Source organism: Flavobacterium arcticum (genome assembly GCF_003344925.1).
In the GTDB taxonomy this organism is placed as follows: Bacteria; Bacteroidota; Bacteroidia; order Flavobacteriales; family Flavobacteriaceae; genus Flavobacterium; species Flavobacterium arcticum.
Genome location: NZ_CP031188.1, coordinates 2,654,729 through 2,712,399, shown reverse-complemented (window position 1 = coordinate 2,712,399; position 57,671 = coordinate 2,654,729). Strand labels below are relative to the sequence as shown.

Genomic DNA, 57,671 nt, shown 5'->3' with positions numbered 1-57,671 from the left:
CTTTGTCGTTTTGCTTCAAAAATAAGTATAGCCGCAGCTACTGATACATTCATTGAGTCGATTTCGCCATGCATAGGTATAATAATGTTTTGCTTTGCCGCATCGCGCCACTCTTGTGTTAGCCCTGTTGCCTCTGTACCTACTACTAGTGCAGTAGGTAGAGTATAATCCTGAACATGGTAAGATGTTGAGTTTTGCAATGTAGCACAGTAAATATTTATAGCATTGCTTTTAAGGTAGTCAATAACTTCTTCTGTAGCGCCTGTAGCAATATTGTTAGTAAATAAACACCCTACGCTAGAGCGTATTATATTAGGGTTGTATAAATCGCCTTTTGGGTTGGCTATAATAACGGCATCTACACCCGCAGCATCGGCAGTACGTAGTAATGCGCCTATATTACCAGGTTTTTCGGGAGCTTCGGCTACTACAACAAGCGGGTTTTTGCCTAATTGTAATGTGCCAAGACTAAGCTCCTTTGATTTTGCAACAGCAATAACGCCTTCGGTAGTATCACGGTAGGCTAGTTTTTGATATATTTCTTTCGATATTTCAATATACTCTGCTGTTCGTCCTGCTAGTTGTCTTACTTCTACCTCACTTAGCAACTCTGGTACAAATAGTACTGTTTCTATTTCATAGCCACCTTTTGTGGCAAGCATAATTTCGCGTTGCCCTTCTATTAAAAAAGTACCCGATTGTTTGCGGGCTTTTGCTTTATCTTGTAGTTGTACAAGTTGTTTTATATAAGGATTTTGTATACTGGTAATTTGTTTCAAATTAGTTATTCTTACGATTGTTTGTAATTAAATATTTTTAAAGATACTTGTTTCTTTACTTCTATAAAGCTCCTAAAGTTTAAAGGGAATTCGAGTAATACATGACCAAGACTTAATATGTAAAGCCATTTTAACCCCGTTTTATAGTTGTAAAGGTACAGTAAAACAGAAATTATCCAGATTGCAATAATAAAAATTAGGTTTCTTTTTTTTGTATTGTGCCACTGTATAATTGAGGTCTTAGAAAACCAATTGAGGTAATGATATGTGTAAGCAAAAGCAATAAATCGCATAACTCTAACACCATTATCAGAAAAAAACAATGTTAAATCACCCTCTTTTATATAAGAAGTATTGGTGTAGCTAGTACGGATATCATCTACATGAATAAAGCTAAAGAACCGCATGAGTATTCTATTAATGTTTCGGAAGCTTGAATAATTACCATAAATATATTCTGAGATGCTGGAGAAACTGAAAGTAGGGGGGATTAGAAAGGTTACTACTGAGCAGGCAATAAATGTAATGAGTGATAATAAAGCTACACTACTATTAGAGCGTAATGCACCTACCAAGATAAACATTCCCGTAAATATAAATACATGTACTATAGTGGGGAGTAATATAGAAAAGATTATCCTGAAATGTTCGCGAAAGAAATAGAAAAGCACTCCGCCTAAAATAACACAGCTAATTACTGTGATAAGCTTTTTGCCTATACTTTTAAATAGTACCATCGATAAAGAAGCTCCAAAAGTGATAAATATTAAAATAGGTATAATAAACTTGTATTTTGAGTGAAAGAATACAAGTAAGCCTACTGCCAATATAAAGACAATGATACCTAGATAATCATATTTATGACTGGTAAAGTATTGCTTTTTATGCAACCAGTTTATCTCTGTGAGGTAGTGTAAAGGACCTAGTATGGCATATACAAAAAGAAAAAGCTCAAACGGCAGTAAAATAGCGGGGAGTAATGCTACAAACATTAGTCCTATATTTAATTTATCTATATATGCCGTATTGCGTTGCGCCATACTTATTCATGATTAATATAAATTTAGAGTATTCCTCTTGCTTTAATTTCGAGATATTTGTTAATACTGTCTATAGTCAGGTTCTCGGGCTTGGTTAATACCGAATATATGCCATATTTTTTTAGCTCATTTACGATAAGTCTTTTTTCAAAGGCAAATTTTTCTGCAATCACTTGGTCATATACTTCTTGTATATTATCAGCTTTTTTATTGATAAGTTCCTCAAGTTCTGTGTTTTCAAAAAACACGACTACCAGTAAGTGACTTTTGGCTATTCCTTTCAGGTATGGTAATTGTCTGTTAAGTCCGTCTAATGTTTCAAAATTGGTATATAGTAATATTAAGCTTCGTTGCGTGATATTCTTCTTAATATCAGCATACAGCCTGCTATAATCGCTCTCAAAAAAGTCAGTTTTAATATTGTATAGGTTTTCCAGTATTCGCTGCATTTGCGAAGTACGCCTTTCGGCAGCCACACGGTTCTCTATCTTTTTAGAAAAAGCAAACATTCCTGCTTTGTCCTGTTTTTTTAAGATAACATTACTAAGTACTAAAGTAGCGTTTATAGCATAATCTAGTAAGCTAAGTCCTTCAAACGGCATTTTCATAACCCTACCTTTATCTATAGCCATATATACGCTTTGCGATTTCTCATCCTGAAACTGGTTTACCATCAATTGGTTTTTCTTGGCGGTAGCCTTCCAGTTTATGGTACGTATGTCATCGCCCGATACATATTCTTTAATTTGTTCAAACTCCATAGTATGCCCCAATTTCCTTATTTTTTTCAGTCCATACTGAAATAATTGGTTAGAAAAAGCAATAAGGTCATACTTGCGTAGCTGTATGTAGGATGGGTAGGTAGGTACCATTTCCCCTTCGCCAGAAATAAACCTACGAGAAACTAAGTGCAGGGGAGAGGCAACATATATATTGAGCCTACCAAAGTAATACTCACCACGCTCTAAAGGACGCAAGGTGTACTGAAAATTGTCGTTACTATTTGCTTTTATTTTTCGCTTTATATTAAAGTCACGTATTTGAAATTGTATAGGTATTTCATCTATAACCTTTACATTAATTGCAAAAGAATAGCTGTTTTCTATTTTTATTGTAACGCTATTATTGTCGCCGTTAGAAAATTTTTCGACCGTTTCTCTTGATGCTTTTAATTTTTGGTTACTAACAAAAAGTAGCAATATATCTATAAACACAAAGGCTAAATATATATATACTAATAGCCACATTGCGTTATATAGCACAGGAAAAAAATAAGCCATAATAAATCCTGCTATAATGCCCGAAACCACATAGAAAAAGAAATTGTTGAGATATATGCTCTTAAAAAACTTCATTAACGAGGTATTTCTACAGTATCAATTATTTGCTTTATTATTTCTGGGCTTGCAACTCCTTCCATTTCACGTTCTGGCGCTACCACTACACGGTGTTGTAATACAGGTATGGCAGCGTCTTTAATATCCTCTGGGGTTACAAAGTCTCTACCTCTTAATGCTGCATAACCTTTTGCTGCATTTAGTATCGCGATAGAAGCACGAGGTGATGCGCCTAAATATAAAAATACATTTTCGCGCGTGTTAGTTACAATCTTAGCGATATACTCAAGTAGCTGAGGCTCTATAACAATTTGTTTTACTAATGCTTGATATTTAATTATATCTTGTTGCGAAAATATAGCTTTTATATCTTGAAGTTTGTTTTTGTCTTGTAGTACATTCTCTCTTTGTAGTATAGCTACTTCCTCTTCAAGGTTAGGATAATCGATAGTAATTTTGAATAAAAAACGATCAAGTTGTGCTTCGGGTAGTCGGTATGTACCTTCTTGTTCTATAGGGTTTTGTGTGGCAATGGTTAAAAAAGGAGCTTCCATTTGATAGGTTGCACCTTCTACGGTTATTTGGCGTTCCTCCATTACCTCAAACAATGCAGCTTGTGTTTTGGCAGGAGCACGGTTAATCTCATCAATTAATATAAAATTAGAGAATATAGGTCCTTTTTTAAAATCGAAAGTAGATTTAGACATATCAAATACCGATGTACCTAAGATATCCGAAGGCATAAGATCTGGTGTAAATTGTATTCTGCTAAAATCGAGCGATAATGTTTTAGAAAGTAACTTCGCAGTAATGGTTTTTGCCACACCCGGTACACCTTCTAGTAATACATGCCCATTGGCAAGTATTGCTACTAAAAGCTGATCGATCATTTTATGTTGTCCTACAATTACCGAGTTTATCTCTTGTTTTATTGCCACAATACTATTTTGCAATGCTTCGAGATCTAACCGTGACTGAAAGTTGAGGTTATCACTTTCCTGTTCGTTAGTTACGGGACTAGTTGAATCTATATTTATATGCTCCGTATTTTGCCCTTCTGGGTTAGTGTTTTCCGAATTATTGTTTTCAAATTCTGTCATAATCGTAGTTTTTCGATTGCTTTATTTATGGCTATTACTTCTGCTTCAGTGCTTTCAAACTGATGCCTATATTTTTTGATTAAATGTACTGCTTTTTCAATATCCTCAACGGGTTTGCCTGTTTTTAGGTGCGTTTTTTCGATAAATGCCTCGTCCAGAGTGTGGGTTTCTATAAGATAATCTGTCCGCATTTTTTCTAGAAAATAAATAATTTTCTTTTCGATTATAGTATGATGGTTACCTTCTTGATAATAGAGGTTACCTATCGTTTTTGCAAAATCTACTGTGGTATTTCTAACGGGGGGTATTTCTGGTACAATACGCTGTTTTCGTTTGGCATTAAATATCATAAAAATTAATATGGCTATTAACCCTATATAATATGCCGATTTAAACCCAGGCTGACTTAGCAAGTATCGTAATGATGATCCTGAAAGACGCTCATTATAGCCAGTATTCCAGTAAATGTTATCCTCTGGTATATAAGATAGTACACTTTGGGTATACTCATAATAATTATCTTTAAGCAAGTAAAAATTACTAAATGTTGCAGGTTGTGTATGCAGTAAGAAACTACCGTTGCCATAGGGAACGCGTATATAGTTAGCTTGTTTTTTATCAAAGTATTCTTGATAACCTAAAACGGTTGTAGTAAGTGTGTCGATACTAGAGAAGTGGGTGAAACCAACTCCTTCGTCAAAATAGTATTTTGTAGGTTTTGAAGTTGATTTAGCGATATATACGCTAAGTGAATCTTTAAAGTAATAGCTTGTTTCAGTCGTTACTTTTAGTGTATCTAGTAACACTTGCGGAAACGATTTCATACTCATGAAAACCGTATTTCCATACTCGGCATAGTACATTAGCTCTGCTATCGATTCTTCGTCAATTTCATTCTTTTCGCTAATGTTTATAAATGTACCTTTTGCAGTATAATCTTTAACGTCATAATCATAATTTGTGTCAAGAAATTCATAGGGCGTTATGTTGAATTTTTCTACTTCCTGCCCTTCAAATAATGCGTCTATTTCTTTATCAAACACATAAAGTCCTAAAGGTTTTTTGTCTTTTATTTTATAACTAGGAGTCCAGTCTATAGGTTTTGGTTTAGCAGCATCAATAGCTATTATTGCTCCTATTAAGACAACAAGTAATACGATATATAGGGTGAGTTGTTTGTTCATTACTATAGCGTATTTAAGGTTTCACGAAAAGCCATTCGTACTTTTGTAAAAGCACTTTCGTTTATTGGAAATTCGCCATACCAACTATAATCATAAACATAAGAGAGGTATTCAAACTGTTTTTTAAGGCTTTCTTTCTTTATTTCGTAGGCGTAGTCAGAGTTGGTTTTATCATAATGCCATTGTATAATTTCGCGCTCAGAGAGCTCTTTAAGCAACCATAAATAATAGTAGCGTATCGCAAGCCTATAATTGCCTTGTTGTACAGTTTCTTCTATTAGTATGGGGAAATCCATTTGGTGTATGTCTTCTCCGTCAATATCCTGTATAGCAATTTTTTTACGTGATTTTCCAAATATCCATACACTTTCCTTGTCTAATATAGCACGCACTATCATATATACAGCAAATATAACTACTGCACCAGCTACTAAATAAGTTAAAAATGACCCTATTCCAGAGCCTTCTGACTTGTTTCCTCCTCCGAAAAGATCTCGTAAAAAGTTCCAGACTGCTTCCCAAAAACGATCCCAAGCATTTTTTGCCTGTGTTTTGGTTTCATATTGAAAATCGTCGTCGGTATAATTATCTCTAAAGTTCTCTTTAAATTCGCGTTGTGCATATACAAATGTTGTGTCTGTCACAGGTGTAACAGCTATTACTTCCGTGCCTACGGTAGTTTGTACTACAGGGTTGGCATAGAGTATAGGCGTTGCTAAGAGTAGCAGATATATGGCTATTTTATTCAAAGTCTGTTCCTATTAAATCGATATCTGCTTGTAGCGAATTATTTTCGTTTGCCTCTCTACCGCTATAATAAATAACGCCTTGGCTTATCATGATTAAATTATTTAGAAAGTAAGCAACTAAGGTAGATATTATAAGGCTAAGTAACATTAATATGCCTAATGTCGAAAATGTATCTTGATTATTACCAGGTTCTATATTCATCATGGTTATGGCTCCGCCTATTGTATAGAATAATAAAAATATAGCCCCTTGTATAACATAGGCTATAATATAAAAAATAGCTGTAGTACCGATATGCACCCAAAATTTTGAAAACATAATATTGATTCCATTTTTCATAGCTGTAAAATAGCCATTATCATTATTAAGATAATCGTAAAGTGATAATGATATCCAACAACTAAGTGCTGCAAATATTACAATTGCTATAGGGAAACCTATTAATATTACCATTAGTAATACACATAAACTTCCTAATAATAAGCCTATAGGTAAAAAAGTTATGGTTGATAATAGTAAAAAAACAATAAGCTTACCTATACTTTTTTTCAACCCTTTTATAATGTCAGTTGTTTTTGGAGCGTTATTATTATTATTATTATTTTCCATTAGTTTTAAATAAACTATAGGAAAAGCATAAGTAATTGCCGATATAAAAAGTATTAGTAAAGCACAAAAACCACCTGCAATAATAAAGTAAACCACATTATCATCAAAATACTTGGAGAGCATTTGTTGCTGTTCGTAGTTTTGCATACCCCCAAACATATTCTCAAAAAAAACATTTCCTACTAGATATACAAGTAAAAGCAAGACTAATAAAAAACCTCCTACAATTTTAATATAGTTACCAAAAAAATTTTTACCCATTAGTCTAAAAAAGATAAAGGTATCGTTGATAAGGTCGTTAAAGTTTCTTTTTTTATAAAGTTGAAACATTCGCTTTATTAATTTTTTTGTTTACAACAAATGGGTATATCAAGAAATACCAAGATATAAGCGATAAAGTAAACAGGATAATAAAAATATTAAGTATACGAGGCATATCTGGAGAGTAGCGGGTAACAAAGCCTTCTAGCATACCAGCCGCAAAGGTGAATGGCATAGTGCTAAGTACTATTTTTAGTCCGTTTTTAAAACCTATTTTAAGCGAAGCCACTCGCGAATATGTTTTTGGGAACAGTATTGATGCACCTAGTACAAAACCTGCAGCAGCTTCTATAACTATGGCAAAAATTTCCATAGCACCGTGTATCCATATTCCTCTTACACTTTCCCAAAAGACACCTTGTTCATAAAAAAAGTATTGAAAAGACCCCAGCATAATACAGTTTTTTAATAATACAAAGCCAGTACCAAACCCTGCAAATATGCCTGATGCAAAAGAAAGAAGACCTACTTTAAGATTATTTAGTGTAATGACAAAGGCGCTACCCCAGTTACTCCCACTTTTATATACAGCCACAGGGTTACCGTTTTCTATATTCTCTAGTGTCATGTTTACATAATAATCGCCCATAATAAGGCGTACAAAAGAGCCATCGTTAGCAGCAGAGATTGCCCCAATACCTACAAACAAAAAGAAAAGTATAAAAGCATACAGTACATATCGCCTGTTTTGATAAACAATAAGCGGAGCTTCGGTTTTAAAAAAATAAACTATCCTATTAGTTTCTTCTCTTTTGGTTTTATATATCTTTTGATAAGTAATAGAAGCGAGATGATTTAAGTAGGTAACCGTCTTGCTTTTAGGGTAGTAACTTTGTGCGTAGGAGAGATCGTTAACCAAATGAATGTAGAGATTAGCTAACTCATCAGGATTTTTTTTAGATTTACCGAAAATAGCCTGCTCAAATTCAAGCCATTTTTCTTTATTTTGTTTAATAAAAGCAACTTCCCTCATAATTAGGAGCTAAAATATAAAATATGTCAGAACTATCTATAACTACTACACAAAATGTGAATATAAATTTTAATGCGGCATCATTGGGTGAGCGCATATTGGCATATTTACTCGATTTGGTTATCTGGATAGCCTATTATATTATTATTTTACTTGTTTTTGATATTACGGGGTTCAATGATTATTTATCGGGTTTAGACGGATGGTCTGAAAATACCGTTTACGGAATATTTTTTTTACCTGTTATGTTTTATGCGCTGGTAATGGAAAGTCTTATGGAAGGGCAAACGTTGGGTAAGCGTGTAATGAAAATAAAGGTAATAAAGATAGACGGCTATCAGGCGGGTTTTGGCGATTATCTTATTCGATGGATATTTAGAATAATTGAGGTTACAGGTATGTTTGCTTTTATTGGGGTAATAGCAATGCTAGTAAGTAAGAAAACCCAACGGCTGGGCGATATGGCTGCGGGTACGGCTGTTATTAGCCTAAAGAATAATATCAATATAAACCATACCATATTACGCGAACTAGATGACAGATATATACCTGTATACCCATTAGTCATAAAACTAAGTGATAATGATGTAAGGATTATTAAAGAAACTTATGAAACTAGCCTGCGTACTACTGACTGGACGATGATTCAGAAACTACAAGATAAAGTAGAGTCAGTTACAGGTATAAAATCAATATCGGCAAATGCAACTGCTTTTATAGAAACGATATTGAATGATTATAACTATTATACCCAAAAAATGTAATGTTTTACTTGCTTGATCTTTTAGGGACACTAGCTTTTGCTATATCGGGGGTACTTACCGCAATGAATAAAAAAATGGATCCCTTTGGGGTTTTTGTTATTGCTTTTGTAACGGCAGTAGGAGGGGGTACACTTCGTGATGTACTTATAGGGCGAACCCCTGTGGGCTGGATGCTCGATCTTAATTATGTATATACTATAATAGCAAGTTTTATTTTAGCAGTTATATTTCGTAAAAAACTCGAAAAGCTGCGTAAATCCTTATTTTTATTCGATACCATTGGGCTTGGTGTGTTTACCCTTATAGGTTTAGAAAAAGGACTTGATACTAACCTGCACCCAATTATATGTATTGCACTAGGTACTATGACGGCTTGTTTTGGTGGAGTAATACGGGATATATTGTGTAATGATATACCTGTTATATTCAGGAAAGAAGTATATGCTACTATTTGCATATTAGGAGGTACAGTTTTTTTTGCGCTTCTAGAGCTAAACTTACCAATAAACATAGTGTATTTACTTACTCCTGCTGTTATAATAATTGCCAGATTGCTGGCAGTATATTATAAATTATCGTTGCCTTCGCTAGAGAGGAAATAATTATTTACTCACATAAACCCATCCCACAATAGGTTCAGGATAATCAGGGTCATTAAGTTCCAATACAAAATAATAAGTACCTACAGGCACAGTATTACCTTCAGGACCTATTTTCTCTACGTTAGCAATACCATTCCAGTCTTCCTTGCTATGGTTGCCTGTCCATACTAAGCTGCCCCAACGGTTGTATATACTCATTTTAAAATTCAAGAATATATTTCGCAATCCCTCTACAAAAAAGGTGTCATTATACCCGTCGTTATTAGGCGTTACATAGTTAAATGTCGTAGGCGGACATTTTTTAGTGTACAGTAAAAATGAAGTGGTGTTGTAACAGATGCCGTTATCTACCCGTACAAAAATTTCTTGCGGATTGCTCGTGCTTACAAATGTAGTAGTGTTGTAAATGCGGTTACTGTCTTGGTTAGCATCTGTTGCTGTTGTGTAAAAATATACCATATCGGTTGGTATGTTTTTTAGCGATTCTTCATAGTCAGAAAAATCAAATGTACCTATACCAAACCCTTCATCACAAACTATAACACTGGCAACTTCATGTAAATCAGTCGATACTATAAGCGATAAAGGTATAAGTGTATTATTGTTGGTTTCATCTATTTCAGTTACTATTCCTGTACCGTTACCTATATCATCTACTACAAATGAAAGTTCGAAGTCTAGCGGTACGTCATCAGGTATAGTAAGGGTAATACTACCGCTTTCAATGCCGCCTATAGCAATATCGAGCAAAGTTTCGGTATAGTCTAAAAATTCTCCATTAGCATAAATAGAGATAGGTGTGCCAGAAGGTAACACGTCAAAACTATTAAAGTTATTGATGGTATATTGTACTGTTATAACTCTAGAGTTGCACGATTTCCCAATATCGCCTAGCGAAACTGTACCATCGGGGAATAAACAATCTATGGCTATAAGATTAAATTCACCAGTAGTAAAGCAACCATTTTCGTTTTCTAAGCGAACATATATGGTTTGCGGATTCATACCATTAGAAGTATAATTTTCAGGATTGTCAATTGCATCTACATTATCAATTGCATCCGTTAGAGAAGTATGGAAAGTTACTATATCTGTCGTATTATTTTTTAACGACTCGATATATTCCGAAAAATCAAAAACACCGATATTAGTACCATTGTCGGTTTCACAAACCGTTATATCTTCAGGTTGTTGTAATGGGGGCGATACATGCTGAGTTTCGTTAATAATAACGCTATTATTAGTTTCATCGGTTTCGGTCACTATACCACCTGTGCCATCGCCTACATCATCTACTACCACCAATATTTCATAGTCTATAGGTGTTCCTGCAGGAATGTTTATAATGATAATGCCACTTTCGTTGTCACCAATGGGTATATCTCCCATTGTTGTTGTTCCTGCTACAAAATCACCATTAATATAAAAGGCTATAGGTGTGCCTGCGGGCAAAAACTCGGTGCTATTTACATTATAAACAGTATAATCGAGCGATATTGAGCCTGAGTTACATTCTTGTGTAATAGTATTAATTTCAATAGTAGCATCGGGTAGTTGGCTGTTTAGTTTAGTAACAATAGCATTTACCATCACAAAATCTTGCCCTGATTGTAGTGTGATTTCGGCAGTAGCATCGCCTATTGCTATATTATCTTGTATATCATATATATCAAGATCCATGTTGTACATAGTGCTAGACCCTGTGACGGTATTAGTACCATTAAAAGCGTTATTAACAGGGTTGAGATCATTACTTAATGGGGTACCATTAATACTTAAAGTTTCGGTAACAGCAAGAGAAGCATCTCCTTCCCAAGCAAGAAATCCTATTTTAGCCCCTTCATTATCTATTACATTAAGACTTGGCAGGATAACATTGATAAAAGGGGGTACATACTCTAAGCCATCATATAAATTAACCTGATTAAGCGGCAAGTTTGGATTGTAATAAAAAACAATAATTGCCCACCCTCCAAAATTGGTTTTAATATTACAGTATAACGGGTCTTGTATTACTGCTGTTAGATCGAGTTCAGATACGGTATAAACACCATTTCCAGTAGTTTGTACTTGTGCTGTAACATCGGCAAAGGCACTAAAATAATTTCTTGTTAACCCATCGGTATTTAAGGCACTTAACGGGAAGTCGCGTTCGGCAGTAACAGGCGTACCGTTTAATTCTATATCAAAATCGCCTGTACCAGAACCTGCCCAATATAAATAAGCTGCAACAACGCTATCATTAGAGTCAAGATTTAAATTAGCAGATGATGTTGTATAAATATTGCAGGCAGCGGTAGGGTTATTCTCGGCAGGATTTAAAGTATTGCCTACAAAAGTAAAATCGTATCTTCCGTTAAATTGCTCATACAGTGCTATATCTTGAGTATATCCTGAAAAGACTATTAAGAGTAATAAAATTAGGTAGGATAATTTTTGGTTCACGGCAATTAGCTTTTTTCTTTAAAATTAGCAAATATTTAGTAATACCAAATTTTTTAAGCAAAAACAATATGTATTAAACATTTGTGTTTAAATAAAACAAGCAAGTTCCTTCATAAAATATTTATACTTTTACGCATCAGAAATCCTTTATTTTCTATGTACAAGATAGAGCAATACAATATATCGCATTATAGTTTATGGAATGAATTTATAACAAATTCTAAAAACGGAACCTTTTTATTTCATCGTGATTTTATGGAATACCATAGCGACCGATTTGAAGATTTTTCGCTTATGATATTTGAAAAAGAAAAACTCGTAGCGATATTCCCTGCTAATAGAGAGGGGGATGTTGTACACTCTCATAAAGGGCTTACTTATGGTGGTTTGGTATATGGCAACAAAATGAAACTTACTGGGGTTATTAATATATATAGGGAGTTATTACAGTTTTTAAATGATAATGACATTAAAACATTACATATAAAGCCTGTACCTATTATATACCATAAGGTACCAGCACAAGAACAGGAGTATGTGATATTTTTGCTCAATGCAAAACTAACACGAAGGGATGGACTTTCGGTGATTGATAGGAGTAATCTATTGCCAATTACTAGATCTAGAAAAGGAGCAATAAGACGAGGGACTAAAAATGAGCTTATAATAATAGAAGAGCCTAACTTTGGACTTTTTTGGAATGAAATTTTAATTCCTAATATTAAAAATAAGCATAATACAAAACCAGTACATACTGCGGCTGAGATAAATTATTTACATCAAAAATTTCCTGATAAAATAAGACATTTTAATGTTTATCAAGAGAATAAAATTGTTGCGGGTACAACTATTTTTTTAACTGATATTGTTGCACACCCACAATATATATCTGGGCAAGAAGATAAAAATGCCTTAGGTAGTTTAGATTACCTTTATAGTTTTCTTATAGATACCTTTTCTAATTACAGTTATTTTGATTTTGGTCCATCTACAGAACAGCAGGGTAGAAAACTAAATGAAGGATTAATGTTTTGGAAAGAGAGTTTTGGTGCACGTATTATAATTCAAGATTTTTATGAAGTAGATACTGCTAATTTTCATTTGTTGGACGATGTCTTAATTTAAAAAACTACTATTGAAGTTTATAAAATCGATACTTAATAATCCTATTTTTAAGGTTTCTTCACTCAATACTTTTAGTGTATTGATAAAGATTGCCGGAGGATTGCTAGCATCAAAAATGATAGCTGTTTTTATAGGTCCTTCTGGATTAGCATTGGTAGGTAATTTCAGAAACTTTATACGCCAAGTAGAAGTGTTTGGGACACTTGGTTTTGAAAATGGAATTATTAAATATATTGCTGAAAATGAAAATGACAATAAGAAAAAAGAGCGTGTAATAACAACTGTTTTTTATAGCGTTTTTGCTACAATTATTGTTTTGAGTTTGTTATTACTGTTTTTTGCAGGCTATTTAAGCGAGCTTTTTTTTGGTAAAGAACATGAGTATAACTGGATATTTAGAGTTATGATATTAGCATTACCATGGTATATTGGTAATATTATTTTTGTAAGTATACTCAACGGGCTAAGTCGTTATAAAGAAGTTATAAAAATAAATATTTGGGGAAATATTACAGGGGTACTCCTATCGGCAGTATTGATATGGCAATTAAGAGTTTCTGGAGCTTTATTAGGGCTAGTTATATCTCCTTCTCTTATGTTTTTTATTTCGTTTTTCTTGCTAAGGAAACAGTTAGGTAGCTTTTCTTTTCTCAGTATTAAAAATTTTGATAAAAGTATATTAAGAGGTTTATCTTCTTATAGCTTAATGAGTCTTGTTACAACCGCTATAGGTCCTGTTGTGGCAATATCTATACGCACACACCTTATAGATAATTATAGCGGGAATGAGGCAGGTTTTTGGGAAGCTATAAACCGTATTTCTTTTTTTTATCTAATGTTTGTATCAACGTTGTTAACCGTTTACTTTTTTCCTAAACTATCATCTGCAAAAACAGATAAGGAAACGGGTCGTGTTTTTTGGAGCTATTATAAAACAATAGTACCTGTTTTTGGATTAGGGCTGGTACTTATTTTTGTTCTCAAAAACTTTATAGTACGACTACTTTTTAATGAAGACTTCTCACCTATGACTAATTTGTTTTTATGGCAACTAGTAGGCGATTTTTTTAAAGTGTGTGCGTTTATATTAGGCTATGAATTTTTTGCAAAAAAAATGACAAAAGAATTTATTATTACCGATGTAATGTCTTATGTCATTTTATACTTCTCTAGTCATTATTTAATAAAACTATATGGTAGTGAGGGCGCTGTCATGGGGCATGCGATTACTTATTTTGTTTACCTGTTAGTACTTGTCTATTATTTTAGAAAGAAATTGTTTAGTAGAACCGCTTAATTTAGGTTTTTGTCGGATTTTTATGGTAAAATGAAAGTCGTTTATAGTTTTTCATTAGCTTAGTAATATTATCTAACTGAAAAATTATTAATCATGAAAAAAGCTTTCATTGCAGCAATGCTGCTTGCCGGTACAGGTGTTCTTTGTGCACAAAACATTTATAATACTAATGGTAGTTTAACTTCTAACAGAACTATTAGGATGGGAGGGTACAATCTTTACTTTCAGCCTTTAACAGGTGGTCTTTTTGTTACAGGTTCAAATGGAAATGTAGGGGTAAACACCACAAATCCATCAGAAAAACTAGATGTTATTGGTAACATTAAGGGAAATATAGGAGTTTTTCAAGGAAATTTCCCTACTCCAACTCAAACAGCAACGTTTGCTTCTTGGGATGAGATGCATAGTAAATCTAGAGTAATTGCTGGTGGAGCATTATTAAATTCAGAAAGAGGAAGTAGAACATTTGGGTTTTATGACTATCCCAAATCAAACGTGCTTCCAAATGGTGCAGTTTTTTTAACAGTACAAGACCGAAACTTCATGTCTAGATATAGATTCTGGGCAGATAATTCTGCAGGATCATATATGAATATATATGATAGTTCTCAGCAGGTTAATTTTACTTTAACTGATGACGGTAGTAATAATATTACTTTATCCTTGCCTAAAGAAAATTCATTTTTGGGTATAGGTACTACATCATTTACTGACGGTACAGATGTTTATAAATTATCCGTTAACGGGAATGTTCGCGCTCATAGAGTAAAAGTATATACCACTTGGGCTGATTATGTTTTTGAAGAGGGCTACAAACTGCCAACATTGCAAGAAGTAGAAAAATATATAAGTGAAAAAGGACATCTTATTGACATACCTTCTGCTGCCGAAGTAGAGAAAAATGGTATTGAGCTTGGAGAAATGAATAAACTGCTTTTGCAAAAAATTGAAGAACTAACTTTATATACAATTGAGCTTAATAAGCAGGTACAGGAATTAAAAAGCCAAATTAATAAGCAGTAATTATGAAGAGTATAATTATAACTTTTTCATTATTACTTAGTGTTGTTTGTTTTGCCCAGTCGAACAATAATTATGTGTATGACTATTATGTACAGATATTAGACAAACAAGCAGTACCTGAAGTAATTGATACAGGTAACGGAGTCAAATTAATTTTTAAAAATAAAGAATTGACCAATATTTTCGGTCAATTTAATATTACAAATTTTGAATATGCATTTCCGGGAACCCGAAGAGAACTACTAATTAATTTGTATAAAATTAAATGTGAGGAAAGATTAATAGCTATATTACAAAAACAATATTCACATATATTTTCAGGAATAGAAGAAGCTCCCGAAGAGACCCCGCTTTTTATTCCGAATGATTATGGTACTATTGGAGGAGCTCTTATAACTCAGCCAGAACTTCCTTTTATAGGAGCACCTGCTGCTTGGGATATTACCGATGGTACAGGAGTAACTATTGGAATTGCCGAATCGATGAATTTTCAACAGGAAGATATTATTGGCAAAGTGTCCAGCCCTACAGGAGGTAGTGGTATTAGTGGCACATATGCGGGTCATGGTACTTTAGTAGGGCTTGTTGCAGCAGCAGGGACAAATAATGGTATTGGTATAGCATCTATTGGTTATAATTCGGAAATACTCTCTGCAGGGGGCTATGCCGGACTTCTGTCTATTGCGCAAAATGGAGGAAGAGTAGTTAATATGAGTTGGGGTAGCTGTACTACAGGTACACCGTCTACATACGGTCAGGAAGTTATTAATGAAGTATGGGAGGACTATGGAGTAGTATTAGTAGCTGCTGCGGGTAACGGACAATTTTCCTGTTCTTTAGGGCCTGATATAGACCATTACCCAGCGTCTTATAATCATGTAATATCTATTACTAACATAGGACATCAATATGAAATAGGAGATATGAGTATTGAACAGCGTTTTTGGAAAGATATTCATCTAGATGAAACTCCACCATTTAATGCAACTCATAATGTAAATGTAGATTTATCTGCTCCTGGGAGGAATATTGCATCTGTTTCCTCAGCTAATATAGCTAATTATGGTTATGCTTCGGGCACATCTGTAGCAGCTCCACTTGTTACAGGTACAATCGGGTTAATGTTTTCTGTAAACCCTTGTCTTTTTCCAGAAGAGATAGAGAGTATATTAAAGTTAACATCTTACAAAAACGATTTAATAACTGAAAACCTACCTTATACAGGACGTATAGGAGCTGGTAGGCTCAGGTCAGATAAGGCGGTACTAATGGCTAAAGAAATGAATGCTACATTTGGTACTGTAAATGTTGAGGGTTGTATTACAAACCGATGGTATTATGTGCTTAAGACAGCTCCGTATGAAATTAAGATGACCAATAATTTAGTGTCAGATGATGCTACTTTTGACTTTAAAGCTAAGAGCAATATTGAAATTTTGAGTGGAGATTATACTTCTGTTACTGGGTTTATTGATTTACAAATAGACTCTACTATAGGTGAAGAGTGTAATGTTCCTACCACATCACCTCGTATGAGCAAAAAAATGCTTAATAACAATGAGGTAAATGAAAGAGTAGCTGTATCTAAACTCTATCCTAATCCTAACAACGGTACGTTTGAAATTACTTTTGCCAATGTTATTAATAACAGCCTTCAGGTTGAGGTATATGATATTTATGGAAAAGTAGTTTATAGAGGTGCTGAGAAAACAGTTAATTTCAATGTTTCGATACCTAACCTTTCAGCAGGGATGTATATTGTTAAGTTATCGACAGATGGCTATACTGAAACAATTAAATTTATAAAACAATAAGTTACCATTAGCTAAATAAAAAAGTCGGCATAATGCCGACTTTTTTATTTAGTAGTATATACTTTAATTTTTAGCTTAAGAGAGTCAATATTTTGTCTTTCAATTATATTATATCCTTCATATTGGTATGCTTTATAGTTTATAAAATGTGGTTTAACCAAAATTAGTTTTTCATTATCATTAGCTATAAAAGGATTATATGACTCAATATGTTCTAATGGATAAAAATAGCAGCCATTTATCAAAACAATATTATCAGCCGTTACTACTGGTTTATGCTTAGAATTTATATAAGCCATAATACTCCAGCTATCATCATGCTCACATACTTCTATCAAATCATTGTAAGATGTTGTATTTTCAATTTTCCATACAATATCTTTAGGGTAAGCATAGCTTTTATATTCTATAATATTTAAAGTAAAAGTCATCATAGCGATGCACGATATACAGCTAATAACTAAGTTTTTGTACTTTATATTTTGTGATAAATAACCAAAAGAATATGCTGTGATTAGTGTTAGTATAAATATGAATTGATGTAGTAACCTACCATACCATATCATTTTATGAAAGAAATAACCAGCGCTTGCATACAACAGGAATAATAGCGCAGTTACTATAAAAAGCTTATGAATGCTTGTTAGTGCTTTGCGTTTAAAAATATTATAAAGTAAGGTACTAATAAATACAATTAGCCCAATGATAAGTAAGATACCATTTATATACTCTACATGATATAGGTACTTAAACAGGAAGCTAAAACTTTCTTTAAAATCACCTTGTGTTATAGTTTTAGACAATGTAATAGAGTCTTGTATGTAGGATGTGTTACCAATACGTGCAATAACTTCAAAGAGTAATAAACAAATAACACTGCCTATTCCATAAAATACTGCATACTTGATACGAGATAATAAGTTTTCTTTCGTAAGTCTATTTATCATCAATATAATAAATACAAGCCCAAATAAGAGTACATAACCAGGATATATTACATAGCCAAAGAATGCTGTAAACCCTAAGAAGAGCATCTTTTTCACATCGAAATCATTATTTATAGTTGCTTTTAATACCTGTAGTAAAGCAAACCCCATTATCAATAAACTACAATCATAAGGCAAGGTGTGTCGCATATAAATATAGCTGTTAATAAGACAACAGTATAGTAATACGCTAAATAAAGCTAAAACCCTATCTTTTAACAGCAATATAGCTATTTTGTATAGCAATATTAGTAGGAGGCAGTAAATGATAAAGTTGAAAAGAAATAAGGGGTAAGAGTTCGCGCTTTCGTAGGTTTCCATACCTAAAAGCTCAGCAGAAGTATATTGAACTGCCGAAGGTATTATTTTAATGAATGTTTCACCAGGTCTACCTTGTGTAGCATTAAGGTTAGCAGCAGCCCCTTTAATATCGAAATGAGCAAGGCTCTCTAGTACTTCTCCAGAAGGGATGTAGCGCGATTCATCAGGAAATGCCATAAACCCTTCGCCTATGAGGCTAAGTTTAGTTAACGTTACTATTATAATGGTAATAAATAATAGTTTTGGGATATATTTTTCTAGCTGTTGCAAAATATTTATTTTAATTTGAAAAATCCATATTTCATAATACAGTATAGTGCTCTAAATCCATCTTTCCAGTTGATTTTTTTACCTTCTGCATAGGTGCGCCCGTAGTAAGATATACCTACTTCATATATTCTAATTCCTTTTATGCGGCTTATTTTGGCAGTAACTTCGGGCTCAAATCCAAACCTGTTTTCGCGTAAGTTTATGTTTTTAATAATCTCACTTCTAAACATTTTGTAACATGTTTCCATGTCAGTAAGGTTTAGATTTGTAAACATATTTGATGTAAAAGTGAGAAAGTGATTGCCTATGGTGTGCCAAAAGAAAAGAATACGGTGCGGTTTTCCTCCCATAAACCGTGAGCCATATACCACATCAGCATGCCCTTCAAGTATTGGTTTTAGTAATATATTATATTCTTCAGGATCATACTCAAGATCGGCATCCTGAATAACAACAATATCTCCTGTAGCATTTTTTATACCAGTACTTAACGCAGCTCCTTTACCTTTGTTTTCATCATGCTTTATATATGTTATTCCCATTTCAGGGTTTGCAACAATATATTCAGCAATGCGTTCTTCGGTGGCATCTGTAGAGCTATCATTTACTAAAATTATTTCTTTACTAAGATTATTTAGTAGTATAACCTCTTTTATTTTATTTAAAATAAGATGTATGGTAGCAGCTTCATTATAAGCTGGTATTATTATAGAAATTTTTTTCATGTACTCTTTTTCCAAGTGTCGAGATATTTTTGTGCAATTTTAATATAATTATGCTCATTTTCAATAAATATGCGCGCTCTTTTGCTAATTTCAGTAATTTCTGTCGGGTTTTCAATCAGGTAAGATAGCTCTTTTACTATGGTCTGCGTGTTTGGTAGTGCATTAATAGCAACGGGCTTAGTTAAAGTATAGTGTTCAATGAATTCAGTTTCTGCACCTGTAAATACTACCTTGCCTTTTGCCATAGCCTCTAGTGCATTATATCCTTGATCATAACCATATACTTGGTCGAGTAGTATATCAGCACGGTCATATAGTTGGATATACTCGGCATAAGGTACATTCTCGGTGACTACTATTTCTACTTTGTCATTGTATTTATCTTTAATTACTTCTAGTGCTTCTTCAAAAAAATTAATTCCCTTTTTAATATAACTCAATCGGTTAATTCCTAGAAATATAATAATCTTATCCTTTTTTTTAGAATTGCTTTGGTTGTGTTTAATTTTATCGGTGTTTATTGGGTTTGGTATAAAATGAGTTGTATAGCCCATGCGCTGCATAGGTATTTCATAATCAAGGTCAGATGTTATTAATACATTAGAGTGCCCTTCAACCCACTTAAATAGTTTTCTATAACTGTTAGTAGTATACTTAAGAGAATATTGAAACAGATTTTTTAATTTTCTATCTTCAAGATAAGGCGATAATACAGAGTATTTCAATTCATTTTTTAAGTTATAGTCCATTACAGGAGTATCATCTCCACATATTAAAAGACTCACTTTCTTATTTTGTTCAAGTAGTTTTTTGTATAATTTTTTAGCTAACCAAGGATGTGTTTCTAATGCATCTGAGTTAATTAGTTGTACATGGTCGTAGTCTTTAAGTATAGGAAGTAGTTTATAAAAGCGTATACCTTGTTCAGTCATTTCGAGATTAATACCTGTAATTCTGTATGTGACTTTTTTTACAAACTGAGCAATACTATTTTTTTTAAAATATTTTGGGAAAATAGTATGGTCAACATTATATTTTTTAAAATCGTCGCCAGACCCAATAATGGTTACCTCATGACCTAGTACAATAAGCCCTTCTTTTAGTGAGTTGTGTAGTCTACTATATTCGCCAACTAAAAGTATTTTCATTCGGAAGCAGGTAAATTTTTATATTTGTGTAAATATATAAACATTTTGCAAGTCGAATTTAAAAAATCGGATATAACGCTACTCGTAGCCACCATGAATAGAAACAGTACTGATTTTTTAATCCCAATGTTTCCGTTTACCCATTATTCTGATTTCAATATCTTGATTGTTAATCAAACTACTCCTGATAATATTATTATCTCTAATTATATTACAGTAAAGATTATAAATGTATTTGAAAAAGGACTTTCTAAAAGCAGAAATTTAGCATTAGACAATGTGGATAGTAAATTATGCGTTATAGTAGATGATGATGTTGAGTTTAAAGAAGATTTTGAAAAGAATATACTTAATACATTTAATGCAGAACCTGATGCAGCTTTGATAAGCTTTAGGGTAGAAACTAAGTTGGGTAAGTTGTATAAAAAATACCCAGAGCATAGAAAAATAGACTTAAAGGCTACAGATCGTTTAAATATCATGTCGATAGAAATGGTACTTAATAAGCCAGTAATCGATAAATATAATATTCGTTTTAACGAAATGTTTGGGCTAGGGGCAAAATTTGAGATGGGAGAGGAGGCTATATTTATTGATAGGCTTTATAAAAATAAGCTAAAAATAGTTATGGAACCCAAGGTTATAGTAACTCATGAAAATGATACAACTCATACAAAAATAGATTTGAGCAATAAGTATTACGTTCAAGGAGCACTTTTTACTGCACTTTATGCTGGAAACTACTTATTATGGGTATTTTTGAAAATACTATTTGAGTTGAAACAACATAAAATTAAAATAAACCAAGTTCATAAAGCAATACGAGCTGCTATTGATGGACGAAAAGATTTTTTAAATATTAAATGAAGACCACAATACAAGAAATAAAATTAATAGAACTCCCACGTGTAGAAGACCCAAGAGGGAACCTGTCAGTAATTGAGGGTGATACTATACCTTTTGATATTAAAAGAGTGTATTACCTTTATGATATTCCAGGAGGGGCAGAACGTGGCGGACATGCACATAAAAACCTGAAACAGTTTTTAATTGCTGTAAGCGGAAGTTTTGATGTAATATTACACGACGGTAATGATGAGGTTGTTTTTAATCTTAATACTGCTAGAAGTGGACTTTTAATAGTGCCAGGTATTTGGCGAGAGCTTAAAAATTTTTCATCGGGGGCAGTTTGTCTAGTTATTGCTTCAGATGTTTTTAAAGAAGCTGATTATATAAGAGATTTTGATGCTTTCCTAGAATCAAAAAAATGAAATTACTCTATATTATAACAAATATTAGCGGTGCAGGTGGTATGGAGCGAATACTTCTGCTTAAATCAGGATATTTGGCTGAACATTATAGTTATGATATACATATACTTATTACGAATCCTGTAGATGTCCCAATTCATTATAAAATACATGAAGGAATAAAACTTCATACTATAGCTCCTATAAAGAGTAATACATTGTCTTATTATATATCATATAAGAAACTCATTAATGAAGCTGTAACAGAAATCACTCCTGATGTTGTTATAATGTGCGATAACGGGCTTAAAAGTTTCTTACTGCCATTTATAATAAAAAGAAAGTTACCTCTTGTTTACGAACGTCATGTCACAAAATATAAAAAGGAAAAGCCCGATAAGTCTAGATTAGCAAGCCTTTTTAAAGATAATATAAAGTCAATTTTTATGGACTTTTGTGCCAAGCGTTATCATAAGTTTATAGCAGTAACAACAGATGGTGCACAAGAGTGGGAGAGCAAAAACGTAGAAGTAATCCCTAATCCTTTATGGCTTATAACAGATAAATCTGCTGATTTACAAAGTAAAAGATTGATCTCTATAGGGCGTCATGATTATCAGAAAGGATATGACAGGCTTTTTGTAATATGGAAGCGTATTGTTGAGAAGTATCCGGACTGGCAACTTGATATTTACGGAAGTAGTAATTCTGCCTATGATATTATGAGCATGGCAAAAAAGCAAGGTATCACAACAGGGATTAATTTTTATAACCCTGTAGCTGATATTGAATCGGTATATCGCAATGCTTCCGGATGTTTGATGGCTTCGCGCTATGAAGGCTTTGGAATGGTACTATTAGAAGCTGCTGCTTGTGGTGTGCCTTCTGTTGCATTTGATTGTCCTGTAGGACCGAAAGACATTATAACAAATGGAAAAGATGGTTTCTTAATTAAAGATGGTGATGTTAAAGCCTTTGTGTCAGCAGTGGGGAAACTCATTGAAGATGAGGAGCTTCGTAAGGAAATAGGCAGGAATGCAAAACAAAAAGCAAAAAATTTTGCTATTGAGCCTATTATGGAAAAGTGGGATAACCTCTTTAAAAGTCTGGTGAAAAATTAAAGTGTACAGAGATAACATAGCCTGTATATGTCAAATAAAAACATAGAAGGGTGTGTGCTTGTAAAGTTCTTTTTTAACGTGTTTTTTGAAACTGTATATAAATAGGCAGCTACTCCATTTAATCTCCATTTTTTAAGAGTATAATACACTTTAGCTATTCGTATATAGTCTTTTTCTAATAGCTTATTATCTAAAAGATATTTTAAACCTACTACAGCTTCTTTTGATTTTTCAATGAATATAGTACTCGTATCAAGTCCTAAGTGATATACGTTATTGTCGATGTGTTCTACAACAACATTTTCCTGCTTTAAGTCATAGGAAAACAATGTGTCCTCATGTCTTAAATTTGGTATAGTTTCATTAAATTTCACTTTATCAAAAATTGATTTTTTTACAGCAAAATTTAGTGTTAGCAGGCTTAGGTAAGGGGTTTTGTTTCTATCCTCGGCAGGTATAGCTTCACGTTCGTTACCATACTCCCAGCGTAGTAATTTATCTGCTTTTGGTTTATCTTCCTGATACTTTATACCCCCATATACAATTTTATCGGTACCATTTAGGTGAGGAAGATAATTTTTTATTAAACAATCGGTGGCAGGTATAGTGTCGGCATCCAGAAAAAGCAACCAATCAAATTTTGCTGTTTTTGCCAATAGGTTACGTATGGCACTACGACCAATATTTTTAGGTAATACTTCATACTTGCAATATGCTAAACTGTTTATTTTTTCATTTTCAGCTTTCGCGACTGCATCTGGTGAGGCATCATCAAATATTATTATTTCATATATTATACCTAAACTATCGGCTTGCCTATGCAGTTGCTCTACCATGGGTAGTACATTATAGTTATAGGTAGGTATAAGTATAGATAGCATTAAATTATTTTAAGTTTTTAACAACGGCTGTTTGATAATTTTTTCTATAAAAGGTCTAAAAGTAAGTAGTAAAGCGATAACCATCAAAAATTCGAAAGGATAACTATATCGTGAATTTGTCCCGAAAGTGACTAGAGCCTGCATTAAAGATGTAGCAAACACAAATACCACAATAATAAATTCGGGAGTCATTTTCCTGTTTTTTATATAGAGGAACAAGTGATAAGGAATAATCAATAAAAAAAGTATTTTTACTATTTGCAATATAAAACTATCTAAGTACCATACCGCTATACATGCTTTGTTAGCATATTTAAAATTAAAAGATTCATAACTCCAATAGATAGAATTCTTCCAAAATTCACGCCATGAAAGCAATACCTGTTTAAAGTAATTTAGAGGGTTTTGAATAATTGTAGTTTTACCATAATCATTTAGTCTATCAGATAATTCAATAAGATTAAGCCCCGTTTTTTCATGCATTTCCTCTTTAGCACTCCATATCGTCATGGCTACATCCTCTTCGTTTTTAATTACTTCCTCACGATGTTTTACATAGACGTTAATTATGTCGGAATATTCTTCAGGTCCTTTTTCAGCATAATATACACAGTTTTGGGCTGAATAGAAGCCATATATTGAAGTAGAAACAAATTTACCACTATTTATATAGTTCATGTAGCAGCAAGATAATAAGGCAATTATAGGGAAAACAAGAATAATCATCGTACGATTAATTATTCTATTAAACCTGAAATCTTTTAGTGTATATAGCCCATAAATTAAAAAGGGGAGAAATACATAAAAAGGTTTTATTAGCACGAGATAGCCAAGCAGAAAGCCTAATATCAATAAGTGTTTCCAAGTGTTTTTATAGAAAAATATTTTAAGAGTAGTATAGAATATGAGTGCTATAAAAAATAGTGTTAGCGTCTCTGTTAATATATTAGTTTCATAAAATAAAGAATGTATAAAACTACTTACTATAAGTGTTACTATAAGCGCTATATTTTTCCTGAAATTGAGCAGTAGCATTATTTTGTATAAATATATAGATGTAATAATACCTATTATAAACTGTATAAATACTACAGTAGGAAAGTAATTATTTGCAAGAAATAGCAAAAGAGGGTAACCTAGAGTACGAATACCATTATGCTCCGTAAGATCCAGTTTTATAAGCTGCTCAGATAATTGTATATAGTCACTTGAGTCGGGGAAAATAGTAACATGCCAATATAGGGCTACTAGAAGTAATCGTACAAGAATACCAAATAAAACGATAGTGGTTATAGGTCTTCCTGTAAGGGATTTTTTAATGTTTTTAAACGTCATTAATGGTTAATTTATACAGTGCGCTGCACTACTTCGAAAAGTGTACCTCCATCGCATTTTAGTGTTTTAGAAGGGAATTTCATAAGCAAAGCATAATCATGCGTAGCCATAATAATGGTTTTACCATTTTGGTTTATTTCCCTTAGCAGTTGCATTACCTCTACGCTTGTTTGTGGGTCTAGGTTACCAGTAGGCTCATCGGCAATAATAACCTCGGGGTCATTAAGCAAAGCGCGCGCTACAGCAATTCTTTGTTGCTCACCACCTGATACTTGATGCGGCATTTTATGCACAGCGGTTTTCATACCTACTTTATCTAGTACTTCATTTATTTTTACCTCCATTTCGCGCTTTTCGCTCCATCCTGTAGCTTTTAGCACAAACAGCAAGTTATCAAATACATTTCTATCAGGAAGCAGTTTGAAGTCTTGGAATACAATACCTATTTTTCGGCGTAAATAGGGTATATCACGTTCTCTTAGCTTTGCAAGATCATAATCTACAAAAGTCCCTTTACCCTGTTTTAGCGGAAGGTCGCCATAAAGCGTTTTCATAAAACTACTCTTTCCCGTACCGGTTTTCCCGATAATGTATATAAACTCGCCATGATTGACCTCTAGGCTTATATTAGTAAGTACGGCATTATTATCTTGATATATGGTAACATCTTGTAACGATAGTACGGGCTGAGACATGATTATGGTTAATTTAGTTTGGTAAAAGTAGTAAGATAACGGCTGTATTCAAAATTTTATTTTATAGCTAGTAGTAACGTTAATACTACTATTGCTAAATTTATTAAAGGAATACTAAAACCAGTAAAACATCCGTTAAATACAAATAAGAATTGATATATTTGGCTATCCTAATAAAATGAGAAATATGCGCAGATTAAACAGGCTACTACTAGTTGCGGTGTCGCTTTATGGTTTCAACCTTTCAGCACAACAATCTACCATTTATACCCACGAGCTTAAAGACTTTGATAGAGGGGTTAGCCTATACAATGATAAGCAGTATCAGGCAGCACAAATACTTTTTGAAACAACAAAAAAAGAGAATAAGGATATGGAGGTACAGGCAGACTGTGCTTACTATATTGCTAATTGTGCTATTCGTCTTAACCAGTTGAATGCCGATATGCTTATGGAAGATTTTGTTGAAGACTATCCTACTAGTACCAAGCAAAATCAAGCCTATATAGAGGTGGCAAGCTATTACTTTAACCAAGGTAAATATGCACAGGCGCTAAAATGGTTTGACAAGGTTAATGAAGCTGATATGAGCAATGCCGACAGGGAACGTTATAATTTTCAGAAAGGATATGGCTATTTTAATGCAGGCGATAAAAAACAAGCAGATAAATACTTTAATAAGGTTTTAAACTCTAAAGAATATGGCTCTCAGGCTAAGTATTATCTTGGTTTTATAGCCTATGAGAGTGATAATTATAAAGATGCTAACCAGTACTTTGGTCAGGTAGAAGACCAAGAACAGTATAAAGAGAAAATGTCTTACTTTCAGGCAGACATGAACTTTAAGTTGGGTAACTTCCAAAAGGCTATAGATCTTGGTGAACCACAATTGGCGAAATCAAGCCCTGCCGAAAGGTCAGAACTTAACAAGATAATAGGGGAAAGTTATTTTAACTTAAAGCAATATGATAAAGCTATTCCTTATTTAAAAGAATATAAAGGCAAAAAAGGAAAATGGAATAATACTGATTTTTACCAGTTAGGGTATGCTTATTACAAACAAGGCGATTATGAAAGCGCAATAGCTGAGTTTAATAAAATAGTGGGAGGTAATGATGCCGTAGCGCAAAATGCTTACTACCATTTAGGAGAAAGTTACCTTAAAACAGGTAAAAAGCAACAGGCGCTTAATGCCTTCAAGAATGCATCTGAAATGGATTTTGATGCCAAGATACAAGAAGATGCTTACCTTAACTATTCCAAGTTAAGTTACGAGATAGGTAATCCTTATCAAAGTGTACCAGAAGTACTAAATACATTTTTGTCAAAATATCCGGAAACGCCATTTAAGCAGGAAGTACAAAACCTACTTATTAGTTCATACATTACTTCTAAAAACTATAAAGAAGCACTAGTACTTTTAGAAAAAAACAAATCACCAGAAAATAGGTTAGCCTACCAAAAAGTTGCTTTTTACAGAGGTATGGAGTTATATACTGATGGTAGTTATAAAGAAGCATCAATATTGTTTAAAAAATCGATTAGTGAACAACGTGATGCTCGTTTTACGGCACGTGCTACTTTTTGGAAAGGAGAAACAGAGTATGTTTTAAATCAGTTTAACGAAGCATTACTAAGCTTTAAGCAGTTTATGCAATTTGCCGAAGCAAAATCGACACCTGAGTATAAGAATATAAATTATAACCTAGCATATACCTATTTCAAGTTAAAAGAGTATGAGCAGGCGGCAACCTATTTTCAGTCGTATATAGCTTTATCTAAAAATGATAATGTAAGATTAAATGATGCTTACCTGCGTTTAGGTGATAGTCAGTTTGTGTCAGGTAAATATTGGCCAGCTATGGAAGCTTACAACAAGGCAATAGAGATGAAAGGCATTGATGCCGATTATGCCTTATTCCAAAAAGCAATCAGCTATGGTTTTGTAGCAAGAAATGAAAAGAAGATAGAAGACCTTATCAAGTTTACACAGTCGTACCCGCAGTCTAAATATGCAGATGATGCACTTTATGAATTAGGTAATACGTATGTTAGTGAAAACAATACAAGTAAAGCACTACAAACGTATGACAAGTTGGTTAATGATTATAAAACAAGTTCGTATGTGTCAAAGACATTAATGCGCCAAGCACTGATATACTATAATGCACAGGATGATAATAAAGCACTTGCTAAGTTTAAAAAAGTAGTTGCCGATTTCCCGAACACACCAGAGGCGATGGAAGCAGTATCTACAGCAAGACTTATTTATGTAGATAGCGGACGTACTGATGAATATGCAACGTGGGTGAAAACGCTCAACTTTGTTGATGTAACGGATGCCGACCTTGATAATACTGCGTTTGAATCTGCCGAAAAACAATATTTACAAAACAATATTAAACAGGCTATATCATCGCTTACTAGTTATATTGCTAAGTTCCCGAACGGGATATCATCGTTAAAGGCAAACTTCTATTTGGCACAGGCATATTTTGCTGACGGGCTTGAAAATAACTCAATACCGCATTATGAGTATGTAATTTCTAAGGCACGAAACGAGTTTACCGAGCAGGCATTGGCAAGGTTGTCGCAGATACATCTTAAAAAGAACGATTATGCGAAAGCTATCCCGGTACTGAAAAGACTGGAAACAGAAGCTGAATTTCCGCAAAACGTAACGTTTGCCCAGTCTAACCTTATGAAAAGTTATTATGATCAAAAAGATTATACTAATGCCGTAGTATATGCCGATAAGGTAATGGCGAATGACAAGATAGAGGACAGGATAAAAAGTGATGCGCAAATTATTATTGCACGTTCGGCTATCAAAACTAATAATGAGGATAAAGCCAAAGCAGCGTATGCTAAACTGTTAACGATAGCTAAAGGAGAACTTGCAGCAGAGGCATTGTATTATGATGCTTATTTTAAAAATAAAGAAGCAAAGTATGACGCTTCGAATGCATCGGTGCAAAAACTTTCTAAAGACTATTCGGGGTATAAATATTTCGGGGCTAAAGGGCTTATTATAATGGCAAAAAACTTTTATGGTTTAAAAGACAGTTTCCAAGCTACTTATATATTGGAAAGTATTATTAAAAATTTTACCGATTACTCTGATGTGATAGAAGAAGCTCAAAAAGAGCTAGATACTATTAAAGCTGAAGAAGCTAAACGTAACTCATCTATCCAAAACTAATTTTAATTTAAGCCATCTTACAGTATTGACTATGAAGATCAAATTTGAATATAAAATAGCCGTAATTGTTGCATTAGGTGCTTTTCAAACCACTTTTGCACAAAAGAAGGACGAGAATATAGGAACAGAGGTAGTAAATGTGGTAAAACCATATACCCCTACCATATCTGATGCTTTTAAGGTAAAAGAAACACCTGTAATAGAGGATGACGAGAATATGCAGAAAGAGGCTATAGAATATAATATATTCTCTTTCCCTGTAGCTTCTACTTTTACACCATCAAAAGGTAGGGCAGCAGGAGTAGAACGCCCTAAGCGTGAAAAGTTGTTTAATAATTATGCTACGCTGGGTATAGGAAACTATGGGACTATAAACGCGGAGCTTTTTGTTACTGAAAATATAAGCCGTAACGAATATGTGGGCGGTATGCTGCGTCACCTTTCTTCGCAAGGCGGTATAGACGGTGTAGTGCTAGACGACCAGTACTACAACACAGGTATAGACCTTACGTATGGTAACAGACAACAGGGGTATACATGGAATGCCGATTTAGGGTATCAAAACCAAGTATATAACTGGTATGGACTTCCGTTAGAATATACAACATTTACTGAAGATGTTATTGCAGGAATTGATGAGCAACAGAAGTATAATACCCTAAAAATAGGCGGTAATATAAGTATGAAACAAAGTATCTTTAAGGATGCTTCATTACAGTACAAACGATTTTGGGATGCTTTCGATTCGGCAGAGAATAGATTTGTATTAAAGCCATCATTTGATGTAAGTGTATTAGACGAAAAAATAAAACTAGGTTTTGTTGTTGATTATGTGGGTACAACTTTCGCTCAAAACAACAATATTACCGAAGAGCAAAAATATAATTACTTTAACATAGGTGCACAGCCAAGTATATTATTTCAAAGAGATGATTTTTCGGTAAACTTAGGCGCGGGGCTGTTTTACAGTATGGGTAAAGTAAACGATGCGAACGATAGTAAGTTTTATGTGTATCCGCAGGTAAAAGCATCCTATAAAGTAGTGGGCGATCTTATGGTAGCCTACGCAGGCGCTGAGGGTACGCTTAAACAAAACTCGTATGAAGAGTTTGTTTCTCAAAACCCATTTGTTTCTCCAACGCTTGCTATGGCACCTACTGACCAGCAATATGATATGTATGTAGGTCTTAAAGGGAAACTGGCTAGTAATGTAGCTTATAACGTTCGAGGGTCATATATGAATGAAGCTGACAAAGCATTTTTTTTAAGTAACTCCTTTTTTAGTCCTGTTGCTACAGGTTTAGAGGGGTATCAATACGGAAACTCTTTTGGGGTTATATATGATAAATTAAAAACTATTAGCTTCTTCGGAGAGCTGAAAGCTGATTTTTCTAAAAAGGTAAGTGCAGGTATAAGCGGAACGTATTACAGCTATGATACCGACCAAATGGAGGCTTGGAATTTGCCAGAGTTAAAAGTATCAGCAAATGTTGATGTAGATATTACCGAGAAATGGTATGCGGGTGCGAACCTATTTTTTGTAGGCGAAAGAAAAGACTTTGTTTCAGTAGGAGATTTTGACCCGGCAGTACAAAGCTTTTCAGATGTGGTAACATTAGATAGCTATTTTGATATTAACGCCAATGTAGGATATAGGTATAACGAACGCCTTACAGGTTTCTTAAAGCTGAATAACATAGCTAGTCAGGATTATGAAAGATGGTCAAGTTACCCAGTACAAGGATTTCAGTTCATGTTGGGAGCATCATATAAATTTAATTTCTAAAATCAAGATACTTAAAAATATCAACCTACAGGATTTACAAAACCTGTAGGTTTTTTGTTTACTATTATGCAGGAACTAAAACAAAAAGTAATTAGCTATTACAAGCAACAAGTACAGGATAAGGAAGATGCTTTCAGGGATATGATAGCAGCACTTACCGAAGATGCAGCAAACGATGCTAAAGGCTCGGCAGGCGATAAGCACGAAACAGCCTTATCAATGATGCATTTAGAGCAGGAAAAGCTAAATGCTAAACTAAGTGAGATACTTACGCAAAAAGCATTTCTTAATAAACTAGATGCCGATGCTTTACACAAAAAAATAGCAGTAGGAAGTTTGGTAAAAGCTAACAATATGTATTTGTTTGTTAGTCTTGCTTTGCCAAAAATAATAGTAGATGGTTGCACTATAATTGCGCTTTCCCCTCAGTCACCGTTAGGTACTAAAATTATGGGAATGGAAACAGGAGGCAGTTTCGAAATAAGCGGAACACAGTATGTAATAGAATCTATTACTTAGAGTAATTCCCCTGTGTCGTTTGTTGCTGCTTTAATCTCATTAATTTTATTTTCTAATGAATTAGATATAGCGCTAAACAAATATATAAAAATCATCAGATAAAATATTCTGTCACTAGCATCAACTCTCTTGTCAATTCTAGTTATTCTCAGTGTTAAGAAGTCTATTTCTTCTAAAATAGCAGTTTGGTTTCTAGGGTCTTTGTAATCAGGGTTATCCAATTTGCTATTCAATTCAGTTAATTTCCAAAGTCTTTCATTTTCATGCTCAAGATCATGATAATAATCTATTGCTGGCATTATAATAAAATACATTGCAACTAAGCCAGTAATATGTATCACAAACTTTATAGAGATTAACATTTTTAATTTCATAGTGTCTGTTACGGTTTTATTGTAAAAATAATACCCAAAATTAATCTTTTTGAGTATTCACTTAAAAATTCGCACACTTAATATTATCTTCTTTCTAATCTTATTAATGTTATTGTCTAATCGGCATCAATTATTAATAAATTGTTAATAACTTAAAAGCTAAAAAGAGGCTTTTTACCTAATAATCCTTCGTGTTTTGTTATATTTGTTCGTTAAACTTAAAATTTCGATAAGACCCGTTTTTTATGAGTGAAAGTGAAGAAATAAAGAAAGATAGTTATTCAGCATCCAGTATTCAAGCCCTTGAGGGTATGGAGCATGTAAGAATGCGTCCTTCAATGTATATTGGCGATGTTGGTGTGCGTGGTTTACACCATTTAGTGTATGAGGTTGTTGATAACTCTATTGATGAGGCAATGGGAGGCTATTGCGATACTATTGGTGTAACTATTAATGAAGACGGTTCTGTAACTGTTGAAGATAATGGTCGTGGTATCCCTGTAGATTTACATGAAAAAGAAGGCATATCGGCACTAGAGGTAGTAATGACCAAAATTGGTGCTGGTGGTAAGTTTGATAAAGACTCATATAAAGTTTCTGGAGGTTTACACGGAGTTGGTGTATCGGTAGTAAATGCGCTTTCTAAGCACATGAAATCTACAGTGTACCGCGATGGTAAAATCTATGAGCAGGAGTATGAAAGAGGAAAGTCGCTTTATCCTGTAAAACAGGTAGGTACAACGGATAAAAGAGGTACGTTACAAACGTTTTATCCTGATGATACTATATTTACACAATCAACAGATTACTCTTATGATACTCTTGCATCACGTATGCGCGAACTTTCCTTCCTTAATAAAGGAATTACGGTAACGCTTACAGATAAGAGAGAGAAAGATGATAAAGGTGAATTCTTGTCAGAAGCTTTTCATTCAGATGAAGGTCTTAAAGAATTTGTAAAGTTTCTAGATGGTAATCGCGAGCCTATTATCTCTCATGTAATAAGCATGGAGACAGATAAGGGCGATATACCTGTTGAGGTTGCATTGATATACAATACAAGTTACAGCGAGAATATTTTCTCTTATGTAAATAATATTAATACGCACGAGGGAGGTACACACCTATCTGGTTTTAGAAGAGGTCTTACCAATACCCTTAAAAAATATGCCGATAGCTCAGGATTGCTTGATAAGCTGAAATTTGAGATAGCTGGCGATGATTTCCGTGAAGGACTTACTGCTATTGTATCGGTAAAAGTACAAGAGCCACAGTTTGAAGGGCAAACCAAAACCAAGTTAGGTAACCGTGAGGTAGTAGCACCAGTAAGTCAGGCAGTATCTGAAATGCTAGAGAACTATCTTGAAGAGAACCCTAATGACGCTAAGCTAATAGTACAAAAAGTAATATTGGCTGCACAAGCACGTCACGCTGCTAAAAAAGCACGTGAAATGGTGCAGCGTAAAACCGTAATGGGTGGTGGTGGACTTCCAGGTAAATTATCTGACTGTTCAGAGCAAGATCCTGCAAAATGCGAAATATTCCTTGTCGAGGGAGATTCGGCAGGTGGTACAGCTAAGCAAGGGCGTGATAGAGCATTTCAGGCAATATTACCATTAAGAGGTAAGATTCTTAATGTAGAGAAAGCTATGCCGCATAAAGTGTTTGAGAACGAAGAGATACGTAACATATTTACAGCACTAGGTGTAACTGTAGGTACTACAGATGATAGTAAGGCGCTTAACCTTGAAAAACTACGGTATCATAAAGTAGTTATTATGTGTGATGCCGATGTTGATGGTAGTCACATTTCTACGTTAATACTTACTTTCTTCTTCCGTTTTATGAAAGAGCTTATAGAGGGAGGGCACGTATACATTGCTACTCCGCCTTTATACCTTGTTAAAAAAGGAAGTAAGAAAGAATATGCTTGGACAGACAATCAGCGCGATATGATTAATGAAAGAATGGGTGGTAGTGCAGGTATACAACGTTATAAAGGTCTTGGAGAGATGAATGCAGAGCAGCTTTGGGATACTACTATGGATCCTGAGTTTAGAACACTTCGTCAAGTAAATATAGATAGTCTTGCTGAGGCAGATAGTATATTTTCTATGCTAATGGGAGACGAAGTACCACCAAGAAGAGAGTTTATAGAGAAAAATGCAGCTTATGCAAACATTGACGCGTAAGTCATTACTTAAAGGGTTGTTAGCTTTAGCTTTGTTTGTTGTTGCAAACAAAGCTGTGGCGCAATCTGATATGGTTGTTATAGAACAAATGGGGCATCTTATAGACGATGCCCTTTTTTTTTCTGATCAATATGTAACTCCTGCTACTGATGCTGCTGTATATCAGTCATCATCAGGCTGGATAACCTCGCCTAAAGCTCGCGAATTATGGGATGTTTCTATCGGATTGCACACTAATATTTTTGTTACGCCACAACGCGATAGAGAGTTTACTATTCATAACAGCGATTTTGCTTTTTTTCAGTTAGAAGAAGGAACATCGGCTACTGTACCTACTGCTTTGGGTAATAAAAATCAGGCATACTTAACAGGGATGCTAGGTGATAGTGAAGTCCGTCTAGAAACGCCACAGGGTATCAATATGCAAACTGTGGTTTACCCTTACTTACAAGGTTCTATTGCATTGTGGCACGGTACAGAGATAGTGGCTAAATATTCTACTAAAGTAAAACTTAAAAAGAGTAACTATCAGGTATATGGTTTTGGTATAAAGCATAATATTAGTCAATATTTTAAACGCTTAGAAACTAAAAAAATCCACTTAGCAGTACTCGCTGCTTATTCTAAAGAAGATGTTTCGTTTAATTTTTTAGATATCGAAACAGATTACGGTACGTTAGGTATAAGCGAGATAAATGGTTTGGTAGATACTTGGCAGTTTCAAATAAATGGTTCTAAAGAGCTAGGTAAATTTGAAGTTATGACTGGTTTTATAATCAATACAAGTGATGTAAAATATAAGGTAGGGGGAGAGAAAGGAAGTATAGAAGAGATAATGCCTTTGCAGCAAGTTCTTAATACTCGACTAGAAGAAATATATAAAACAAGAGTGAATTATATAGGAGAAGCATCGATTTCTTATAAATTTAATAATTTTTCTGTGCAATCTATACTTGCTTTTGGTAAATTTGTAAACACAAATATTTCTTTACAATATTTATTTTAAAAAATTAATCAACACAAAAAGACATTTTAATATGAAAGTTACAATTGTAGGAGCCGGTAATGTAGGAGCAACCTGTGCAGATGTAATATCGTACAGAGGTATTGCAAGCGAAGTAGTTTTACTAGATATTAAAGAAGGTTTTGCCGAAGGTAAAGCTATGGATATCATGCAGTGTGCTACTACTACAGGTTTTAACACAAGGGTTTCGGGTAGTACCAGCGATTATACTAAAACAGCAGGTAGTGATGTAGTTGTTATTACATCAGGTATACCAAGAAAGCCAGGAATGACAAGAGAAGAGCTTATAGGTATAAATGCAGGTATTGTAAAATCTGTTGCAGATAACGTGCTACAACACTCCCCAGATGCGATAATAGTAGTAGTTTCTAACCCAATGGATACAATGACATACTTAACGCTGAAAGCTACAGGATTACCTAAAAATAGAATTATAGGTATGGGTGGTGCGCTTGATAGTTCACGTTTTAAATATTTCTTGTCTACTGCGCTTGAAAGACCAGCTAACGATGTTCAAGGTATGGTTATAGGTGGTCATGGCGATACTACTATGATACCGCTTACAAGACTAGCATCATACAACGGTAGTCCAGTTGCTAATTTCCTTTCGCAAGACGCTTTAGATAAAGTAGCTGCCGATACTATGGTGGGTGGAGCTACACTTACAGGATTGTTAGGTACTTCGGCTTGGTATGCTCCTGGAGCATCTGTAGCTTACCTAGTAGATAGTATATTAAATGACCAAAAGAAAATGATACCATGTTCTGTAATGCTTGATGGCGAATACGGACAAAATGATATTTGTATGGGAGTACCATGTCTTATAGGTAAAAATGGTGTTGAGGCTATAGTAGATGTAAATCTTGATGATAAAGAGAAAGCATTATTTGCTAAAAGTGCCGATGCTGTACGCAACATGAATGATGCACTTAAATCAGTGTTATCATAGTATGTGAGATGATAATAATGCGGGCTGCCTTGGGGCAGCCCTTTTTTTTAAGATATAATTTAGAAATAAATTGTTTAATCTTTACGTAAATTATATATTTGCTCGTTTTTAAAAAATGGAATAATTAATTTTTAGTACCAATGCAGAACAAGGGACTCGTTAAATTTTTCGCAATTCTACTTGCGATAGTATGTATCTACCAGCTTTCTTTCACATTTGTTTCTAACAGTATAGAAGCTGATGCTAAGGAAATCGCTAAAGGCGATGCTCAAGAGGAATTATCCTATCTTGAATCTATGAAAGACTCAGTAGTTTACCCAATTTTTGGGTATACATACAGTGAAGTAAGAGACAAACAAATCAATAAGGGACTTGACCTTGAGGGAGGTATCAATGTTACTCTTGAAATATCTGTAAAAGATATTATCAAAGGACTTGCTAATAACTCTACCAACTCTGTGTTAAACAAGGCTCTTGATAAAGCTACAGAAGACAGACAAGGTAATCAAGATTACCTAGATGCTTTCTTTATCGCTTTTGATAGCGAATCTAAGGGTAGTATAAAATTAGCTTCGCCAGAACTGTTTACAAATAGAGTAATGGGATCTAAGAGTGATGGAGGTGTAGATACCAACATGACTGATGAAGAAGTTAAAGTTGTTATTAGAAAAAAAGTTAGCGAATCTATAGATAGTGCTTTCCGAGTACTTACTGAGCGTATTGACAAATTTGGTGTAGTACAACCTAACATCCAAAAACTTGGCGAATCAGGAAGAATACTAGTAGAATTACCAGGGGCTAAAGATATAGACCGTGTTAAAAAATTACTACAAAGTACAGCGCAATTAGAGTTTTGGGAAACGTATAAGATAAACGAGCTACAAGGTTTTTTACTTGCTGCTAACGAAACACTAAAAAATACAGAAGAAAAAGAAGATGTAGAGGTAAAAGAAGATGAACCTTCTTCGGATATTGAGTCATTACTTGGTGATGATAAAGACTCTCTTGAAGCATTAAAAGGTAATAACCCTTTGTTTGATAAGTTTATTCCTAATCAAATTCCTCAAAATCAAACAAGTCCTGTAATAGGTTACGCATCTGTAAAAGATACTGCAAAGGTAAATAGCTGGTTTAATAGATCAGATATTCGCGCTTCACTGCAAGGCGAACAGCGTTATGCACGTTTTGTGTGGGGTAAAGAAGATGTAACTAGAAATCCAGGAATGCTAGAGCTTTATGCTTTAAAGGGTAATAGACAAAATGTACCACAATTAAGCGGGAACGTTATTACAGGAGCATCAGAGTCATTTACACAACTTGGTAAGCCATCTGTAGAAATGCAAATGAATACCAAAGGTGCTCAAATATGGGAGCGTATGACTGGTAAGGCTTATACTGAAGGCGGATATATCGCTGTAGTTCTTGACGATGTAGTGTATTCTGCACCAGGGGTTACTTCGGGAGCTATTTCAGGAGGTAGATCTGTAATATCGGGTGCATTTGATGTATCTGAAACTAAAGATTTAGCTAATATATTAAGAGCAGGTAAACTTCCTGCATCTGCAGATATTATACAATCAGAAGTAGTAGGACCATCATTAGGACAAGAAGCGATAGATAACGGTATTAACTCTGCTTTAGTAGGATTACTACTTATATCATTATGGATGATAATTTATTATGGTAAAGCAGGTTTATATGCTAATATAGCACTTGTAGTTAACTTACTTTTCCTTTTCGGTTTCCTTGCTAGTATTGGTGCGGTACTTACACTACCTGGTATTGCAGGTATAGTACTTACTATGGGTACTGCGGTAGATGCTAATATTATAATTTATGAACGAGCCAAGGAAGAACTCCGATTTGGTAGAACGATAGATGAGGCTATTAAAATTGCATTTAGCTGGAAAGGAGCTATGTCGGCTATTACTGATGCTAACGTAACAACATTCCTTACTGGTCTTGTACTTTTAATATTCGGTACAGGTCCTGTAAAAGGTTTTGCAACTACATTACTTATAGGTATCGTTACATCATTGTTTACTGCTATATTCGTAACAAGAATATTGCTAGATATGGGTAAAAATGGTAATCTTACTTTTGATACTTCATTATCTAAAAACTGGTTTAAAAACTTTAATTTCGATTTCCTTAGCAAAAAGAAAATTGCTTATGTTATTTCATCGATATTAATTATAGGTAGTTTTGTTTCATTCTTTACTAATGGTTTAGATCAAGGTATTGACTTTGTAGGAGGTAGAACTTTCCAAGTACGATTTGAAGAAAAAGCACCTATTGAAGAAATTAAAAAAGATCTGTCTTCTGATGCTGCCTTTGGTAGTAGTGTAGATGCTAAAGTTTTTGGTGAAGATTCACAATTACGTATTACTACTAAGTATAAAGTAGAAGAGCATGGTATTGCTGCCGATAAAGAGGTAAACGATATAATGTATAATAACCTTAAAAAATACTATTCTAATGATATTACATACGATCAGTTTGTAAATACATATGAAGGTAAAAAAGTAGGTATTATGCAAGCGGCTAAGGTGGGACCTACAATTGCAGATGATATTAAAACAAATTCATATTGGGCTGTAGCAGGTTCACTTCTTATGGTGTTCTTATACCTTATGATAAGCTTTAGAAAATGGCAATATAGTCTTGGTGCAGTTGCAGCAGTAGCACATGATGTTATTATAGTATTGGGTATATACTCAGTATTCTATAAATATGCACCATTCCAAATGGAAATGAACCAACACTTTATTGCAGCGATACTTACTGTTATTGGTTACTCACTAAATGACACTGTTATTGTATTTGACAGGATAAGGGAGTTCCTTGCCAGCAAAATGCCAGGTACATTTAAAGAAGTTGTAAACAAGTCTGTAAACACGACAATTACAAGGACGATAAATACGTCGCTTACAGTAATATTTGTATTGTTAATCATGTTTATATTCGGAGGTGAGTCTATACAAGGGTTTATATTTGCAATGCTTGTAGGTATCTTTGTAGGTACATATTCATCATTGTTTATTGCAACTCCAATAGTTGTAGACACAACATCAGATAAAGATAAAGCTATGATTGAAGCTGAGCATACTGAAGATGCTGAGTAATCTTTTATAACTACTATATAAAAAAAACCTGCTTATTTATTTAAGCAGGTTTTTTTTATGTTCAATATTAGTAGTTCGTAAACACAATGTGCATAAAAGCAATTTTTAAACTATATTAGCGTTAAATTTAAAATCAATCTAAAGTTATATTTTTCTATGCTAAACATTCAAAATCCCGATAGCCTGGCAGTAGCTAATGAAGCTCTTTTAGAAGGAGGAGAAGAAACTGTTGAAAAGACATTATCCATATGGGATTTGCTAACCAGTGGCGGTATTGGTGGGCAGATTATTGTAATAGTACTTGCGTTACTACTGTTTGTAGCCATTTATTTGTATATTGAAAGAACGCTAGCGCTTAAAGAAGCATCTAAGATAGATAAGGGCTTTATGAATCAAATTCGTGATCATATCACAAATAGGCGCTTTGATAGTGCTAAGTTGCTTTGTCAGCATACTAATTCGCCTGTGTCACGTCTTGTAGAGAAAGGTATATCACGAATAGGTAAACCGCTAGAAGATATTAATACAGCTATAGAAAATGCAGGAAAGCTCGAAGTATATAAGTTAGAGAAAAATGTTAGTATACTAGCAACTATATCTGGAGCAGGACCAATGATTGGTTTCTTGGGTACAGTAGTTGGTATGATACTTGTGTTTTTTGAAATAGAAAAAGGTGGAGGACAAATACAAATAGACCTTCTTGCAGGTGGTATATATACCGCTATGACTACTACAGTAGTAGGGCTTATAGTAGGTGTGTTTGCTTACATAGGTTACAATCACCTTGTGGTGAAAACAGATAAAATTGTAAACCAGATGGAAGCTACAGCAGTAGAGTTTCTAGATCTGTTAAATGATCCGGTATAATTATGCAGTTTAGAAGTAGAAATAGGGTAACCCCTGAATTTAATATGTCATCGATGACGGATATTGTATTCCTGTTATTGATATTCTTTATGATTACCTCTACAATGGTTACTACCAGTGCGCTTGACCTGAACTTGCCTAAAGCAAAGGGAAGAACGGAGAACAACCAAAATGTATCGGTAAACATAACAAAGGACTTAGAGTACTATATAGATACTGAACCTGTTACTGAGGCGGGTCTTGAAAGTAAACTAGTATCGTTAATGGCAGGAGCGAAAGATAAAGCCATAGTACTACGTGTAGAGCAAGGTGTGCCTATAGAAAAAGCCGTTAATGTTATGGCTATAGCGCAAACTAACCAATATAAAATAGTACTGGCAGTTGACCCAAAATAGAAATAAGCGGTTATGAAATATTTAGAGACTAAAGAAGAAAAAAAATCATTTGCAATTACAGCAGCAATCTTTGCGGTACTGTTGCTTTTGTGCCTGTTTCTCGGGATGTCTTTTATGGATCCGCCGCCAGAGAATGGTATCGCGATAAACTTTGGTACTACTGATATGGGGATGGGCGATATACAACCTACAGAGCCAATAAAATCTGCTCCGCAACCTGCAGAGTCTACTCCTACAGATCCTACACCTGCTGTAGATGATGTATTGACACAAGATGTAGATGATGCACCTGTAATTACCAAAGAGAAGCCTAAGGAGGAAAAAAAGCCAAAAGAAGAGCCTGTAAAACCTAAACCTGAGCCAACCCCTCCAACACCATCTAAGAGTACTACAGATGCGCTCTCAAGTATTCTAAATGGTCCTAAATCGGATGGGAAAGAAGAAGGTGGGCAAGGTAAAGATAATAAACCTGGTGATGCAGGTAAGCTTGACGGTAGTCTTAATGGTGCTTATGGTAACGGTGGAGGTAGTACTGGAACGGGTAATGGCAAGTATAACCTTGCAGGGCGTAAAGCTTTAGCTTTACCTAACCCTAAATATACTTGTAATGAACAGGGGGTTGTAGTAGTACAAATAGCAGTTGATAAAAGTGGTAAAGTAATATCAGCTACACCAGGAGCTAGAGGTACAACAAATACTGCAAAGTGCTTACAAGATCAGGCTAAGGCAGCTGCAATGAGTGCTAAGTTTGATGAAGGTGATACAGATAAACAAGTAGGTACTATAGTTTATAATTTTAAACTTACAGATTAATAAAGCAATTTTATAAAAGCATATAATAAAAAAGACCACCTAAATAGGTGGTCTTTTTAAGTTTAAATAGATATGTATTTTTATAACGTTTCGGTTCTGTTTTTTGCGGTAAACATAAAGTAGAAACCAACTAGTATAAATGGTAAACTAAGCCATTGCCCTGTTAGTAATACTGGGTTTTCTCCTTCAAAGCCTCCTTGACTTTGTTTTACAAACTCTACTATAAAACGCACTGTCCATAATAGCGATAAAAATATACCAAATAATAGTCCGTGCTTTTTTCTAGCGTCTGTTTTCCAGTACAAATAATATAAGATTATAAATACAATAACATAGCCTGCTGCCTCATACAGTTGTGCAGGATGTCGGTAAGGTATAGCAGCTAGTTTATCGGCAAATTGCGGGTCTTTTTCAATTAAATTATAGGCTTGGTTATAATTATTGACACCAGTTGTTTTCATTACCTCATATTTATTAAGGTTGTCTTCTCCTCTTACAAATTTTACAGCTGTAGGTAAGCTTTGACTTGTTTTCTCTCCCAATATTTCAGAGTTCATAAAGTTACCAAATCGAACAAAAACACCTCCGCTGGTTACAGGTATTACAACCCTGTCTAATACCCAAAGTAAAGGGCGATGTATTATTTTTTTACTGTAGTAAACCATGGTAATTATAACTGCTATAGCAGCGCCATGGCTAGCAAGTCCTGCAAAGCCTGTAAACTCAAATTTAGGTGTTAATTTAAAAGGGAGTAGTATTTCCTCAGGATGTTGACTAAAATAACCCCAATCATAAAAGAAAACATGACCTAGACGTGCTCCTAAAAGTGTTGCTATTAATGTGTATATAAATAGTTTGTCAAGTTTTTCTACTGATTCACCTTCGCGGTCAAATATCTTTTTAGTTAAGAACCATCCTAGACCAAAGGCTACTACAAACATAAGGCTGTAATAGCGTATCATAAAAAAGCCAAGGTCTATGCCTTCGGACGGATTCCAAACAATGCTTAAAGCGTGTGTCATTGTAGTGTTGTTATAAGTTTGCAGTAAATTTAAATAAATGCTTGCTACTACCCATAAAAAAAGTATTAATGTTTATGGGGGCATTTTTTTTCGGGTACAGGGTCATAACCTTGACCACCCCAAGGATTACAACTTGCAATACGTTTCAGGCTGAGCCATCCACCTTTAAAAAGTCCATGCGTTTGTAGTGCTTCTATAGTATATTGAGAGCAAGTAGGAGAGTATCTACATGCTGAAGGCAGGAAAGGGGAGATACCATGTTGGTAAAACCGCACCAATGCTACAAAGGGTAGTATTGCTATTTTACCTACCTTCATAATGTTTTATAGTATTGAGAAAGTAGTACCTTCTTTAGTATCTTTAATTTCTATACCAAGCGCACTAAGTTTATCTCTTATTTGGTCAGATAGTGCAAAGTCTTTATTTGCACGTGCTTCATTTCGCATCCCGATGAGCATAGTAACGACACCTTCCATTTTATCACTGTTATTGTCGTTTTCTGCTTGTTTTTTAAGTCCTAAAACATCAAATACAAAAGAATTCATTGTTGTAGCTAAAAGCTCTAAGTCGGCAGCGGTAATGGTTTCTTTATCATCTTTTATAAGATTAATATAGCGTACACCTTCAAAAAGCTGAGCAATAAGTATAGGGCTGTTAAAATCATCATTCATAGCATCGTAGCACGATTGTGTCCATTTTACAATGTTTAATGATGAAGCGCTATTAGTTTTTAAGCTTTTCAAGTTTTCTAATGCTTCCATTAGTCTGTTAAAGCCTTTTTCGGCAGCTAAAATAGCATCATTAGAGAAATCTAAAATGCTTCTATAATGTGCCTGCATGATAAAAAAGCGAGTAACTGATGGGCTGAAAGCTTTGCTTAATATGTCATTGTTACCTGAAAATATTTCGCGTGGTAATATGTTGTTACCAGTCGATTTCGACATTTTCTTACCGTTTAGAGTAAGCATATTAGCGTGCATCCAGTAGTTAACTGGCGATTGCCCTGTACTAGCTTCATTCTGCGCAATTTCACATTCATGGTGTGGGAATTTTAAGTCCATACCACCACCGTGTATATCAAACTGGTTACCAAGATATTTAGTGCTCATTGCAGTACACTCTAAGTGCCAACCAGGGAAACCATCGCCCCAAGGTGACGGCCAACGCATAATATGTTGTGGTTCGGCTTTCTTCCAAAGTGCAAAATCTTGAGGGTTTCTTTTTTCAGACTGTCCCGAAAGATCTCGCGTGTTAGCCATCATGTCTTCTATATTACGTCCGCTTAACTTACCATAGTTATGATTTTCGTTAAACTTTAATACGTCAAAATAAACAGATCCTTCAGAGATATAAGCAAAGCCATTATCTAGTATGGTTTGTATAGTTTGTATTTGTTCTATAATATGTCCTGTAGCAGTAGGCTCTATACTTGGAGGTAGGGTGTTGAATAGTTCCATTATTTGATGGAAATCTATAGAGTATTGTTGTACAATCTCCATAGGTTCAAGTTTTTCTATTCTTGCTTTTTTGGCAATTTTATCTTCACCTTCATCAGCGTCATCTTCAATATGACCAACATCGGTTATATTACGCACATAGCGCACCTTGTATCCTAAATGTTTAAGATAACGGAAAATCAAATCAAAAGACATAAATGTACGGCAGTTACCAAGATGCACATTACTGTATACAGTTGGACCACATACATACATCCCTACATTACCTTCGTATATGGGTTTAAACAATTCTTTGTCTCCGCTAAGTGAGTTGTATATCTTTAACGATTGATTTTGGTATAAGTGCATGCTATAATAAGTTTAACCTTTTGTAGTGCAAGATATATTAAAACTGTGTATCGAGCTTAATATAATCTAAAAATTCACGTCTTACTTTTTCCTCTTTAAATGTACCACCAAACTCGGCAGTAACTGTGCTGCTTTCAATATCGCGAATACCGCGTGAGTTTACACATAGATGCTTCGCATCAATAACACAAGCTACATCTTCGGTATTTAGTACTTTTTTAAGTTCTTGCACAATTTGTATTGTAAGGCGCTCTTGTACTTGAGGTCGTTTTGCAAAATAGTCTACAATACGATTCATTTTAGAAAGTCCTACTACAGTACCATTAGAAATATAAGCTACATGTGCTCTGCCTACTATAGGTAATAGGTGGTGTTCGCAGGTAGAATAAACAGTGATGTTTTTTTCTACTAGCATTTCATTATACTTATATTTATTTTCGAAAGTTGAAGAGTTTGGCTTTTTCTCAGGATTTAGTCCTCCAAATATCTCTTTTACAAACATCTTTGCTACACGATTAGGTGTGCCCTTAATACTATCGTCTGTAAGATCCATACCTAAGGTCTGTAATATGTTCTCTACATCCTTTTTAATGGCTTCAATTTTTTGCTCATCACTAAGCTCAAATGCATCTTTTCTTAATGGTGTTTCGGCACTTGTCGCAATATGGTTTTCGCCAATCCCATCTTTAATATCGTCCGTATGGCTCATTTATATAATATTCAGTTATTAGAATTAAAAATTAGTTTGCAAAGATAACTATAAAAGTTGATTTTAATTTATGTACTTAAGACGTAATTTTTTCGTTTGAATACTAATACTTTACATTATCTTAATGTTGATGTCGAGTTTCTCTTTTAAGGGAAAAAGATAGAAATATGTATAAAAAACAAAAGTTTATTAAAATTCAGGTAGGGGAAAAGCTATTTGAATTGTTATAAAATAAAAATATTAAAGTATTTATGTTTTAATTATATCAATTTTACGTAAATTTCGCGTTCAAAAAACTATAAGGAAATGAATAATAAAAAGTACCTAGTTTTAATTTTACTTGTTTTTAGTACCGTTGCAACTTTTGCGCAAAGTAATACAGCTCCAGAGATGGATCCGTTTTGTGCAGGAGGTAGTACATTAACATTTGATAATACTACCAATAGTCCTCCAGCTGATCCTGATTCTGCTGCTGACAGCTATGGTTGTTTAGGTTCAGAGCCTAATCCCGCATGGTTTTATATGCAGATAGGCGAGAGTGGAGATCTTGAATTTACACTTAGTCAAACATCGAATACTGGTAATGGTATTGATGTTGATTTTATACTATGGGGTCCCTTTGGTGGGCCACCGCCAATTTATGGTCCATCGAATTTAAATGATGGTACAACGGTTGATTGTAGTTATTCTGGTTCAGCTACTGAAAGTGTAAGTATACCAGATGCTATAACAGGACAGTATTATGTAATATTAATAACTAACTTTAGTAATCAGCCTGGGCAAATAAACCTTACGCAAACAAATACAGGCGATGCAGGTGCTGGTAGCACAAACTGTGATATTGTATGCCCTCTTTCTTTAGGAGATGGCTTTGAATTATGTCCAGGTAATACAGCTGCTATTACAGCTACTATTGAAGACGCCACTTCATATGAGTGGTTTCAAGATGGTGCTCCATTAGCAGGAGAAACGGGACAGTCACTTGTAGTGAGTGAGCCTGGTACATATAGCGTTATAGTAAATAAACCAGGTTGTGTAGCCGATGCAACTGCATCAGTAACTATTACAGCTCCAGATCCTATTCTTATTAATGATCCCGAAGATATTGTTATTTGTGCGGTAGGTACTCCGCCTTATACTTTTGATTTGTCGCAAAATAATGATTATATACTCAATGGTCTTGATCCTGCTTTGTATGATATTACTTTTCATAATTCGGCAGAGGAAGCTAGCGAAGGTATAGGACAAATTTTTCCTGCCTCAAACGTAGAAAATTACCAGTCTAATGGAGGTGAGACTATGTATGTTAGAGTATTAGATGTTAATGCAGATTGTGGTACATATCGTGAATTTCAACTTATAGGGAACCCTGCACCAACACCAGGTACACCTGGTGATTTGCAAATTTGTGATTCTGACGATAGTGGAGATGAAGAGTTTGATTTAACAATTCAGGATACTGATGTATTTGCAGGTCAAGACCCTACAATATATACAGTAACTTATCATGAGACACTTGAAAATGCTGAAGATAATGTAGGAGAAGTTACTGATCCTGAGAATTATCTTGCTGTTGTAGGGACAACTGTAATTTATACACGTCTTACAAATAACGATAATGAAGATTGTTATGGTGTAACTTCTTTTGAATTAGAAGTTAGCCCTAACCCTGTAGTAGAGGTTCCTGAAGACCAGTTTGTATGTAGTGAGCCTGGGTATACTTTACCTGCAATAATAGAGTCAGGTAACTATTACACTGAACCTAACGGAGCAGGGACTCAGCTTAATGAAGGAGACCTAATTACTACTACACAAACTATTTACGTATATGCAGAGAGTGGAACATCACCTAACAACTGTACTGCAGAAGAGAGTTTTACAATAACAGTATATCAAAAACCTGTTATAGATACACCAGCAGACTTATCATCGTGTGAAAGTTATATATTACCAGTATTATCAGAGGGTAATTATTATACAGATGTTGCGGGAACAGGAACAATGTTAAACGCAGGAGATGAAATTACAGTTACTCAGGATATTTATATCTATGCCGATTCAGGTGTAGCTCCTGTAAGTTGTGTAACTGAACATATGTTTAATGTTCAAATAGATACTAGACCCACCTTACTTCCAGCAACGCCATTAGAGCAATGCGACGATAACTTCGATGGCTTAGCAGTATTCGATTTAACGCCAGCAGGTGATGAAGTAATCAATGGTCAAACAGGACTTACAGTTACCTACCACGAAACAGAAGAAGGCGCCGATTTCGGAACCAATGTTATAACAGATCCTACTAACCATTCTATAATAACAGGCTTTATATGGATTCGAGTAGAAGAAACAGGTACAACAAGTAACTGCTATTCCGTAGAAGAAGTTAATATTATCGTTCACGAACGTCCTACTGTCCCTACTATCTCGGACTATGCCCAATGTGACTACAACAATCCTGAAGGCGTAGAAACCTTTGATTTAACCACCCGCGATTCAGAAGTAACCTTCAACGATCCCGATGTAACAGCAGTATATTACACCAGCCAAGCCGATGCCTTAGCAGGAACAAACCCAATCCCGAATCCAACCACCTACGCCAACACCGGCACCCCAGAAACCATCTGGGCCGCCGCGATCAGTAGCTTCGGCTGCCGTAGCGTAAGCAGTTTCGATATCATCGTCAACCCATTACCAGCGACCAACCCAGCCCTAGGTACATTTTACGCCTGTGAAGAAGTACCCGGCGAAGGCGAATTTGACACCATCACCATGGATGCCGAAATCACCCTTGGCGCCTCAGGCTACACCATAAGCTATTACGAAACCCAAGCCGCCGCAGAAGCCGCCGGTACCGATTATATCCTATCACCCTTCACAGCACCCACAAGCACCATCTACGCCCACGTAGTAGAAGACCTTACAGGATGCTCAATTGTAATCCCCGTAGCATTAGAAGTCATACCAGCACCAATAGCACCAGCACCAGCACCGCTAGAAGAATGCGACATCAACAACGATCAACACGCCTACTTCAACCTCGACCCCGTACTACAAAACATCAGTACCCTACTCGGCGATGTAAGTGTAACCATCCATGAAACCGACGCAGATGCCTTCTACTTTGCTAACATAATTCCCAACACAGGAAACTACGAAAACCTACAAGACCTAACCTTTAGCGGTGTTCAAACCCTACACATCCGTGTACAATCAACCCAAACCGAATGTTTCGACATCGTAACACTCGACCTTATCGTCCACCCAATCCCAGATGCCGCCATCCCAACCGACTACGCATTATGTGATGCAGGACTAGACGACACCGATGGAGTTACCATCTTCGATCTAAGCACCAAAGACGAAGAAATACTCGATGGAATGGACCCAGCCCAATACAGCGTAGGCTACTACCAAACTATGGCAGCAGCCGAGCTAGGACAAAACCCCATCAGTACCCCATCCAACTACAACAGTGGGACAACAACACTATACGTACGCGTCACCAACACCACAACCGGCTGTTACGACATCGTACCACTAGAGCTCATCGTCCACCCACTACCCGTAGTCAACAACCCCGCCCCATACAGCCTATGCGATGTCAACAACCCCGGGGATGAAATAGAAGAATTTGACCTTACCAGCCAATACGAATTCATCGTAGACGACCAAAACGGTATGATCATCACCTTCCACCACAGCTACGCTGAGGCAGAGCTAGGCGACAACCCCGAGTTAAACACCACCGCCTACCAAAACAACGGCGCCGTAGAAACCCTATTTGTCCGTGTCACCACAGCAGCAACCGGTTGTTACCGCATCGTACTACTAGACGTACGCGTAGAACCCCTACCCGTACTATACCTCAACAATATTGACGACTCACTACTCACCACCTGTGACGAAGACGATAATGGTATTGCCATCTTTGACCTAAGCACCCTATTAGACGCGATGATAAATGGCGGTCAAAACCTAGCGGTAACCTTCCATGAAACCGCCCTAGACGCCCAAAACAACCTGAACGCCATTCAGAACATCACCAACTATCAAACAGCAGTAGCCTACCTAGACCACATCTATGTACGCGTAGAAAACACCCTAACAGGCTGTATCAACTCAGAAGTCTATGAAATTAGCCTAACCGTAGTAGGTTCACCACAAGTACCCGACTTAGAAGACATCACCAAATGTGACGACGCTCAAAATCAAAACGGGCAAGACGGAGTAGCGAAGTTTAACTTAACCCAACAAAATCAAGTCATCAACGATGCCCTTCCAGATAGCGACTTAGATATCACCTACCACACCAGTGAAGCCTTTGCTCGAGAAGGATTCCCAATAATCATTACACCAAATGAATACACTGGCAATCATGAACAAACCATCTGGGTACGCGTAGAAGACAACACCACCGGCTGCTTTGGTATCACCAGCTTCCAGTTGTTCCTTAACCAACCCCTATTGATAACCACGCCAAGTATACTCTCACTATGTGACGTAATACTCTCAGACGATGATCAAATAAATGATGGGATAAGAGTCTTCGACCTAACCGTAAAAGACAATGAAATCCTAGGGCCATTTGGAGTAGGACTCGACTATACCGTAGAGTACTTTGAAAGCGAAGCTGATCGAGAAGCAGGCACTCCTGTACCCGACGCTACCGCCTATACAAATACGGATAATGCGCAAACACTCTATGTATTAGTAACCAGCTCACAAGGCTGTAAAAGCTATACCACACTAACCATAAAAGTGCTACCGTTACCAACACCCAATGAAAACCCAGACCCACTGGTTATGTGTGATGACAACAACGCACCCGATGGTGTAATGTTCAATCTAACTGATGCCGAACAAGACATAAGGAATAACGACAACAACACGCTAATTAGCTACTATGAAAGCCAAGAAGAAGCGGAACTAGGGGTAACCCCAATACCAGACCCTACAAACTACTTAAGCGGAACAGCCACCATTTGGGTACGCGTAGCGGCTAACACAGGTAACCCTAATGACGAAGTATGCTACCGAGTATTCCCGTTAGAACTCATCGTAAACCCATTACCAGAACTAGGAGAAAACGGTGTCATCGCTCCATTTGCCTACTGTGAACAAAACACCAATGGCTACCATGAATTTCTACTGAGCGATCACATTACGACAATACTAGGTGATGCAGTAGACCCAGACGATTACACCATCAGGTTCTACTTCGACCAAGCCGCACTCGATGCAGATGAAGACGACTTCTTACCGAACCTATATCAAAATGCCATACAAGGCGCCCAAGAAATTTTAGTATGGGTACAAAACGATGATACCGGCTGTGTTGCTACAGCCCCATTGATGCTCTACGTAGAAGAAGCCGCCATAGCCAACCCAACCACGATAGTGTTTGATGAGTGCGACTACGATGGCGATAATAACGGTCAACACGTATTTGACCTAACCCTAGTGGAGCCCGAAGTATTAGGCGGACAAAGCAGTACTGACTACAGTATCACCTATTACGAAAGTGAAGCCGAAGCCATCAACGAAGAAAACCCGATACCTAACCCAACGGCCTATGTTAATAGCACCCCAGAAGACCAAACCATCTGGATCCGTGTCACCAACATATCAACCGTTAGTAGATGTCATGAACTCACCACCGTAAACCTACACGTAGAGCCGATACCAGAACCCGTTATTCAAGGAGGCGTTATCTGTGTAGACTACGACACCAACGAAGTCCTTAACCCCGTAGTAATGGACACCGGACTAGACGACACCCATACCTTTACATGGTACCTAAACGGAGAAATTATAGCAGGAGCAACAGAAAACATTTATATCGCCGAGGCCGTAGGAAGCTACACCGTAGAAGCCATAAGCGCAACAGGCTGTATTAGCGACCCTATTGAACCTGTAACAGTAACACAAAGTGGACCAGCAAGCCAAGCATTTACTGCTTATGCAGTGAGTAATGCCTTTAGTGATGATCAAACCATTACCGTAACCACTACAGGTTATGGTACGTATGAATATCAATTAGATTATGGACCATGGCAAGACAGTAACATCTTTATAGATGTAGCCCCAGGATTACATGAAGTACATATAAGAGATATTGGAGCTTGTTCACAACATATTGTGACACTAAGTGATGTAAGCATCATTGACTACCCGAGATTCTTCACTCCAAATGGTGATGGTTATAATGATTACTGGAACATCTATGGTTTATCAAGCCAAGGCGGAGCCGAGATCTATATCTTTGACCGTTATGGCAAACTCATCAAACAAATTAGTTCACAAGGAGAAGGCTGGGATGGTACTTATAACGGAAGCCCAATGCCAGCAGATGACTACTGGTTTACCGTAACATTTGGGGAAACAATAATAACTTATAAGCCACTGAGAGACGCAGACGGAAATATTGTAATAAATCCTGATACAGAAGAACCGGAAATGGTTGAAGTTCCTGAGTTTGTAACTAGAGAGTTTAAAGCTCACTTTGCAATGAAAAGATAAGAGCTTGTAATTCGATTTTAAATACCAAAAAAAACAAAACGGCTGCCAATTGCAGCCGTTTTTTATTGTAAAGAATATATCATAAAAAAAGCCCAACTCAAAGTTGGGCTTTTTTTATGATATAATTTAAAGGAAGTTTATTTGTTGTTGTACTGTTTTATACCTTCTTTTAAAATAGTTATAGATTGTATTAGGTCTTCTTTTTTTAATACATAGGCAATACGTATTTCGGTAGTACCTACATTTGGAGAAGAGTAAAATCCAGCTGCGGGTGCTACCATTACGGTTTCACCGTTAAATTCGAAACTCTCAAGTAGCCATTGTGCAAATTTGTCTGCATCATCTACTGGTAATTTTGCAATGCAATAAAAAGCTCCTTTTGGTGTGGCGACTTTTACACCTTCTATTTCGCTAAGCCCTTTTATAAGTGTATCACGTCTATCTTTATATTCTTTAATTACTTCATCAAAGTATTCTTGTGGAGTATCGAGTGCAGCTTCACTTGCTATTTGTGCTAACGTTGGAGGGCTTAAGCGTGCTTGTGCAAACTTCATGGCAGCAGACATCACGGCTTTGTTTTTAGAAACAATACAGCCTATTCTTGCGCCACACATACTATAGCGTTTTGAAACCGAGTCTATCATTATAGCATGCTCTTCTATACCCGACACGTTCATAACAGAGTAGTGCTCATCACCATCATAGGTAAATTCACGATACACTTCGTCGGCAATAAGGAAAAGGTCATGCTCTTTTACTAGCTCTGCCAGTTGTTGTATTTCTTCTTCTGTATATAAATACCCTGTTGGGTTACCGGGGTTACATATAAGTATTGCTTTTGTTTTCGGAGTTATGAGTTTTTCAAAATCAGCAATAGGAGGTAAGGCAAAACCGTTTTCGATTGTAGAGATAACAGGAACTACATTGATGCCTGATGCTACCGAAAAACCATTGTAATTAGCGTAAAAAGGTTCAGGGATAATAATTTCGTCGCCTGCATCCATAGTACTTCCCATTGCAAATAGTAATGCTTCAGAGCCTCCTGTGGTTATGATTATATCTGCAGAATCAACTTGTACATTTTGTTTTTGATAATAATCTGCCAGTTTTTCTCTATAACTTTCAAAACCTGCAGAATGACTGTATTCCAGTATTTCAGGGATGTTGTTTTTTACCGCATTAAGTGCGGCTTCGGGTGTTTTAATATCGGGTTGCCCAATGTTAAGATGATAAACTTTCAAGCCTTTTTGCTTAGCTGCTTCAGAAAAAGGAACTAATTTTCGTATAGGCGATTCAGGCATTTGTTGCCCTTTTATAGATACCTTAGGCATAACGTATAACTTTTATAAATGATTTGCGCAAATTTGCAATAATTTTTACATATTTTATAATTTTTACATTGTCAAATTTCATTTATAATAATATATATTGTTATAAATATAAAAAGCCCATGCTAGACATGGGCTTTTTACTATTGAGTTGAATTTTTTATTGGTTTGGCAATGCTTTTTTCTTTTCGAGAATGTTTACCGTTTCGTGCGATTTTACCTCTCCTTTTATTTTAATAGCTACTGTTCCATTTTCATAATTAACAGCATTAGACATTAGTGTTATTGTTTTCCTGATAGGTCCAGGCTTCATGTTGTATTTAATTTCTATTTTACCAGTTTTTCCTGGCATGATAGGATCTTTAGGTTTAGAGGGTATAGTACACCCACAAGTAGACTTTACATCTTTTATAATAAGCGGTTCATCTCCAGCATTGGTGAATTCAAATTCGCGTATACCGCTATCTTCTCCTTTATATACGGTACCATAGTCAACAGTATCTGACTTAAATTCAATTTTTGGTCCTTTTTGGGCATATGCAGCAGTACTAATTATTAGAGCAGCTACTAAACCTAAAATTTTTTTCATAACCTAAATTTTTAATGTTTACGTAAAAATACTGTCTTTAATTTAAAGTACAAATATTAGCTGTCTTTTTTTTAAATTCTAGTTATATGGTTACTTTTGCATATAATAGTACAAAAATTACACTACGGATTTTTGGATTACAATATAGACCAATAGATTATGACAATTCCATCGCAATTTGATGCCAAAGCGGCAGAACAAAAATGGTATGATTACTGGATGAAAAATAACTTTTTCCATTCGGAGCCTGACCATAGAGAGCCTTATACTATAGTAATACCACCACCTAACGTAACAGGGGTATTGCACATGGGGCATATGCTTAATAATACAATTCAAGATGTACTTATACGACGTGCTCGTTTAAAAGGCTTTAATGCTTGCTGGGTACCGGGTACAGACCACGCATCTATAGCTACTGAAGCAAAAGTTGTAGCAAAACTAAAACAAGAAGGTATCAATAAAAATGACCTTACTCGCGATGAATTTTTAAAGCACGCTTGGGAATGGACAGATAAATATGGCGGTGTAATACTAGAACAGCTTAAAAAACTAGGCGCATCGTGCGACTGGGAGCGTACTAAGTTTACTATGGATCCTGATATGAGTGCATCAGTAATCCGTTCGTTTGTAGATTTGTATAACAAAGGTTTGATATACAGAGGTTACAGAATGGTAAACTGGGATCCGGAGGCAAAAACAACATTGTCTGATGAAGAGGTTAACCACGAAGAACGTCAAGGCAAATTATATTATTTAAAATATAAAATAGAGGGTAGTGAAGATTACCTTACTATAGCTACTACGCGTCCTGAAACGATATTAGGTGACTCAGCTATTTGTATAAACCCAAATGATGAACGTTATAGCCACTTGAAAGGTAAAAAGGCTATTGTACCTATAGTTAACCGTGTTATACCTATTATATTTGATGAGTATGTTGATGTAGAATTTGGTACAGGTTGTCTTAAGGTGACACCAGCACACGATGTTAATGATAAGGAACTTGGTGAAAGGCATAATCTTGAAATTATAGATATTTTTAATGACGATGCTACCCTAAACAGTTTTGGGTTACACTACGAGGGTAAAGATCGTTTTGTAGTTCGTGAAGAAATATCTGAAGAGCTTGAAGCTGCTGGATATATGGAGAAGATTGAGATCCATATTAATAAGGTGGGAACATCTGAAAGGACTAAAGCAGTTATTGAACCGAGGCTTTCTGACCAATGGTTTTTAAAGATGGAAGAACTTGCCAAACCTGCTATTAAGGCTGTTTTGGAAACTGAAGAAGTAAAACTATACCCAAAACGATTTGATAATACCTATCGTCATTGGATGGAGAACATTCGTGACTGGAACATATCTCGCCAATTGTGGTGGGGACAGCAGATACCTGCTTACTTTTATGGTGATGGTAAAGAAGACTTTGTAGTTGCCGAAACTAAAGAGGAGGCACTTGAATTAGCCAAAGCTAAAACAGGCAATGCTACACTTACTACCAATGACTTGAAACAAGATGCTGATGCGTTAGACACATGGTTCTCATCATGGTTGTGGCCAATGGCTGTTTTTGGGGGTATAACGAATCCTGAGAATGAAGATTTTAAATATTATTATCCTACTAATGATCTTGTTACAGGACCAGATATTCTTTTCTTTTGGGTAGCTCGTATGATTGTTGCGGGATATGAATATACAGGCGAAAAGCCTTTTAATAATGTATATCTTACAGGGCTAGTTCGTGATAAGCAACGACGAAAAATGTCTAAATCGTTAGGTAACTCACCAGACCCACTTGACTTAATTGAAAAATTTGGTGCTGATGGTGTTCGTGTAGGTTTGTTACTAAGTGCTTCGGCAGGTAACGATATTATGTTTGACGAAGAGCTTTGTAATCAAGGTAAAGCCTTTTCTAATAAAATATGGAATGCATTCCGCCTTATAAAAGGGTGGGAGGTAAGCGATATAGCACAGCCAGACCATAGCAAAAAAGCTATAGCTTGGTATGAAGCTAAGTTGCAAAAAACACTTGCAGAGATTGAAGATCATTTTGAGAAATACAGAATATCTGATGCATTAATGGCTATTTATAAGCTAGTTTGGGACGATTTCTGTTCTTGGTTCTTAGAGATGATAAAGCCTGCTTACCAAGCGCCTATAGATAGAGTTACTTATGAGAAAGCTATCGAGATGCTAGAGAATAACTTAAAGTTACTACATCCGTTTATGCCATTCCTTACAGAAGAGATATGGCAATATATTGCTGAAAGAACACCAGATGAAGCGCTTATTATTTCTGAATGGCCAGAACTTAAAGCAATAGATAATGATATTATTGCAGGTTTTGAAGTTGCTGCCGAAGTAATTTCGGGTATTAGAACGATACGTAAGGATAAAAATATAGCCTTTAAAGATGCGATATCGCTTATGGTTGTAAACAATGATAAAGCTACAGATTACTTTGATACTATAATAACTAAACTAGGTAATGTAGACGGATTAGAGTATGTAAACGAAGCTGTAAATGGTGCGTTGACATTTAGGGTAAAATCTAATGAATATTTTATACCTGTAGCGGGAGCAGTTAATGTAGAAGAGGAAATAGCCAAATTAACAGAAGAGCTTAACTATAATAAAGGTTTCTTACAATCGGTACAAAAGAAATTGAGTAACGAGAAGTTTGTAAATAGCGCACCCGAAAAGGTAGTGGCTATAGAAAAACAAAAAGAAGCCGATGCACTGGCTAAAATTGCTACAATAGAACAAAGTTTAGCGAGTCTTAGTTAAAAGAGAAATTAGTGTCTACATGATAAAGATAAAGGCTGCCATATGGCAGCCTTTATTAATTACTCTATTATAATTATAAAATTATAAGAAGAATATTTTAATTATTTAGTGTTCAGCTTTTTTAGGGCTGCTATTATATCTTTTGGTTCTGCTCTATTTCTATATTCGGCATCTAAAAATGCATATTTTATTACTTTATCTTTACCTATTACATAAGTAGCAGCTAAAGGTAACTCGGCGTCATCATTTCCGTTATACTTACTTAATTCAAAGCTGTTTTCGTATGATTTAGCAACGTCATCAGTTAATTTATAAACAACCTTATACTCTTTTGCAACTTTATTATCAATGTCACTTAAAACCTGAAATTCTAGTTCATTTTTTTCTTTTGTAGAAATCGAACTATCAGGTAATTCAGGAGTTAATGCTAGTAAATTAGCTCCTTGCTCTTTAAATTCTGGCAATGATTGTTGCATGTACTGCAATGTTAGATTACAATAAGGGCACCATCCGCCACGATACCACATTAAAACGACAGGACCTTTTTCTAATTCATCATATAGATTCACTTCTTCATTTGATGCGTTTTTTAATGTAAAATTCATTGCGGTATCGCCAACTTGTAAAGCATTTTCAACAATTTTACTATCTACTACAGACTGTATTCCTTCGGCATATATTTTCTTTTTCTCATCTGATGCTTTTTCTTCAAAGTTTGCTTTTTTAGTATCTAAATTAGCTTTTAAAGTTCTTTCTACTGTTTCCTCTTTTGTTTCCATAGTTTCGTTATTGTCTTTTTTAGAAGTATTACAACTCATTAATAATAGTGTACTAATACATAATGCGTAACTAATTTTTTTCATACTTTTTGTAATTATATTTATTGTTTTATTTAATGTTCAATTTTTTAAAGTTTTTAATCTAACGGTTTAAATACTTATTTGTTTAATGTAAAAATTCAGCCCTAAAAGGTATTCATCAAGTATAGTATCATTATCATATAACTTTCTGAGACCTCTTATTCCCTCAAATGCACTTATTAAATAAGTAGCAGTTGCAGTACTATTTATAGACTCTCTTATACTGCCTTCTTTTTTTCCTCTTTCTATAAGGTTTATTATTGCTGTTTTCCATTCGTCAATAATTTTTCTTAGTGCCAATTGATAAGCTTTTTCGGTATCTCCTATTTCATTTATTAAATTATTGAGCGGACAACCATGTTTTTTTTCAAGCAATGAAAAAGATTTAATTCTTCTATGAAAAGTATCTTCTAATATTTTAGCAGCATTACCAGAGTTATGTAAAGGAGTAATCATAGCATTATAAACTCGTTCCTGTAACTTTTGGCTTATCACTGTAATTCCAACCTGTCTTTTATCTTCAAAATGATGATAAAAGGCACCTTTTGTAAGGTTTGTAGCTTTCATTATAGCTAGAATACTCGTAGGTTTAAAACCATTTTCATAAAATAACATGAAAGACTTATCTATAATTATTTGTTTTGTTAGTTCTGATTTTAATTTCTGCTCCATTATTTCAAATATAAATTAAAAACATACAGTACTGAATGTTTTTAAGTAAAATTTAGCGTTTTGTTTAATATAACGTATATACAAAAACAGCGAGGCTTTAAAGCCTCGCTGTTTTTGATCAATTAATTAATCTAGTATTTTATACTAAAATATCAGATTAATTATAATATGTAATACTTCTTTTTTCTATATACTTTTTTTCATCGTTTATAGTAATTACTTTTTCTGTCCAGTTG

The 57,671-nt window shown here is 35.1% G+C and carries 46 protein-coding genes (2 of these 46 running past the window's edge); 21 read left to right on the top strand and 25 right to left on the bottom strand.

Going from position 1 to position 57,671, the window contains the following annotated elements; genetic code table 11:
- The 8 genes in view from DVK85_RS12240 to DVK85_RS12205 are tightly spaced (at most 23 nt apart) and all read right to left on the bottom strand, a layout consistent with a single transcriptional unit that may run on beyond the window.
- Window positions 1–779 carry the 5' portion of a TrmH family RNA methyltransferase gene (locus DVK85_RS12240; RefSeq protein ID WP_114678714.1) on the bottom strand. The gene continues 16 nt to the left of window position 1, outside the view, so only the first 779 of its 795 coding nucleotides appear in the window; it begins with the start codon at window positions 777–779; its stop codon lies beyond the left edge, outside the window.
- An 11-nt stretch (window positions 780–790) separates the two neighbouring features.
- Complete coding sequence (locus tag DVK85_RS12235; RefSeq protein WP_114678713.1) at window positions 791–1,819, bottom strand: hypothetical protein; 1,029 nt, start codon at window positions 1,817–1,819, stop codon at window positions 791–793.
- 23 nt (window positions 1,820–1,842) lie between these two features.
- Complete coding sequence (locus DVK85_RS12230; protein ID WP_114678712.1) at window positions 1,843–3,174, bottom strand: DUF58 domain-containing protein; 1,332 nt, start codon at window positions 3,172–3,174, stop codon at window positions 1,843–1,845.
- Complete coding sequence (locus DVK85_RS12225; RefSeq protein ID WP_114678711.1) at window positions 3,174–4,256, bottom strand: AAA family ATPase; 1,083 nt, start codon at window positions 4,254–4,256, stop codon at window positions 3,174–3,176. The genes DVK85_RS12230 and DVK85_RS12225 overlap by 1 nt, the downstream gene beginning before the upstream one ends.
- A complete protein-coding gene (locus tag DVK85_RS12220) occupies window positions 4,253–5,440 on the bottom strand; it encodes a DUF4350 domain-containing protein (protein ID WP_114678710.1) in 1,188 nt (395 codons plus the stop codon). Before DVK85_RS12220 ends, DVK85_RS12225 begins: the two co-directional genes overlap by 4 nt.
- 2 nt (window positions 5,441–5,442) lie before the next feature.
- Complete coding sequence (locus DVK85_RS12215; RefSeq protein ID WP_114678709.1) at window positions 5,443–6,189, bottom strand: DUF4129 domain-containing protein; 747 nt, start codon at window positions 6,187–6,189, stop codon at window positions 5,443–5,445.
- Window positions 6,182–7,129 (bottom strand): hypothetical protein, encoded by a 948-nt coding sequence (locus tag DVK85_RS12210; protein WP_114678708.1) that lies wholly within the window; start codon window positions 7,127–7,129, stop codon window positions 6,182–6,184. The genes DVK85_RS12215 and DVK85_RS12210 overlap by 8 nt, the downstream gene beginning before the upstream one ends.
- On the bottom strand, window positions 7,113–8,093 hold the full coding sequence (locus DVK85_RS12205) for a stage II sporulation protein M (protein ID WP_114678707.1): 981 nt from the start codon (window positions 8,091–8,093) through the stop codon (window positions 7,113–7,115). The genes DVK85_RS12210 and DVK85_RS12205 overlap by 17 nt, the downstream gene beginning before the upstream one ends.
- Window positions 8,094–8,116: 23 nt before the next feature.
- On the opposite strand from DVK85_RS12205, the gene DVK85_RS12200 reads away from it, so the two are divergent.
- The gene (locus DVK85_RS12200; protein WP_114678706.1) at window positions 8,117–8,857 is read left to right on the top strand and encodes an RDD family protein; all 741 of its coding nucleotides are present in this window, start codon (window positions 8,117–8,119) and stop codon (window positions 8,855–8,857) included.
- Complete coding sequence (locus DVK85_RS12195) at window positions 8,857–9,459, top strand: trimeric intracellular cation channel family protein (RefSeq protein WP_114678705.1); 603 nt, start codon at window positions 8,857–8,859, stop codon at window positions 9,457–9,459. The genes DVK85_RS12200 and DVK85_RS12195 overlap by 1 nt, the downstream gene beginning before the upstream one ends.
- Here the strand turns inward: DVK85_RS12195 and DVK85_RS12190 are convergent, their stop codons facing one another.
- Window positions 9,460–11,904, bottom strand: a complete 2,445-nt coding sequence (locus DVK85_RS12190) for a T9SS type B sorting domain-containing protein (RefSeq protein ID WP_114678704.1) — start codon at window positions 11,902–11,904, stop codon at window positions 9,460–9,462.
- A gap of 156 nt (window positions 11,905–12,060) precedes the next feature.
- Here DVK85_RS12190 and DVK85_RS12185 point away from each other — a divergent pair, with 156 nt between their 5' ends.
- The 4 genes from DVK85_RS12185 to DVK85_RS12170 all read left to right on the top strand — a co-directional run bounded on the left by DVK85_RS12185 (window position 12,061) and on the right by DVK85_RS12170 (window position 17,163).
- Window positions 12,061–13,029 carry a GNAT family N-acetyltransferase gene (locus tag DVK85_RS12185; protein ID WP_114678703.1) on the top strand — a complete coding sequence of 323 codons (969 nt, stop codon included), beginning with the start codon at window positions 12,061–12,063 and terminating at the stop codon, window positions 13,027–13,029.
- 10 nt (window positions 13,030–13,039) lie between these two features.
- Complete coding sequence (locus DVK85_RS12180; protein WP_114678702.1) at window positions 13,040–14,326, top strand: O-antigen translocase; 1,287 nt, start codon at window positions 13,040–13,042, stop codon at window positions 14,324–14,326.
- A 93-nt stretch (window positions 14,327–14,419) separates the two neighbouring features.
- Complete coding sequence (locus DVK85_RS12175; RefSeq protein WP_114678701.1) at window positions 14,420–15,349, top strand: hypothetical protein; 930 nt, start codon at window positions 14,420–14,422, stop codon at window positions 15,347–15,349.
- Window positions 15,350–15,351: 2 nt separating this feature from the next.
- Complete coding sequence (locus DVK85_RS12170; protein ID WP_114678700.1) at window positions 15,352–17,163, top strand: S8 family peptidase; 1,812 nt, start codon at window positions 15,352–15,354, stop codon at window positions 17,161–17,163.
- Window positions 17,164–17,207: 44 nt separating this feature from the next.
- On the opposite strand, the gene DVK85_RS12165 is transcribed toward DVK85_RS12170, so the two are convergent.
- The 3 genes from DVK85_RS12165 to DVK85_RS12155 are packed head-to-tail and all read right to left on the bottom strand — an operon-like array spanning window position 17,208 to window position 20,613.
- Window positions 17,208–18,740 carry a hypothetical protein gene (locus DVK85_RS12165; protein ID WP_114678699.1) on the bottom strand — a complete coding sequence of 511 codons (1,533 nt, stop codon included), beginning with the start codon at window positions 18,738–18,740 and terminating at the stop codon, window positions 17,208–17,210.
- Between the two features lie 5 nt (window positions 18,741–18,745).
- On the bottom strand, window positions 18,746–19,465 hold the full coding sequence (locus DVK85_RS12160; protein WP_114678698.1) for a glycosyltransferase family 2 protein: 720 nt from the start codon (window positions 19,463–19,465) through the stop codon (window positions 18,746–18,748).
- Entirely contained in the window at window positions 19,462–20,613 is a 1,152-nt protein-coding gene (locus tag DVK85_RS12155; protein ID WP_114678697.1) for a glycosyltransferase family protein, read from the bottom strand. The genes DVK85_RS12160 and DVK85_RS12155 overlap by 4 nt, the downstream gene beginning before the upstream one ends.
- Before the next feature lie 45 nt (window positions 20,614–20,658).
- Here DVK85_RS12155 and DVK85_RS12150 point away from each other — a divergent pair, with 45 nt between their 5' ends.
- Genes DVK85_RS12150 through DVK85_RS12140 form a run of 3 tightly spaced genes read left to right on the top strand, consistent with a single transcriptional unit; the run spans window position 20,659 to window position 22,984 of the window.
- Complete coding sequence (locus DVK85_RS12150; protein ID WP_127960590.1) at window positions 20,659–21,480, top strand: glycosyltransferase family 2 protein; 822 nt, start codon at window positions 20,659–20,661, stop codon at window positions 21,478–21,480.
- Complete coding sequence (locus DVK85_RS12145; RefSeq protein ID WP_114678695.1) at window positions 21,477–21,884, top strand: sugar 3,4-ketoisomerase; 408 nt, start codon at window positions 21,477–21,479, stop codon at window positions 21,882–21,884. The genes DVK85_RS12150 and DVK85_RS12145 overlap by 4 nt, the downstream gene beginning before the upstream one ends.
- Window positions 21,881–22,984, top strand: coding sequence for a glycosyltransferase family 4 protein (locus DVK85_RS12140; protein ID WP_114678694.1), 1,104 nt, complete (start codon window positions 21,881–21,883; stop codon window positions 22,982–22,984). Before DVK85_RS12145 ends, DVK85_RS12140 begins: the two co-directional genes overlap by 4 nt.
- Here the strand turns inward: DVK85_RS12140 and DVK85_RS12135 are convergent.
- From DVK85_RS12135 to DVK85_RS12125, 3 genes are read right to left on the bottom strand one after another with little or no spacing between them, the layout of a single operon-like run.
- On the bottom strand, window positions 22,981–23,865 hold the full coding sequence (locus tag DVK85_RS12135) for a glycosyltransferase family 2 protein (RefSeq protein WP_114678693.1): 885 nt from the start codon (window positions 23,863–23,865) through the stop codon (window positions 22,981–22,983). The two genes, DVK85_RS12140 and DVK85_RS12135, sit on opposite strands and share 4 nt — an antisense overlap.
- Before the next feature lie 9 nt (window positions 23,866–23,874).
- Window positions 23,875–25,200, bottom strand: coding sequence for a glycosyltransferase family 39 protein (locus DVK85_RS12130; RefSeq protein WP_114678692.1), 1,326 nt, complete (start codon window positions 25,198–25,200; stop codon window positions 23,875–23,877).
- 11 nt (window positions 25,201–25,211) lie between these two features.
- On the bottom strand, window positions 25,212–25,895 hold the full coding sequence (locus DVK85_RS12125; RefSeq protein WP_114678691.1) for a cell division ATP-binding protein FtsE: 684 nt from the start codon (window positions 25,893–25,895) through the stop codon (window positions 25,212–25,214).
- A gap of 187 nt (window positions 25,896–26,082) precedes the next feature.
- Between DVK85_RS12125 and DVK85_RS12120 the strand changes: the two genes are divergently transcribed.
- The 3 genes from DVK85_RS12120 to DVK85_RS12110 all read left to right on the top strand — a co-directional run bounded on the left by DVK85_RS12120 (window position 26,083) and on the right by DVK85_RS12110 (window position 31,402).
- Window positions 26,083–29,097 (top strand): tetratricopeptide repeat protein, encoded by a 3,015-nt coding sequence (locus DVK85_RS12120; RefSeq protein ID WP_114678690.1) that lies wholly within the window; start codon window positions 26,083–26,085, stop codon window positions 29,095–29,097.
- Window positions 29,098–29,128: 31 nt separating this feature from the next.
- On the top strand, window positions 29,129–30,883 hold the full coding sequence (locus DVK85_RS12115) for a porin family protein (RefSeq protein ID WP_114678689.1): 1,755 nt from the start codon (window positions 29,129–29,131) through the stop codon (window positions 30,881–30,883).
- Between the two features lie 66 nt (window positions 30,884–30,949).
- A complete protein-coding gene (locus tag DVK85_RS12110) occupies window positions 30,950–31,402 on the top strand; it encodes a hypothetical protein (RefSeq protein ID WP_114678688.1) in 453 nt (150 codons plus the stop codon).
- Here the strand turns inward: DVK85_RS12110 and DVK85_RS12105 are convergent.
- The gene (locus DVK85_RS12105) at window positions 31,399–31,776 is read right to left on the bottom strand and encodes a hypothetical protein (protein ID WP_114678687.1); all 378 of its coding nucleotides are present in this window, start codon (window positions 31,774–31,776) and stop codon (window positions 31,399–31,401) included. The two genes, DVK85_RS12110 and DVK85_RS12105, sit on opposite strands and share 4 nt — an antisense overlap.
- Before the next feature lie 245 nt (window positions 31,777–32,021).
- Here DVK85_RS12105 and gyrB point away from each other — a divergent pair, with 245 nt between their 5' ends.
- The 7 genes from gyrB (at window position 32,022) to DVK85_RS12070 (ending at window position 41,141) form a co-directional block, all read left to right on the top strand.
- The gene (gene gyrB, locus DVK85_RS12100) at window positions 32,022–33,968 is read left to right on the top strand and encodes a DNA topoisomerase (ATP-hydrolyzing) subunit B (protein WP_114678686.1); all 1,947 of its coding nucleotides are present in this window, start codon (window positions 32,022–32,024) and stop codon (window positions 33,966–33,968) included.
- The gene (locus DVK85_RS12095; protein WP_240339617.1) at window positions 33,949–34,974 is read left to right on the top strand and encodes a DUF6588 family protein; all 1,026 of its coding nucleotides are present in this window, start codon (window positions 33,949–33,951) and stop codon (window positions 34,972–34,974) included. The genes gyrB and DVK85_RS12095 overlap by 20 nt, the downstream gene beginning before the upstream one ends.
- 31 nt (window positions 34,975–35,005) lie before the next feature.
- Window positions 35,006–35,941 (top strand): malate dehydrogenase, encoded by a 936-nt coding sequence (mdh, locus tag DVK85_RS12090; RefSeq protein WP_114678685.1) that lies wholly within the window; start codon window positions 35,006–35,008, stop codon window positions 35,939–35,941.
- 140 nt (window positions 35,942–36,081) lie between these two features.
- The gene (gene secDF / locus DVK85_RS12085) at window positions 36,082–39,066 is read left to right on the top strand and encodes a protein translocase subunit SecDF (protein ID WP_114678684.1); all 2,985 of its coding nucleotides are present in this window, start codon (window positions 36,082–36,084) and stop codon (window positions 39,064–39,066) included.
- A 156-nt stretch (window positions 39,067–39,222) separates the two neighbouring features.
- On the top strand, window positions 39,223–39,933 hold the full coding sequence (locus DVK85_RS12080) for a MotA/TolQ/ExbB proton channel family protein (protein ID WP_114678683.1): 711 nt from the start codon (window positions 39,223–39,225) through the stop codon (window positions 39,931–39,933).
- A gap of 2 nt (window positions 39,934–39,935) precedes the next feature.
- Complete coding sequence (locus tag DVK85_RS12075; protein WP_114678682.1) at window positions 39,936–40,328, top strand: ExbD/TolR family protein; 393 nt, start codon at window positions 39,936–39,938, stop codon at window positions 40,326–40,328.
- A gap of 12 nt (window positions 40,329–40,340) precedes the next feature.
- Window positions 40,341–41,141, top strand: coding sequence for an energy transducer TonB family protein (locus DVK85_RS12070; RefSeq protein WP_114678681.1), 801 nt, complete (start codon window positions 40,341–40,343; stop codon window positions 41,139–41,141).
- Window positions 41,142–41,221: 80 nt separating this feature from the next.
- Here the strand turns inward: DVK85_RS12070 and lgt are convergent, their stop codons facing one another.
- From lgt to folE, 4 genes are all read right to left on the bottom strand, one after another.
- Window positions 41,222–42,163, bottom strand: coding sequence for a prolipoprotein diacylglyceryl transferase (lgt, locus tag DVK85_RS12065; protein WP_114678680.1), 942 nt, complete (start codon window positions 42,161–42,163; stop codon window positions 41,222–41,224).
- Between the two features lie 65 nt (window positions 42,164–42,228).
- Window positions 42,229–42,480, bottom strand: coding sequence for a membrane protein insertion efficiency factor YidD (gene yidD / locus DVK85_RS12060; protein WP_114678679.1), 252 nt, complete (start codon window positions 42,478–42,480; stop codon window positions 42,229–42,231).
- A gap of 6 nt (window positions 42,481–42,486) precedes the next feature.
- A complete protein-coding gene (gene cysS / locus DVK85_RS12055; protein ID WP_114678678.1) occupies window positions 42,487–43,968 on the bottom strand; it encodes a cysteine--tRNA ligase in 1,482 nt (493 codons plus the stop codon).
- Window positions 43,969–44,005: 37 nt separating this feature from the next.
- On the bottom strand, window positions 44,006–44,677 hold the full coding sequence (gene folE, locus DVK85_RS12050) for a GTP cyclohydrolase I FolE (RefSeq protein WP_114678677.1): 672 nt from the start codon (window positions 44,675–44,677) through the stop codon (window positions 44,006–44,008).
- A 306-nt stretch (window positions 44,678–44,983) separates the two neighbouring features.
- Between folE and DVK85_RS12045 the strand changes: the two genes are divergently transcribed.
- Window positions 44,984–51,196 (top strand): T9SS type B sorting domain-containing protein, encoded by a 6,213-nt coding sequence (locus DVK85_RS12045; protein ID WP_114678676.1) that lies wholly within the window; start codon window positions 44,984–44,986, stop codon window positions 51,194–51,196.
- 137 nt (window positions 51,197–51,333) lie between these two features.
- Here DVK85_RS12045 and DVK85_RS12040 read toward each other — a convergent pair whose 3' ends face one another.
- A complete protein-coding gene (locus DVK85_RS12040; protein ID WP_114678675.1) occupies window positions 51,334–52,527 on the bottom strand; it encodes a pyridoxal phosphate-dependent aminotransferase in 1,194 nt (397 codons plus the stop codon).
- Window positions 52,528–52,684: 157 nt separating this feature from the next.
- Window positions 52,685–53,113: a DUF1573 domain-containing protein gene (locus tag DVK85_RS12035; RefSeq protein WP_114678674.1), complete on the bottom strand. Its 429-nt coding sequence runs from the start codon at window positions 53,111–53,113 to the stop codon at window positions 52,685–52,687.
- 159 nt (window positions 53,114–53,272) lie between these two features.
- On the opposite strand from DVK85_RS12035, the gene DVK85_RS12030 reads away from it, so the two are divergent.
- Window positions 53,273–55,903, top strand: coding sequence for a valine--tRNA ligase (locus DVK85_RS12030; protein WP_114678673.1), 2,631 nt, complete (start codon window positions 53,273–53,275; stop codon window positions 55,901–55,903).
- A 101-nt stretch (window positions 55,904–56,004) separates the two neighbouring features.
- On the opposite strand, the gene DVK85_RS12025 is transcribed toward DVK85_RS12030, so the two are convergent.
- The 3 genes from DVK85_RS12025 to DVK85_RS12015 form a co-directional block, all read right to left on the bottom strand.
- The gene (locus tag DVK85_RS12025; RefSeq protein WP_240339593.1) at window positions 56,005–56,766 is read right to left on the bottom strand and encodes a peroxiredoxin-like family protein; all 762 of its coding nucleotides are present in this window, start codon (window positions 56,764–56,766) and stop codon (window positions 56,005–56,007) included.
- Between the two features lie 66 nt (window positions 56,767–56,832).
- Complete coding sequence (locus DVK85_RS12020; protein ID WP_114678672.1) at window positions 56,833–57,435, bottom strand: TetR/AcrR family transcriptional regulator; 603 nt, start codon at window positions 57,433–57,435, stop codon at window positions 56,833–56,835.
- A gap of 157 nt (window positions 57,436–57,592) precedes the next feature.
- Window positions 57,593–57,671, bottom strand: partial view of an RHS repeat domain-containing protein gene (locus tag DVK85_RS12015; protein ID WP_114678671.1) — the 3' end only. It continues 1,007 nt past the right edge of the window; only the last 79 of its 1,086 coding nucleotides appear in the window; its start codon lies off the right edge, out of view; its stop codon occupies window positions 57,593–57,595.

Excerpts from the sequence above, each read along its gene's own strand:
- DVK85_RS12235 (WP_114678713.1), bottom strand. The coding sequence starts at position 1,819 with ATGGCGCAACGCAATACGGCATATATAGATAAATTAAATATAGGACTA.
- DVK85_RS12230 (WP_114678712.1), bottom strand. The coding sequence starts at position 3,174 with ATGAAGTTTTTTAAGAGCATATATCTCAACAATTTCTTTTTCTATGTG.
- DVK85_RS12225 (WP_114678711.1), bottom strand. The coding sequence starts at position 4,256 with ATGACAGAATTTGAAAACAATAATTCGGAAAACACTAACCCAGAAGGG.
- DVK85_RS12220 (WP_114678710.1), bottom strand. The coding sequence starts at position 5,440 with ATGAACAAACAACTCACCCTATATATCGTATTACTTGTTGTCTTAATA.
- DVK85_RS12210 (WP_114678708.1), bottom strand. The coding sequence starts at position 7,129 with ATGTTTCAACTTTATAAAAAAAGAAACTTTAACGACCTTATCAACGAT.
- DVK85_RS12205 (WP_114678707.1), bottom strand. The coding sequence starts at position 8,093 with ATGAGGGAAGTTGCTTTTATTAAACAAAATAAAGAAAAATGGCTTGAA.
- DVK85_RS12200 (WP_114678706.1), top strand. The coding sequence starts at position 8,117 with ATGTCAGAACTATCTATAACTACTACACAAAATGTGAATATAAATTTT.
- DVK85_RS12195 (WP_114678705.1), top strand. The coding sequence starts at position 8,857 with ATGTTTTACTTGCTTGATCTTTTAGGGACACTAGCTTTTGCTATATCG.
- DVK85_RS12185 (WP_114678703.1), top strand. The coding sequence starts at position 12,061 with ATGTACAAGATAGAGCAATACAATATATCGCATTATAGTTTATGGAAT.
- DVK85_RS12175 (WP_114678701.1), top strand. The coding sequence starts at position 14,420 with ATGAAAAAAGCTTTCATTGCAGCAATGCTGCTTGCCGGTACAGGTGTT.
- DVK85_RS12170 (WP_114678700.1), top strand. The coding sequence starts at position 15,352 with ATGAAGAGTATAATTATAACTTTTTCATTATTACTTAGTGTTGTTTGT.
- DVK85_RS12160 (WP_114678698.1), bottom strand. The coding sequence starts at position 19,465 with ATGAAAAAAATTTCTATAATAATACCAGCTTATAATGAAGCTGCTACC.
- DVK85_RS12155 (WP_114678697.1), bottom strand. The coding sequence starts at position 20,613 with ATGAAAATACTTTTAGTTGGCGAATATAGTAGACTACACAACTCACTA.
- DVK85_RS12145 (WP_114678695.1), top strand. The coding sequence starts at position 21,477 with ATGAAGACCACAATACAAGAAATAAAATTAATAGAACTCCCACGTGTA.
- DVK85_RS12140 (WP_114678694.1), top strand. The coding sequence starts at position 21,881 with ATGAAATTACTCTATATTATAACAAATATTAGCGGTGCAGGTGGTATG.
- DVK85_RS12135 (WP_114678693.1), bottom strand. The coding sequence starts at position 23,865 with ATGCTATCTATACTTATACCTACCTATAACTATAATGTACTACCCATG.
- DVK85_RS12130 (WP_114678692.1), bottom strand. The coding sequence starts at position 25,200 with ATGACGTTTAAAAACATTAAAAAATCCCTTACAGGAAGACCTATAACC.
- DVK85_RS12125 (WP_114678691.1), bottom strand. The coding sequence starts at position 25,895 with ATGTCTCAGCCCGTACTATCGTTACAAGATGTTACCATATATCAAGAT.
- DVK85_RS12120 (WP_114678690.1), top strand. The coding sequence starts at position 26,083 with ATGCGCAGATTAAACAGGCTACTACTAGTTGCGGTGTCGCTTTATGGT.
- DVK85_RS12115 (WP_114678689.1), top strand. The coding sequence starts at position 29,129 with ATGAAGATCAAATTTGAATATAAAATAGCCGTAATTGTTGCATTAGGT.
- DVK85_RS12110 (WP_114678688.1), top strand. The coding sequence starts at position 30,950 with ATGCAGGAACTAAAACAAAAAGTAATTAGCTATTACAAGCAACAAGTA.
- DVK85_RS12105 (WP_114678687.1), bottom strand. The coding sequence starts at position 31,776 with ATGAAATTAAAAATGTTAATCTCTATAAAGTTTGTGATACATATTACT.
- gyrB (WP_114678686.1), top strand. The coding sequence starts at position 32,022 with ATGAGTGAAAGTGAAGAAATAAAGAAAGATAGTTATTCAGCATCCAGT.
- DVK85_RS12095 (WP_240339617.1), top strand. The coding sequence starts at position 33,949 with ATGCAAACATTGACGCGTAAGTCATTACTTAAAGGGTTGTTAGCTTTA.
- mdh (WP_114678685.1), top strand. The coding sequence starts at position 35,006 with ATGAAAGTTACAATTGTAGGAGCCGGTAATGTAGGAGCAACCTGTGCA.
- secDF (WP_114678684.1), top strand. The coding sequence starts at position 36,082 with ATGCAGAACAAGGGACTCGTTAAATTTTTCGCAATTCTACTTGCGATA.
- DVK85_RS12080 (WP_114678683.1), top strand. The coding sequence starts at position 39,223 with ATGCTAAACATTCAAAATCCCGATAGCCTGGCAGTAGCTAATGAAGCT.
- DVK85_RS12075 (WP_114678682.1), top strand. The coding sequence starts at position 39,936 with ATGCAGTTTAGAAGTAGAAATAGGGTAACCCCTGAATTTAATATGTCA.
- DVK85_RS12070 (WP_114678681.1), top strand. The coding sequence starts at position 40,341 with ATGAAATATTTAGAGACTAAAGAAGAAAAAAAATCATTTGCAATTACA.
- lgt (WP_114678680.1), bottom strand. The coding sequence starts at position 42,163 with ATGACACACGCTTTAAGCATTGTTTGGAATCCGTCCGAAGGCATAGAC.
- yidD (WP_114678679.1), bottom strand. The coding sequence starts at position 42,480 with ATGAAGGTAGGTAAAATAGCAATACTACCCTTTGTAGCATTGGTGCGG.
- cysS (WP_114678678.1), bottom strand. The coding sequence starts at position 43,968 with ATGCACTTATACCAAAATCAATCGTTAAAGATATACAACTCACTTAGC.
- folE (WP_114678677.1), bottom strand. The coding sequence starts at position 44,677 with ATGAGCCATACGGACGATATTAAAGATGGGATTGGCGAAAACCATATT.
- DVK85_RS12045 (WP_114678676.1), top strand. The coding sequence starts at position 44,984 with ATGAATAATAAAAAGTACCTAGTTTTAATTTTACTTGTTTTTAGTACC.
- DVK85_RS12040 (WP_114678675.1), bottom strand. The coding sequence starts at position 52,527 with ATGCCTAAGGTATCTATAAAAGGGCAACAAATGCCTGAATCGCCTATA.
- DVK85_RS12035 (WP_114678674.1), bottom strand. The coding sequence starts at position 53,113 with ATGAAAAAAATTTTAGGTTTAGTAGCTGCTCTAATAATTAGTACTGCT.
- DVK85_RS12030 (WP_114678673.1), top strand. The coding sequence starts at position 53,273 with ATGACAATTCCATCGCAATTTGATGCCAAAGCGGCAGAACAAAAATGG.
- DVK85_RS12025 (WP_240339593.1), bottom strand. The coding sequence starts at position 56,766 with ATGAAAAAAATTAGTTACGCATTATGTATTAGTACACTATTATTAATG.
- DVK85_RS12020 (WP_114678672.1), bottom strand. The coding sequence starts at position 57,435 with ATGGAGCAGAAATTAAAATCAGAACTAACAAAACAAATAATTATAGAT.